Source organism: Vasconcelosia minhoensis LEGE 07310 (assembly GCF_015207255.1).
In the GTDB taxonomy this organism is placed as follows: domain Bacteria; phylum Cyanobacteriota; class Cyanobacteriia; order Phormidesmidales; family Phormidesmidaceae; genus Vasconcelosia; species Vasconcelosia minhoensis.
Genome location: NZ_JADEXG010000019.1, coordinates 1 through 57089, shown reverse-complemented (window position 1 = coordinate 57089; position 57089 = coordinate 1). Strand labels below are relative to the sequence as shown.

At 56.5% G+C, this 57089-nt stretch carries 52 protein-coding genes and 2 pseudogenes (1 of these 54 running past the window's edge); 34 read left to right on the top strand and 20 right to left on the bottom strand.

Annotated features, from left to right (window positions below; translation table 11 throughout):
- The 4 genes in view from rplB to rplC are tightly spaced (at most 15 nt apart) and all read right to left on the bottom strand, a layout consistent with a single transcriptional unit that may run on beyond the window.
- Window positions 1–404, bottom strand: the start of a protein-coding gene (rplB, locus tag IQ241_RS10060; protein WP_193906610.1) for a 50S ribosomal protein L2. 460 nt of this gene lie to the left of the window's left edge; 404 of the gene's 864 nt are visible here — the first part of the coding sequence; the start codon lies at window positions 402–404; its stop codon lies off the left edge, out of view.
- A 15-nt stretch (window positions 405–419) separates the two neighbouring features.
- A complete protein-coding gene (locus IQ241_RS10055; protein WP_193906608.1) occupies window positions 420–725 on the bottom strand; it encodes a 50S ribosomal protein L23 in 306 nt (101 codons plus the stop codon).
- Window positions 718–1353 carry a 50S ribosomal protein L4 gene (gene rplD / locus IQ241_RS10050; protein ID WP_193906605.1) on the bottom strand — a complete coding sequence of 212 codons (636 nt, stop codon included), beginning with the start codon at window positions 1351–1353 and terminating at the stop codon, window positions 718–720. The genes IQ241_RS10055 and rplD overlap by 8 nt, the downstream gene beginning before the upstream one ends.
- 2 nt (window positions 1354–1355) lie before the next feature.
- Window positions 1356–2003: a 50S ribosomal protein L3 gene (rplC, locus tag IQ241_RS10045; protein ID WP_193906603.1), complete on the bottom strand. Its 648-nt coding sequence runs from the start codon at window positions 2001–2003 to the stop codon at window positions 1356–1358.
- A 436-nt stretch (window positions 2004–2439) separates the two neighbouring features.
- On the opposite strand from rplC, the gene IQ241_RS10040 reads away from it, so the two are divergent.
- The 17 genes from IQ241_RS10040 to IQ241_RS09960 all read left to right on the top strand — a co-directional run bounded on the left by IQ241_RS10040 (window position 2440) and on the right by IQ241_RS09960 (window position 17611).
- Complete coding sequence (locus tag IQ241_RS10040) at window positions 2440–2910, top strand: NAD(P)H-quinone oxidoreductase subunit N (RefSeq protein ID WP_193906601.1); 471 nt, start codon at window positions 2440–2442, stop codon at window positions 2908–2910.
- 104 nt (window positions 2911–3014) lie between these two features.
- On the top strand, window positions 3015–4094 hold the full coding sequence (gene ldpA / locus IQ241_RS10035; RefSeq protein ID WP_193906598.1) for a circadian clock protein LdpA: 1080 nt from the start codon (window positions 3015–3017) through the stop codon (window positions 4092–4094).
- A gap of 82 nt (window positions 4095–4176) precedes the next feature.
- Window positions 4177–6000, top strand: a complete 1824-nt coding sequence (locus tag IQ241_RS10030) for a R3H domain-containing nucleic acid-binding protein (RefSeq protein ID WP_193906596.1) — start codon at window positions 4177–4179, stop codon at window positions 5998–6000.
- Between the two features lie 135 nt (window positions 6001–6135).
- Entirely contained in the window at window positions 6136–6540 is a 405-nt protein-coding gene (gene psb27 / locus IQ241_RS10025; protein WP_193906594.1) for a photosystem II protein Psb27, read from the top strand.
- A 184-nt stretch (window positions 6541–6724) separates the two neighbouring features.
- Window positions 6725–6838: a 50S ribosomal protein L36 gene (gene rpmJ, locus IQ241_RS10020; RefSeq protein ID WP_071776899.1), complete on the top strand. Its 114-nt coding sequence runs from the start codon at window positions 6725–6727 to the stop codon at window positions 6836–6838.
- A 202-nt stretch (window positions 6839–7040) separates the two neighbouring features.
- Window positions 7041–7421 (top strand): 30S ribosomal protein S13, encoded by a 381-nt coding sequence (gene rpsM, locus IQ241_RS10015; RefSeq protein WP_193906592.1) that lies wholly within the window; start codon window positions 7041–7043, stop codon window positions 7419–7421.
- A 129-nt stretch (window positions 7422–7550) separates the two neighbouring features.
- The gene (rpsK, locus tag IQ241_RS10010) at window positions 7551–7943 is read left to right on the top strand and encodes a 30S ribosomal protein S11 (protein ID WP_193906590.1); all 393 of its coding nucleotides are present in this window, start codon (window positions 7551–7553) and stop codon (window positions 7941–7943) included.
- Between the two features lie 146 nt (window positions 7944–8089).
- Window positions 8090–9037 (top strand): DNA-directed RNA polymerase subunit alpha, encoded by a 948-nt coding sequence (locus IQ241_RS10005; RefSeq protein WP_193906581.1) that lies wholly within the window; start codon window positions 8090–8092, stop codon window positions 9035–9037.
- A gap of 123 nt (window positions 9038–9160) precedes the next feature.
- Entirely contained in the window at window positions 9161–9511 is a 351-nt protein-coding gene (gene rplQ / locus IQ241_RS10000; protein ID WP_193906579.1) for a 50S ribosomal protein L17, read from the top strand.
- A gap of 37 nt (window positions 9512–9548) precedes the next feature.
- Window positions 9549–10433 (top strand): tRNA pseudouridine(38-40) synthase TruA, encoded by an 885-nt coding sequence (gene truA, locus IQ241_RS09995; protein WP_193906576.1) that lies wholly within the window; start codon window positions 9549–9551, stop codon window positions 10431–10433.
- A 58-nt stretch (window positions 10434–10491) separates the two neighbouring features.
- Window positions 10492–10947: a 50S ribosomal protein L13 gene (rplM, locus tag IQ241_RS09990; RefSeq protein WP_193906574.1), complete on the top strand. Its 456-nt coding sequence runs from the start codon at window positions 10492–10494 to the stop codon at window positions 10945–10947.
- Window positions 10947–11360: a 30S ribosomal protein S9 gene (gene rpsI / locus IQ241_RS09985; protein ID WP_193906572.1), complete on the top strand. Its 414-nt coding sequence runs from the start codon at window positions 10947–10949 to the stop codon at window positions 11358–11360. Before rplM ends, rpsI begins: the two co-directional genes overlap by 1 nt.
- Before the next feature lie 58 nt (window positions 11361–11418).
- Window positions 11419–11658, top strand: coding sequence for a 50S ribosomal protein L31 (gene rpmE, locus IQ241_RS09980; protein WP_193906570.1), 240 nt, complete (start codon window positions 11419–11421; stop codon window positions 11656–11658).
- Window positions 11659–11749: 91 nt separating this feature from the next.
- Window positions 11750–12847, top strand: a complete 1098-nt coding sequence (prfA, locus tag IQ241_RS09975) for a peptide chain release factor 1 (protein WP_193906568.1) — start codon at window positions 11750–11752, stop codon at window positions 12845–12847.
- Between the two features lie 8 nt (window positions 12848–12855).
- Entirely contained in the window at window positions 12856–14121 is a 1266-nt protein-coding gene (locus IQ241_RS09970; protein ID WP_193906566.1) for a metallophosphoesterase family protein, read from the top strand.
- Between the two features lie 129 nt (window positions 14122–14250).
- On the top strand, window positions 14251–16599 hold the full coding sequence (locus tag IQ241_RS09965) for a M48 family metallopeptidase (protein ID WP_193906564.1): 2349 nt from the start codon (window positions 14251–14253) through the stop codon (window positions 16597–16599).
- Window positions 16600–17179: 580 nt separating this feature from the next.
- Complete coding sequence (locus IQ241_RS09960; protein ID WP_193906562.1) at window positions 17180–17611, top strand: RNA recognition motif domain-containing protein; 432 nt, start codon at window positions 17180–17182, stop codon at window positions 17609–17611.
- 110 nt (window positions 17612–17721) lie between these two features.
- Here the strand turns inward: IQ241_RS09960 and crtB are convergent, their stop codons facing one another.
- Entirely contained in the window at window positions 17722–18651 is a 930-nt protein-coding gene (gene crtB, locus IQ241_RS09955; RefSeq protein WP_193906560.1) for a 15-cis-phytoene synthase CrtB, read from the bottom strand.
- A gap of 112 nt (window positions 18652–18763) precedes the next feature.
- Window positions 18764–20173, bottom strand: a complete 1410-nt coding sequence (gene pds, locus IQ241_RS09950) for a 15-cis-phytoene desaturase (RefSeq protein ID WP_193906558.1) — start codon at window positions 20171–20173, stop codon at window positions 18764–18766.
- Window positions 20174–20395: 222 nt separating this feature from the next.
- On the opposite strand from pds, the gene glyA reads away from it, so the two are divergent.
- Window positions 20396–21679, top strand: coding sequence for a serine hydroxymethyltransferase (glyA, locus tag IQ241_RS09945; protein ID WP_193906556.1), 1284 nt, complete (start codon window positions 20396–20398; stop codon window positions 21677–21679).
- Window positions 21680–21981: 302 nt separating this feature from the next.
- Window positions 21982–23037, top strand: coding sequence for a glycosyltransferase family 4 protein (locus IQ241_RS09940; protein ID WP_193906554.1), 1056 nt, complete (start codon window positions 21982–21984; stop codon window positions 23035–23037).
- A gap of 107 nt (window positions 23038–23144) precedes the next feature.
- On the opposite strand, the gene IQ241_RS09935 is transcribed toward IQ241_RS09940, so the two are convergent.
- Complete coding sequence (locus IQ241_RS09935) at window positions 23145–24755, bottom strand: ArnT family glycosyltransferase (RefSeq protein WP_193906553.1); 1611 nt, start codon at window positions 24753–24755, stop codon at window positions 23145–23147.
- Between the two features lie 128 nt (window positions 24756–24883).
- Here IQ241_RS09935 and IQ241_RS09930 point away from each other — a divergent pair, with 128 nt between their 5' ends.
- From IQ241_RS09930 to IQ241_RS09910, 5 genes and pseudogenes are all read left to right on the top strand, one after another.
- Window positions 24884–26149, top strand: coding sequence for a competence/damage-inducible protein A (locus IQ241_RS09930; protein WP_193906551.1), 1266 nt, complete (start codon window positions 24884–24886; stop codon window positions 26147–26149).
- A 201-nt stretch (window positions 26150–26350) separates the two neighbouring features.
- On the top strand, window positions 26351–26527 hold the full coding sequence (locus tag IQ241_RS09925; protein WP_193906670.1) for a hypothetical protein: 177 nt from the start codon (window positions 26351–26353) through the stop codon (window positions 26525–26527).
- Between the two features lie 8 nt (window positions 26528–26535).
- Entirely contained in the window at window positions 26536–26997 is a 462-nt protein-coding gene (gene aroQ, locus IQ241_RS09920) for a type II 3-dehydroquinate dehydratase (protein WP_390622448.1), read from the top strand.
- Between the two features lie 30 nt (window positions 26998–27027).
- Complete coding sequence (gene miaE, locus IQ241_RS09915) at window positions 27028–27630, top strand: tRNA-(ms[2]io[6]A)-hydroxylase (protein WP_193906547.1); 603 nt, start codon at window positions 27028–27030, stop codon at window positions 27628–27630.
- A gap of 27 nt (window positions 27631–27657) precedes the next feature.
- Window positions 27658–27783 (top strand): annotated as a pseudogene (locus IQ241_RS09910) (transposase); the annotation flags it as partial.
- 20 nt (window positions 27784–27803) lie between these two features.
- On the opposite strand, the pseudogene IQ241_RS09905 reads toward IQ241_RS09910, so the two are convergent.
- Window positions 27804–28826: pseudogene (locus tag IQ241_RS09905) on the bottom strand (integron integrase).
- A gap of 241 nt (window positions 28827–29067) precedes the next feature.
- On the opposite strand from IQ241_RS09905, the gene IQ241_RS09900 reads away from it, so the two are divergent.
- Window positions 29068–29550 (top strand): GNAT family N-acetyltransferase, encoded by a 483-nt coding sequence (locus IQ241_RS09900; RefSeq protein WP_193906545.1) that lies wholly within the window; start codon window positions 29068–29070, stop codon window positions 29548–29550.
- A gap of 257 nt (window positions 29551–29807) precedes the next feature.
- Window positions 29808–32504 (top strand): N-6 DNA methylase, encoded by a 2697-nt coding sequence (locus IQ241_RS09895; protein WP_193906543.1) that lies wholly within the window; start codon window positions 29808–29810, stop codon window positions 32502–32504.
- A gap of 33 nt (window positions 32505–32537) precedes the next feature.
- On the opposite strand, the gene IQ241_RS09890 is transcribed toward IQ241_RS09895, so the two are convergent.
- The gene (locus IQ241_RS09890) at window positions 32538–34187 is read right to left on the bottom strand and encodes an IS1634 family transposase (RefSeq protein WP_193906541.1); all 1650 of its coding nucleotides are present in this window, start codon (window positions 34185–34187) and stop codon (window positions 32538–32540) included.
- Between the two features lie 427 nt (window positions 34188–34614).
- Here IQ241_RS09890 and IQ241_RS09885 point away from each other — a divergent pair, with 427 nt between their 5' ends.
- Window positions 34615–35157, top strand: a complete 543-nt coding sequence (locus IQ241_RS09885) for a GNAT family N-acetyltransferase (RefSeq protein WP_322743618.1) — start codon at window positions 34615–34617, stop codon at window positions 35155–35157.
- 139 nt (window positions 35158–35296) lie between these two features.
- Here IQ241_RS09885 and IQ241_RS09880 read toward each other — a convergent pair whose 3' ends face one another.
- Together IQ241_RS09880 and IQ241_RS09875 are read right to left on the bottom strand one after the other, a co-directional pair.
- Entirely contained in the window at window positions 35297–35962 is a 666-nt protein-coding gene (locus tag IQ241_RS09880; protein ID WP_193906538.1) for a hypothetical protein, read from the bottom strand.
- A gap of 135 nt (window positions 35963–36097) precedes the next feature.
- Complete coding sequence (locus IQ241_RS09875; protein WP_193906536.1) at window positions 36098–38395, bottom strand: ATP-dependent helicase; 2298 nt, start codon at window positions 38393–38395, stop codon at window positions 36098–36100.
- Window positions 38396–38536: 141 nt separating this feature from the next.
- Between IQ241_RS09875 and IQ241_RS09870 the strand changes: the two genes are divergently transcribed.
- Window positions 38537–38791, top strand: coding sequence for a hypothetical protein (locus IQ241_RS09870; protein ID WP_193906534.1), 255 nt, complete (start codon window positions 38537–38539; stop codon window positions 38789–38791).
- A 77-nt stretch (window positions 38792–38868) separates the two neighbouring features.
- Here IQ241_RS09870 and IQ241_RS09865 read toward each other — a convergent pair whose 3' ends face one another.
- Both IQ241_RS09865 and recN read right to left on the bottom strand, forming a co-directional pair.
- Window positions 38869–40452 (bottom strand): cation:proton antiporter, encoded by a 1584-nt coding sequence (locus tag IQ241_RS09865; RefSeq protein ID WP_193906532.1) that lies wholly within the window; start codon window positions 40450–40452, stop codon window positions 38869–38871.
- 30 nt (window positions 40453–40482) lie between these two features.
- Entirely contained in the window at window positions 40483–42306 is a 1824-nt protein-coding gene (gene recN, locus IQ241_RS09860) for a DNA repair protein RecN (RefSeq protein ID WP_193906531.1), read from the bottom strand.
- Between the two features lie 220 nt (window positions 42307–42526).
- Between recN and IQ241_RS09855 the strand changes: the two genes are divergently transcribed.
- Window positions 42527–44638: an ABC1 kinase family protein gene (locus IQ241_RS09855; protein WP_193906529.1), complete on the top strand. Its 2112-nt coding sequence runs from the start codon at window positions 42527–42529 to the stop codon at window positions 44636–44638.
- 5 nt (window positions 44639–44643) lie between these two features.
- On the opposite strand, the gene IQ241_RS09850 is transcribed toward IQ241_RS09855, so the two are convergent.
- Window positions 44644–45081, bottom strand: coding sequence for a hypothetical protein (locus IQ241_RS09850; RefSeq protein ID WP_228021548.1), 438 nt, complete (start codon window positions 45079–45081; stop codon window positions 44644–44646).
- A gap of 295 nt (window positions 45082–45376) precedes the next feature.
- Here IQ241_RS09850 and IQ241_RS09845 point away from each other — a divergent pair, with 295 nt between their 5' ends.
- Window positions 45377–46051 carry a sigma-70 family RNA polymerase sigma factor gene (locus IQ241_RS09845; RefSeq protein ID WP_193906527.1) on the top strand — a complete coding sequence of 225 codons (675 nt, stop codon included), beginning with the start codon at window positions 45377–45379 and terminating at the stop codon, window positions 46049–46051.
- Between the two features lie 213 nt (window positions 46052–46264).
- Window positions 46265–46765, top strand: a complete 501-nt coding sequence (locus IQ241_RS09840; RefSeq protein ID WP_193906525.1) for an anti-sigma factor family protein — start codon at window positions 46265–46267, stop codon at window positions 46763–46765.
- Window positions 46766–46785: 20 nt separating this feature from the next.
- Here the strand turns inward: IQ241_RS09840 and IQ241_RS09835 are convergent, their stop codons facing one another.
- Entirely contained in the window at window positions 46786–47316 is a 531-nt protein-coding gene (locus IQ241_RS09835; RefSeq protein ID WP_193906523.1) for a LabA-like NYN domain-containing protein, read from the bottom strand.
- 703 nt (window positions 47317–48019) lie between these two features.
- Here IQ241_RS09835 and IQ241_RS09830 point away from each other — a divergent pair.
- Window positions 48020–50428, top strand: coding sequence for a serine/threonine-protein kinase (locus IQ241_RS09830; protein ID WP_193906522.1), 2409 nt, complete (start codon window positions 48020–48022; stop codon window positions 50426–50428).
- 36 nt (window positions 50429–50464) lie between these two features.
- Here the strand turns inward: IQ241_RS09830 and IQ241_RS09825 are convergent, their stop codons facing one another.
- Complete coding sequence (locus IQ241_RS09825; RefSeq protein ID WP_193906521.1) at window positions 50465–52090, bottom strand: FecR family protein; 1626 nt, start codon at window positions 52088–52090, stop codon at window positions 50465–50467.
- A gap of 245 nt (window positions 52091–52335) precedes the next feature.
- Between IQ241_RS09825 and IQ241_RS09820 the strand changes: the two genes are divergently transcribed.
- The gene (locus IQ241_RS09820) at window positions 52336–53793 is read left to right on the top strand and encodes an outer membrane beta-barrel protein (RefSeq protein WP_193906520.1); all 1458 of its coding nucleotides are present in this window, start codon (window positions 52336–52338) and stop codon (window positions 53791–53793) included.
- Between the two features lie 26 nt (window positions 53794–53819).
- Here IQ241_RS09820 and IQ241_RS09815 read toward each other — a convergent pair whose 3' ends face one another.
- The 4 genes from IQ241_RS09815 to IQ241_RS09800 all read right to left on the bottom strand — a co-directional run bounded on the left by IQ241_RS09815 (window position 53820) and on the right by IQ241_RS09800 (window position 56408).
- Window positions 53820–54890 carry a 3-deoxy-7-phosphoheptulonate synthase gene (locus tag IQ241_RS09815; protein WP_193906519.1) on the bottom strand — a complete coding sequence of 357 codons (1071 nt, stop codon included), beginning with the start codon at window positions 54888–54890 and terminating at the stop codon, window positions 53820–53822.
- A 132-nt stretch (window positions 54891–55022) separates the two neighbouring features.
- Window positions 55023–55325 (bottom strand): DUF7734 family protein, encoded by a 303-nt coding sequence (locus tag IQ241_RS09810; RefSeq protein ID WP_193906518.1) that lies wholly within the window; start codon window positions 55323–55325, stop codon window positions 55023–55025.
- Window positions 55326–55341: 16 nt separating this feature from the next.
- Window positions 55342–55938: a DUF3177 family protein gene (locus tag IQ241_RS09805; RefSeq protein ID WP_193906516.1), complete on the bottom strand. Its 597-nt coding sequence runs from the start codon at window positions 55936–55938 to the stop codon at window positions 55342–55344.
- A gap of 245 nt (window positions 55939–56183) precedes the next feature.
- Window positions 56184–56408, bottom strand: coding sequence for a Calvin cycle protein CP12 (locus IQ241_RS09800; RefSeq protein WP_193906514.1), 225 nt, complete (start codon window positions 56406–56408; stop codon window positions 56184–56186).
- A gap of 331 nt (window positions 56409–56739) precedes the next feature.
- Between IQ241_RS09800 and IQ241_RS09795 the strand changes: the two genes are divergently transcribed.
- Window positions 56740–57089, top strand: a 350-nt coding sequence (locus IQ241_RS09795; RefSeq protein WP_322743617.1) for an FIST N-terminal domain-containing protein, incomplete at its 3' end; no start/stop codon positions are given.

Below are 57089 nucleotides of genomic sequence, written 5' to 3'. Positions count from 1 at the left end.
ATCCGGTGCAGCGGCAGGGCGTTGCCAACTTCAAACGGGGCGTCTGGACCAGAGATGACCGTAGTTCCGACCTCTAGATTGAGCGGATGCAGGATGTAGCGCTTTTCGCCGTCCTGATAGTGCAGCAGGGCAATCCGTGCATTCCGATTGGGGTCATACTCAATCGTCGCTACCTTCGCGGGAATGTCGTGCTTGTTCCGGCGAAAGTCAATGGTGCGGTAGAGCCGCTTGTGACCGCCGCCGCGATGGCGGCAGGTAATCACCCCGCGGTTGTTTCGCCCTTTAGGGCGATGGACCGACTGGGTCAAAGACTTTTCAGGCGTATCCCGCGTAATCGTGGCAAAGTCGGAGACGGTGCGCTCGCGGGTGCCGGGAGTCAGCGGTCGATAGGAACGAATACCCATGGCTAATCAAATCGTCTAAACGTCAGGGAAGAGAGTAATTGTATCGCCGGGAGCCAGTGTCACAATGGCTCGCTTATAGACCGGCCGATATCCCATAAAACGGCCTACACGGCGTTTTTTACGGGGCGGATTGAGCGTGCTCACCCCCTGCACTTTGACATCAAACAGGCTTTCGACGGCGGCCTTGATCTGCGGCTTAGTTGCCTTCGGGGCCACCTCAAAGGTGTACTGATTGTTTTCGAGCAGCAGCGTTGCCTTTTCGGTCACAATCGGGCGTCGAATGATGTCGGGCAGGTCGCGCGTATCGACTGGCTTACTCACCGTATACCTCCTGAATTTTCTCCAGTGCCGCAGCGGTCACTACCAGCCGATCGGCGGCCAGCAGGTCGTAGACGTTCAGGCCAATCGCTGAGATTAGCTTGATGTTAGGCACGTTGCGCACCGAGCGATAGATCGTCTCGTTTTTTTCGTCGATGATGATCAGCACCTTTTCTTCACCGGCGTTAAGGCCCCACCGTTCGAGCGCACTGAGAACTTCTTTTGTCTTCGGCTGGGTCAGCTGAGCGGCAAAATTCTCTACTACAGTCAAATCTTCTGCTCGGCTTTGGAACGCTGTGCGCAGCGCCAGCCGCCGCTCCTTGCGATTCATCTTGGTACTGTAGTCCCGGGGCTTGGGACCAAAGATGACGCCGCCGCCCCGCCAGAGAGGCGAGCGGTTAGAGCCTGCTCGGGCCCGGCCCGTGCCTTTTTGCCGCCAGGGCTTGCGACCGCCGCCGCGCACCTCGGCCCGGGTTTTTGCCGCAGCGGTGCCCTGGCGACCGTTATTCATCTGCCGCACCAGCGCCCGATGAACAATATGGGACGCATTTTCTTCCTTGGCGACCTTCAGCTCGAAGGAGGCACTGCCCGCTTCGTTTCCTTGCCAGTCTCGAACAATACAATCAACCATGACTATCTCCCTACCTGCTGGCCTACGATGGTCGCTGGCGCAATACTCAACAGCGCCCCGGGTTTGCCGGGGACGCAGCCCTTGATCAGTAACAGATTGCGCTCATCGTCTACTCGCACGATGCTCAGCTTGCGGGTGGTGACGCGCTCGTCGCCCATCCGCCCGGCCATCCGCTTGCCGGGGTAAACCCGGCCCGGCGTGGTACCGGCACCGGTTGAACCGGGTAGCCGGTGATTCTTAGAGCCGTGAGCCATTGGCCCTCGCTTAAAGTTGTGGCGCTTCTGATAGCCCGCAAAGCCGCGGCCAATGCTCTTGCCACTAACGTCAACCAGCTCGCCAGCGGCAAACTGGTCTGCGGTAATCGACTGGCCCAGCTCAAATTCACTGGGGTTGCTGACTCGATACTCCCGCAGATGCCGCAGGGCCGGGGCGCTGGACTTAGACAGGTGTCCCAGCTTGGGCCGGTTTAGCGCCTTTTCAGCAACCTCTCCATAGCCGATTTGAACGGCGGCATAGCCATCCGTTTGCTCGGTCTTAACCTGGGTCACCACGCAGGGTCCCGCCTGGACGACGGTGACTGGCACCGCATTTCCAGCCTCGTCAAAAATCTGGGTCATACCCAGCTTGGTACCAAGAATACCGACAGACACAGCAACGTCTCCGAAAATTAACACGCCTGAAACGGCAGGGATTGAACACCCTGCCCGAAAATCCTGCTAGAGGACTCAGCTCACACGGGAACAAAATCGCGCTGCCCAAGCAAATGGCCGCGATCGCGATAGACCCAAACTGATACTTAAACCGTTTTCGACACTTTAGAACTCTAGCTCAGTGAGTCCCAGTCGATAAATCAGCCTAGACTTGAACAGCTCACTGTAGCAGCCTGCCATCCAGTATCTAAATTTTGGCGACAATTAAGCATGTTACACAGATAATCTGGCTTTGTCCACCGTTTCTGCAAAATGATTTTGATGATTCAGATTCAGCTGGGGTTAGCCGACGACATCGCGCCAAAACAATGCCGAATAATACAGTACGATATCGGTTAATCATCCCAATCATCCCGACGCTTAATCTTGAGGCCCTATGGTACTGCTGGTAGCTGGCAACAAAATAGTTCGCGACGTAGAGCAGCACGGGGCGCTGGCCGTCCGAGTGCCGCCTGAAGGGGGATTCGAGGGCCGTTTTCGCCGTCGCATCCGGACCGCAGGGTATGAGTGCGTCCATATGTCAGCCCGGGGGCTGGGCGATCTTTCGGCCTATTTACTAGACATTCACGGCGTCCGACCGCCCCACCTGGGCAAGAAAAGTAAGGACGCGGCGGTGGGCTATCGCTACTTTCTACCGCCGGTCGTCAGCTATCGGCTAGAACATCTGCCCGCTGAAAACAAGGGACTGCTGCTCTGGCTGCTAGAGGGCTACGTCCTGACGAATCAGGAACTGGAGTTCTTGGTATCGCTGCCGCAGATCGAGCCTCGAGTCAAGGTCGTCGTTGAGCTCGGCGGCGATCGCGCCTTCAAGTGGTTTCCCCTCAAGGATGCGCTAGCGGCCGCCTGAGTTCATCCGGGCTGCGGAGGATCGCTCCGCCTGACCGGGTCTGAGCATCGCAAAGTTTTTTAGCCCAACTCGTCATTTAGATTTGAACCCATTAGCATAGAAGGGTGAGGAATTTACCTAACCCTTTACAGTCCCTTCAGTCGGGTCATTGGTTCAAGCTGATCTGCGGTGCCAGCTATCAGCACCTGCCTGCGGTTAGAAATCTGGCGCTGGCCTATAGTCTAGCCGGTGCCGACTGCATTGATGTGGCCGCCGATGCGGCAGTCGTCGCGGAAGCGCGTGCCGGCGTGCAGGCCGCTATTCAGATTGCAGCTGAGAAGGGCAGCGCGCTTGCCCGTCCCTGGCTAATGGTCAGCCTCAATGACGGGGAAGACCCACACTTCCGCAAAGCGGTGTTTGACCCGGCGCGCTGTCCGGCCGACTGTGCCCGGCCCTGTGAGGCGATCTGCCCGGCCGGAGCCATTGTCTTTAATCCTAAATCGGGGTTTGCCAACGGCGGTGTCACGGCGGAACGCTGCTACGGCTGCGGCCGCTGTCTGCCGGTCTGTCCGATTGGGCAGATTGAGACGCGATCTCAGACTGTCCCGCTGGCAACGCTGGCCCCGACCCTGCTGCCCCAGGTAGATGCCGTTGAAATTCACACCCAGGTCGGCCGCGTAGTCGAGTTCACCCAGCTTTGGAACCAGCTGCGGCCCTGGGTACGTCAGCTTCAGCTCGTCTCGGTTAGCTGCCCAGATGGGGCGGGCGTGACTGACTACCTGCGCCAGCTCTACGCTCAGATACAGCCCCGACCTGCCATCCTAATCTGGCAAGCTGACGGTCGCCCGATGAGCGGTGATATCGGTAAAGGCACTACCCACGCCGCCATTCGACTGGGTCAGAAGCTCTTAACCGCAGGTTTACCCGGCTATGTTCAGCTGGCAGGGGGTACGAACCGGCATACGGTTGAAAAATTGCAAGATCTGGGCTTGTTAGGCCCAGCCCAGACCACTCCCGATCGTCCACCCCACATCGCGGGCATTGCCTACGGCAGCTTTGCCCGCAGCTTACTGATGCCGCACCTGGAAACCTTCACCACCCTAGAAACGATGCCCGATCTGCTCTGGCCAACCGTTCGCCTGGCCCGGTCCCTGGTTCAACCGCTGAAGCTGGTCGCCCGACCGGCTGCTCAAGTCGGTCGGTAGAGCTGGCCAGCTCCAGGCTGCCACGCCCTCAGCCCAATTTCTCTGCCGTTCTTTTGTAACTAACGTTTGTAACCAACGTTCTATGGTGAGTCTCAACGACAGTCCGCTCGACGACCGTTCTCCCGCTTCAGCCCCGCCTTCTTCCCCACCCCAGCCGATTGACGACCTGCCGCTGCTGCTGGCAATTCTGCCCGAGCAAATTCGTCAAAAGTTAGACCGGCACCCCCAGAAAAATCAGCTAATCGAGGTGATTTTAGATCTGGGCAGACGGCCCGAAGCGCGATTCTCAGACGGCGCCGAATACCTTGCTGAAACCGTCGTTTCCCAGGCAGACCTACAGTACTGCATCGAGCGAGTGAGCCATTTTGGCGGCGATAATCGGGCCGGGCTGGAGAAGACCCTCCATCGAATTAGCGCCCTGCGCAACCGGGCAGGAGAGGTGATCGGTCTGACCTGCCGGGTGGGCCGGGCCGTTTTTGGCACGATTGGCATGATTCGCGACCTAGTAGAGACCGGCGAGTCCATCCTGCTGCTGGGACGGCCCGGCGTGGGCAAAACGACGGCGCTGCGAGAAATTGCCCGGGTGCTGGCCGATGACCTGCTGAAGCGCGTCGTCATTATTGACACCTCCAACGAGATCGCGGGCGACGGCGATATCCCCCACCCGGCGATTGGTCGGGCGCGGCGGATGCAGGTGCCCCGCCCCGAGCAGCAGCACCAGGTGATGATCGAGGCGGTGGAAAACCACATGCCCGAGGTAATTGTGATCGATGAAATTGGCACTGAGCTGGAGGCCTTGGCTGCCCGCACGATTGCCGAACGGGGCGTGCAGTTGGTAGGAACGGCCCACGGCAACCGGCTGGCCAACCTGATCAAAAACCCCACCCTGTCTGACCTAGTCGGCGGCATTCAGTCGGTGACGCTGGGCGATGACGAAGCCCGGCGGCGCGGCAGCCAGAAGAGCGTACTGGAGCGCAAGGCGCCGCCCACCTTTGATATTGCCATTGAAATGCTGGAGCGCCAGCGCTGGGTAGTGCATGAAAAAGTGGCAGACACGGTTGACGCCCTGCTGCGGGGACGGCTGCCCGAACTCCAGGTGCGGACCATGGGCGAGTCTGGCCAGACCCTGGTGACCCACGAACTGCCCAGCGGCTCAGAGCTGGCGGGCCCGCCCCGCCGTGGGCCTTCCCGGTCGCGATCCAAGGCCCCGCGCGGCTGGCGATCGGCGGGCCGGATGGTGTCCCTCGATAGCGAGCCCAGCCGCTTTCGCGCCGCCAGCCGACCGGTCGTCGTCGAAAGCCCTGAGCAGCAGTTCGAAGCCCTGCTCGACCGTTCCCTCAGCGCCCCGACCGACCTGGTCGCCCAGGCCGAAGGGACGCAGAGCGCCTTTGGTCCCAATGGTGAGGAGCTGACCCAAATCTATCCCTACGGCATCAGCCGCCAGCAGCTCGACCATGTGGTCAGCACCCTGAATCTGCCGGTGCTGCTGACTAAGGATCTGGAAACCGCCGATGCGGTGCTGGCGCTGCGATCGCACGTCAAAAACCACTCCAAGCTCAGGCATGTGGCCAAAGCCCGTCAGATTCCGATCTACACGGTTAAGGCCAACAGCATTCCGCAAATTACTCGCTCCCTGCGTCACCTGCTCGATCTGGATGAATCTAGCCCTGAGGCAATCAATTTAGAGCTGTTCTCCCGCAGCGGCGACAACGACGAGCTCGAAGCTTTGGAAGAAGCCCGGCTGGCGGTTGAGCAGATCGTCATTCCCCAGGGCCAGCCGGTGGAGCTGCTGCCTCGCTCTCCCAAAATTCGTAAGATGCAGCATGAGCTGGCTGAGCACTACCGGCTCAAGTCCCTAAGCTTTGGCGACGAGCCCAATCGGCGACTGCGGATTTACCCGGCCTAGAACTCTGGCGGCAGCCCTTTCCTATCTTCCGACGTATTTATCCCGGTTCCTTCTTCAGATAAAATGAGCGGCAGGTTGGTGCTTTTGGGCTCAAAAGTGCTGGCAGCTAGATTTATTTGGTAGGAAACGAGTTTTATGAGAAGCCTTTTGTCTCGCTTATTTGCCCTGATGCTGGTGGCTGTAATTGGCCTCAGCGGCTGTAGTGCCCTTGGTCCGGCGGATGGCCTGTCGGGCGACTATCGCCAGGACACGCTGACGCTGATCGACAGCTTGCAAAAGGCGATCGCGCTACCCGATGATGCCCCCGACAAGATGGCCCTCCAGGCCGAAGCCAAGCAGCAGATCAACGACTTTGCCTCTCGCTACCGCCGCGATCGCGAAATTGCTGGCCTTAGCTCGTTTTCAACCATGCGAACCGCGCTCAACGCTCTGGCCGGTCATTACAGTTCATATCCCAATCGGCCCGTTCCGCAAAAGCTTCAAGATCGGCTGAATCAGGAGTTTAAGCAGGTAGAATCTGCTCTGAAAAGAGGCGCTTAGCTTAAGCCAATTAGGGACTGAACGAACCCTACAGTGCTAAAAATGCCGCTGCCTAAGCAGCGGGGTTTAGGTTTGCTCTGCTGGCTAGAGGATCAGTTCATCGGTTGACAAGTAAATTTAATTTGCTAACTTCCTTGGGTTTTGCTAACATAGCGATTCTGTAGTAAAGAAAAAGTTTTGGGACATGAAAGTCCGCGCGTCCGTTCGAAAAATGTGTGAGAAGTGCCGCGTGATCCGCCGTCGAGGTCGGGTCATGGTGATCTGCTCTAACCCCAAGCATAAGCAGCGTCAGGGTTAGCAGTAGATGCGGTGGGGGATGCGAAGATTTAATCTGTTCCCCGAGCCTGGTCTTCAGGACTGGGCTCAGATTCTAGTGTATTCGCACAAAATCGTGAAGCGCTAGAATTCAGCTAGCCCCGTTGGGGGCAAAGCGTATTGGTCGGCAGTAGATAGACTGAATTCGCCCAGAGCGAATTGGCAAATTGAGGGAGAAATAATCGGTGGCACGGATTGCTGGCGTTGACCTGCCAAGAGATAAACGAATTGAAATTGGGCTGACCTATATTTACGGAATTGGACTCAGCCGTTCGCAACAGATTTTGCAAAAAACGGGCGTCAGCCCTGATATTCGCGTCAAAGACCTCAGCGACGCTGATGTTGTAAAGCTGCGTGAGACGGTTGAAACTGACTACGAGATTGAAGGTGATCTACGCCGCTTGCAGCGGATGAACATCAACCGGCTGATGGAAATCGGCTGCTATCGCGGGCGTCGGCACCGGGTTGGATTGCCCGTTCGCGGTCAGCGGACCCGCACCAACAGCCGTACCCGGCGGGCCGGGAAGCGGACCGTCGCCGGCAAGAAAAAAGCACCCAGGAAATAATGTATTTAGGCGAACTCAGCTGAGTTCGCCTAAATACGGCTGTCCGGTCAGGTGTGGCGCTGTTCCAGCGAACCGTTCCGGATTTTTGGTGTGTCAGCAGTTCTTTGAACGTTTTATTGGAAATAACCCATGGCAAAACCCGTTAGAAAAACAGGCCCGCGGAAGCAGAAGAAAAATATTCCCAACGGCGTTGCTCATATTCAGTCTACCTTCAACAACACGATCGTCACGATTACCGACGCTAACGGCGGTACCGTATCTTGGGCCTCGGCAGGTTCTAGCGGCTTTAAGGGAGCCAAAAAAGGAACGCCTTTTGCGGCTCAGACGGCGGCGGATGGCGCAGCTAGACGGGCGATGGATCAGGGCATGCGACAGATCGAGGTGCAGGTCAGCGGCCCGGGTTCTGGTCGAGAAACGGCCATTCGGGCTCTGCAGGGAGCCGGGCTAGAAATCACGGTAATCCGCGATGTTACGCCCATCCCGCATAATGGCTGTCGGCCCCCCAAGCGGCGACGGGTGTAGGCGTTTGGGCCGATAGTCCAGCGTTTGACTCTAAGGGTTTAGCTTGAGCAAAGCCTTAGAAAAACGAAGTGGGACTTAGGGCGCGGGCAGCAGGGCGCGACATTACAGGCAGCGCCAAGGATTAAGAGGAAGTAGGGAGGTTTCTAGTGGCACAGTTCCAGGTTGAATGCGTAGAGTCGGTGATTGAAGACGATCAGAGTCAGTTTAGCCGATTTGTAATCGAGCCGTTAGAGCGGAATCAAGGGATTACGGTTGGTAATGCCCTGCGTCGTGTGCTGCTCTCCAATTTGGAGGGTTCGGCGGTGACTGCGGTGCGAATTGAGGGCGCGAGCCATGAGTTTTCGACGATTCCCGGCGTTCGAGAAGACGTGCTCGACATTCTCTTAAATATGAAAGAAATTGTCGTCAAAAGCTATTCGCCGCAGCCCCAGATTGGTCGGCTGGAGGTGCATGGACCCGCTCGGGTGACCGCAGCCGATTTTGACCTGTCTTCTGAAGTCGATTTGATTAACCCCGATCAGTATGTGGCTTCGGTTGCGGCTGGACACAAGCTGGAGATGGAGTTTCGGATCGAGCAGGGGCAGGGCTATCGGGCGATTGACCGGAGTAAGGAAGACGGCAGCGCGATTGACTTCATGCAGATCGATGCCATTTTTATGCCTGTCCGCAAGGTCAACTACAGCGTCGAAGATATTATCAGCAGCGGTTCCCTGCGAAAGGACCGGCTGACGATAGAGGTTTCGACCAATGGCAGTCTCACGCCTCAGCAGGCGATGAGCGAGGCGGCGCTGATGCTAGTCGAGATGTTTAGCCCGCTCAAGGACGTTACCTTGGAGCCCAAGCGCGACGATGAGACCAAGGACGAAGACCCGACCTACCAAATTCCAATTGAGGAGCTGCAGCTGTCGGTGCGGGCCTATAACTGCCTGAAGCGGGCTCAGATTAACTCGGTGTCTGACCTGCTGGACTACAGCCAGGAAGACCTGCTGGAGATCAAGAATTTTGGTCAAAAGTCAGCAGAAGAAGTGGTTGAGGCCCTTCAGGAGCGGTTGGGAATTACCCTGCCGCTGGAGAAGCCTGCTAAGACCGCCTAGCCTTAGCGCTTCTGGGCTATGTCGCCCAGAAGCCTCTCTCCGGAGCGATCGCTCCGGAGTTTTTAATTTCAAATCCATCCTTATCCACTGTTCAAGTTTCATCGTCCATTAAGAGGAAATGTCATGCGTCACCGTCGTCGTGTTCCCCAGCTCGGCAAACCCGCCGACCAGCGTCGCGCCCTGCTGCGATCGCTGACCACAGAGCTCATCCGCAATGGCCGGATCACCACTACCCAGACCCGGGCCAAGGCGGTTCGCTGCGAGGTCGAGCGCATGATCACCCTGGCCAAAGCGGGGACGCTGTCGGCGCGGCGGCGGGCGATCGGCTATATCTACGACAAGCAGCTTGTTCATGCCCTGTTCGACCAGGCTCCCGAGCGCTATGGCGATCGCAACGGCGGCTACACCCGCATCGTGCGGACAGTCAGCCGTCGGGGCGACAATGCCAGCATGGCGATTATTGAGCTGACCTAGGGCCAGTCTTTGATAGCCCGCTCAAATTTATTGACCTATGGCAAACCGCTCCCTATCGCAAAACCTAGCCGCTGCGCCAGTTGATAAAGCGCAGCGGCGGCAGCGCGTGGCCCTGGTGATCCAGTATCGTGGTACGGCCTTCCACGGCTGGCAGTGGCAGCCGAACCAGCGGACGGTGCAGGCTGAGATTGAGGCGGTTCTGAGCGACGTCATTGGTATGAAGACCGGGCTACATGGGGCAGGTCGCACCGACAGCGGCGTCCATGCCGCAGCGCAGGTAGCCCACTTTGACGCTCCGGCCCTGATTCCGGCGGAGCGCTGGGCTGACATTCTCAACCATCGTCTGCCCGCAGGCATTGTGATTCGGGCCGCAGCCCGGGTGGCCGACGACTGGCACGCCCGATTTTCGGCCCTGTGGCGACGCTATCGCTATACCCTCTATACCCAGCCCTACCCCAACCTATTTGTGCAGCCCTACGTCTGGCATTACTACCACCATCCCCTGAATGCTGCCCTGATGCAGTCGGCACTTGAGCCGCTGGTGGGCTATCATGATCTAGCTGCGTTTCAGCGGACCGGGTCGGGGCGATCTCACTCTGGGGTTGAGCTACAGGCGGCGGCCTGCGATCGGCGAGGCGTTTTTGTGCAAGTAGAGCTCCAGGCCAAAGGGTTTCTCTACGGCATGGTGCGGCTGATTATGGGACTGCTGGTGCAGGTTGGGAATGGGCAGCTGTCGCCAGCTGATTTCACGCAGATTTGGCAAGATCGGCGGCGAGATCTGGTCCGGTATTCCGCCCCACCTCAGGGCCTGTGCCTGCTGCGCGTGGGCTATCCCAACTTTCCGTTCCCACCCGCAGTCTGGGTCGATACCCAGCCCCAGTTTTTTTTACCGGACTCAGCTGAGCTAGCGAGCGCTGTTTGAGCCAACCCCAATCAATCTGCCGTTTTTCTAACCTGATTTCAAGACTATGGTGACCGCGATGACTAAAACCTATCTGACTCCCCCCCTGGAGGTCGAACGCAGCTGGTACGTAGTAGATGCCGCTGACCAGCGCCTGGGGCGGCTGGCGACCGAAGTTGCCAAGGTGCTACGGGGCAAAAACAAGCCCAACTACGCCCCCCACATGGATACGGGCGATTTTGTGGTGATTATCAACGCCGATAAGGTGGTGGTAACCGGCAAAAAGCGCTTTCAAAAGGTCTATCGCCGTCACTCGGGCCGGCCCGGCGGCATGAAGACAGAGACCTTCGAGCAGCTTCAGAATCGGATTCCCGAGCGGATTGTTGAAAAGGCCGTGAAGGGAATGCTGCCCAAGAACGCCCTGGGCCGGAAGCTCTTTACCAAGCTCAACGTCTATGCTGGCCCAGACCATCCCCACCAGGCTCAGCAGCCTGAAACCCTGACCATCAACACGATTCCTGGAGGTACTCGCTAATGCAGGCAACCGATCAGTCCAACCGCGCCGTCTACTGGGGGACGGGCCGCCGCAAGTCTTCGGTAGCGCGGGTGCGCCTTGTTCCTGGCAGCGGCAAGCTCGTTGTCAACGGCAGGGCGGGAGAAGAATATCTCCAGTTCAACCCGGCTTACCTCGACGCCAGCAAAGCGCCGCTGGAGACCCTGGGGCTAGAAGGCGACTACGATATCCTGGTGAACGTGCGGGGCGGCGGCCTCACCGGCCAGGCTGACTCGATTAAGCTGGGCGTCGCTCGGGCGCTGTGCGAGCTCGATCCCGACAACCGCGCGCCGCTGAAGATCGAAGGCTACCTGACTCGCGATCCGCGCAAGAAGGAGCGGAAGAAGTACGGCCTGAAGAAAGCCCGTAAGGCCCCTCAGTTCTCGAAGCGGTAAAACGCTTTCATCGGCGTACGCTAAAATTGCTTACAGATCATATCCCTATCTAACACCCATGGCTAAGTCTGATATTCATCCCGAATGGTACCCAGAAGCAAAGGTGTTCTGTAATGGCGAGCAGGTCATGACGATCGGCTCGACCAAGCCAGAACTCCATGTTGACGTGTGGTCGGGTAATCACCCCTTCTACACCGGTACTCAGAAAATCATTGACACTGAGGGCCGGGTAGAGCGCTTCCTGCGGAAGTACGGCATGACCGATACGAGCAATGCCACCGGCAGCGACGAGAAATAGCGAACGCGCTTCTCCCTATCCGAGTAGTCCCCTGATTACTCGGATATTTTGATCTCTAAGCGATTTTTGCTCGCTAGACCGGAGCTTTCCCATGGCTGAAGCCTACCTGCTAGAAAAACTCAAGTCCGTCGAGCAGACCTTCCACGAACTCACCCGGCGGATGGCCGACCCCGATGTGGCCAGCGACCCGGACGAGTTTCAAGAGATTGCTAAGCTGCGCGCTTCACTAGAGGAAACGGTCACCACCTACCACGAGTGGAAAGACACGCAGGAAGAGCTGCGCGGCGCTCGGGAGGTCTATAAGGAGTCGGCGAATGACCCGGAGCTGCACGAAATGGCGGCGCTGGAGGTGGAAACGCTGGAAGAACAAAGCGTCACCCTGGAGCAGCGGCTGAAGGTGCTGCTCCTGCCCCGCGACCCTAACGATGACAAGAACGTCATGCTCGAAATTCGGGCTGGAACGGGCGGCGACGAGGCGGGCATCTGGGCGGGCGACCTGGTGCGGATGTATACCCGCTATGCCGAAGGTCAGGGCTGGCGGCCCAAGCTGGTGAGCGAATCCGCTGCCGACATGGGCGGGGTAAAGGAAACTATCCTCGAAATCCAGGGCGACCAGGTCTACAGCAAGATGAAGTTTGAGGCGGGGGTGCACCGGGTCCAGCGGGTGCCGATGACGGAGGCCAGTGGTCGGGTACATACCTCAACGGCAACAGTGGCGATTATGCCCGAAGTCGATGACGTCGAAGTTGAAATCGACCCTAAAGATATTGAGATGAGTACGGCTCGCTCCGGCGGGGCGGGCGGCCAGAACGTCAACAAGGTGGAGACGGCGGTAGACCTGTTCCACAAGCCGACCGGGATTCGCGTCTTTTGTACGGAGGAGCGATCGCAGCTGCAAAACCGCGAGCGGGCGATGCAGATTTTGCGGGCCAAGCTCTATGAAATTAAGCTGCAAGAGCAGCAGGCCGAAGTGACTTCGATGCGGCGATCGCAGGTCGGCACCGGCTCGCGCTCAGAAAAAATTCGCACCTACAACTACAAGGACAACCGGATTACCGACCATCGCCTGAACCAGAACTTTAGCCTCGCGCCGATTCTTGAGGGAGACCTGGAAACGATTGTCCAGTCCTGCATTTCTCAAGACCAGCAGGAGCGCCTGGAGGAGCTGGCCGCCGCTACCTCGGTATAGCCCCGCCCATGGCCCGTTTCCTACATATCTCTGACATTCACCTGGGGTTTGACCGCTACGACAGCCCCATCCGCACCCGCGACTTTTTTATGGCGCTGCGGGACGTCGTCCAGCGCTATGCAATCGACGAACGGGTAGATTTTGTCGTGATTGCGGGAGACCTGTTTGAGCACCGCACGATTAAGCCCGCGATTCTCAACCAGGCCCAGCTCTGTCTGCAAATGCTCCAGCAGGCCCAGATTCCGGTGTTGGCAATCGAGGGCAACCACGACAGCTGTCCCTACGGCACCAAAACCAGCTGGCTGCGCTATCTGTCTGACTGGAAGCTGCTGAAGCTGCTGGAGCCGGGCAACATTTCTCAAGGCGAGCCGTTTTATGCGCCCTGGGATGAGCCAACTGGGCGGGGTGGCTATATTGACTTAGACTGCGGCGTCCGGGTGCTCGGCTCTAACTGGTATGGGGCCGCTGCGCCCAAAGCGATCGAGCAGATTGCTGAAGCCATCCAGGCACTGCCGCCGGGACCAGCGCACAAGCTGCTGCTGTTTCATCACGGCTTAGAAGGGCAGATTGCCCGCTATGCAGGGGCACTGCGCTACAGCGATCTGGTGCCCCTGCAGCGGGTCGGTGTGGACTATCTGGCCCTGGGTCACATCCACAAGCACTACGCGGTCGAGGGCTGGATTTTTAATCCCGGTTCGCTGGAGGCTAACAATGTGGAGGAAGGCCAGTTCCAGCGTGGCGCCTATCTGGTGGAGCTGACCGAACAAGGTATTCAGGCTGAGCTGAAAACAGACTATATTCAACGACCGATCGTGCGCCTGGAGTACGTGGCTCGCAGCCAGGACCCGATGGAGTTGGTAGAATCGGGCGCGATCGCAACCCTAGAAACCGCCATCCAAAGCCAGCGTCTAATTCCTGCTGAGCAGCCCATCGTCGAGCTTAAAATCACCGGTACCGTCGGCTTTGACCGATTGGAGCTGGACATTCGCCAGCTGCGCCAGACCCTGCAAGACCGCAGCCAGGCCCTAATCTTTTTGCTAAAGTACGACGTAGACGAAGCTGCTTTCGCCTCGCCGCTTTCAGAAGAGGCTAGCCGCCTGGAGATCGAGCAGGAGGTCTTCACCGACCTGCTGGCTGGCAATGCGGTCTACAAAAAGCGAGCCAGCGACCTGGCCTACGGCCTGATCGACCTGAAGCAGCGACAGCTCGAAGGCGAGACTGAAGCAGCGCTCTATGACTGGATTGATACGCTGCTGGCCGATACTTCAGACTGATTTCGCCCAGCTTTCGCCATAACGCTCAGCCTAATTTCACCGAAAGCGTTATATCTTCGGCAAATTTGCGTACCCTGACTGCATCGATTGCGCATTCCAAAGGCCAATGGGACCTTTGGCAGGGGAGCTATGCCGGAGACCGATCCAGAACAGCTGCTACAGGCCGGGCTCAGCGCCCTCAAGCAGCGGGCCTATGAGCAGGCCATGACTGCTTTGACCACACTGTCCCAGGCCGAGGTGCCGCCGTCTTACCAGGTCAAAGCTCGGATGGGGCAGATTCAAGTGCGGGCGGCGCAGGCAGATTGGGCCGCCGCGATCGCGCTATGCGAGCCGCTGCTGCGGTCGAAAAATTCAGCGCTGCAGGGCTGGGCCAAGGCGATGCGATCGCGGCTAGCGCAGCAGACGACTACGGTTCCTGACAGCGGATTCCAGCCGCTGCCGGTCGCGGCGATGACCCCACCGCCTGCTAACTCGCCGACCTCTCCCCTAGACCAGTCAGGCTTTGTGCCGTTATCTCCCGCCGCTAGCCCGCCTGCTGCGATCCGTCCAGCCGACCCGCCGCTGGTTTCTGCCCCCAGCAGTCCGTCTGCTATCGCCGAAACCGCAGCGGCGCCCGCCGACAGCCCGCCTTCGCTATTTCACTATGAGGCTTTAAACCAGAATGCTGCCCGGCTGGATAACGATCCGCTAGCCGTCTCTGCTGACATTCATCACTGGCGATCGGCAGGCCGGTTAGAAAAAGGGCGGCGGCTGGGCGAGGGCTGCAAATTTTGGCTTTGGGTCGCCCAGCTGGCGACGCCGCTGCTGACCTTCGGGCTGCTACGCTGGCTGCTGCACCATTTTCTGGCCCTGGTCAACGGCTATCTAGGAATGATGGGGCGAATTTTACCGATTGGCATCGGCCCCATTTCAGCCTTGAGCCGCGACTTGACCTGGCCGCTGGTAGCGCTATTGGTGGCCATGCTGGTGATTTTGCCCTGGCTGTGGGAGCGGTTGCTGGGTCTTACGGTTGGCCTCAAACCCCTCGCTCCTAGACAGCTCTCTGCCTCCTCTGCGGAAGCCCTGGCCCTGCTGCGGAAGCAGTGCCTACAGCGGCGCTGGCCGTTTCCTAGCCTGAAGTGCCTGCCCACCGACCTGCCGCTGATTTTTTCCTACGGCAGTCTGCCCCGAACCGCTCGGCTAGTTGTCAGCCAAGGGCTGCTGGACCAGCTTCAGCCAGACGAAATTGCCGCGCTTTGCGCCTATGAAATCAGCCACTGGCGACGCTGGGACTGGACAGTGCTCTCCTGGCACGGCCTGATTGCCCAGGGGTTTCACCAGCTCTATTGGAGTCTAGCCCTCCAGAGCAATCGCCAGCCGCGAATGGTGAAGCTGGCCACAGGTGTATTGGCCAACGTCAGCTACGGCCTGTTCTGGCTAGTACAGAAATCGGGGCTTTGGGTCGCGCGGCGGCGTACCTACGAAAGCGATCGCGCCGCCGTCGTGCTCACCGGCAACCCCAACGGCCTGACCCGGGCCTTGGCCAAACTCTCCTTTGGCTTAGCCCAGGGCGTCGCTCGGCAGGGCTATACGCCGCCCTGGGTAGAAAGCCTTGACCTGCTTCTGCCCGTTAGCGGCAGCCCCAGCCGCCAGGCCCTCTATGGTCAGGTACCACTGGCCGACCTATTTGCTTGGGACTGCCAGAATCCCTATCGCAGCTGGCTGAGTTTGAATAATAGCCACCCGCCGCTGGGCGACCGGCTGCAGCTGCTGATGGCGATTGCCCGTCACTGGCGGCTAGAGCCCGAGCTTGACCTGCCCGCTCGGCCCAAACATCGGGCCTTGTCAGCCCAGCAGTGGAGAACGCTGCTCGCTCAGGGGGCACCTTACTTTGGATTGCTGATTGGGCTGGGTGCGGCGCTCTTACTCTGGAGCCTGGGAGCCTTTGCCGATGCCATTGGCTGGGCCTTTTTAGATTGGCTCTATCACGACTTGAGCCTGATCAAAAGTGCGCTTCTGCTGGGGCTGGGTATAGGCATCCTGCTGCGGATTAACCGCTTTTTCCCAGACCTGCCGCCGGCCCAGCCGCCGACGGATGACGCTCTACCGACCTGGATCAACGCGCCGCAGCAACTTCCGTTGGATAGCTCAGCTGCTAACATTTCGGGCCGCCTATTGGGCAGACCCGGCGCGGCCAACTGGCTGGGGCAGGACCTACTGCTCCAGACGGCCCACGGTCTGCTCAAGCTGCACTTTTTCTCAGCCTGGGGCAGCATCGGTAACAGCCTGGGGAACGCGCCCAAGCCGATTGAATATCTGGGCCAGACAGTACAGGTCCGGGGTTGGTTTCGTCGCGGCTGTCTGATTTGGCTTGACGTCAGTCAAATTCAGACCGCGCCAGGCCGATTTATTCCGGCCCAAGCACCGATTTGGTCAGCGCTAATTCTAGCGGCTGCCTGCGGCAGCGGACTGTGGATTTTAGTCCGCGGATCGGCCTAGCCTCTAGTTGCGCTGTGCATTGTGGCGGGAGCAGCCGGCTGGTTTTATCGGGCTGATTCTTGAAGCTATATCGTTGATTGCTTTGGCTGCTTTGGTTTGATTCGCTTTGGAATTTGATTCTCAATTCCAATAGCTCAGAGGGGGTTTGGGCAACTTTTCCGTGGGTCATGCATCCTCAAATAGGATAAATAAAGATCTGCCTTTTTGCCCTAGTCTGGAGTCAGCGGGCGTGATACCTTAATTAAAGGTATGAATGTTTACTTTGGAAAAGCATTTAAGCAGCATAAGAGTTTCTAATTGGGCGGGTTGCTTTACAGCGGTCTTACTGATTGAGGGCTGAGTCGCGACCTCAAACGTGCGCTGTAAGGCTCACTCGAGTTGGGTTGTCAGTTGTTTAAGCCTGTCTTTTGCGATTGGAACAATGACTCAGGTACTCAAAAAAAGCCCTCAGCTAGGGTGAAATCAGATAGAGAATTGTCCGCAGCTTTGAACAGAAGCTTCGCACCCAACGTTGTCTGTCAGCCCTTAGTCAATGAGCCGTCCAAGCTCCATTTTTGAAACAAAAGTTAGAGGTATCTAAATGTCAATTCGTCTGTACGTGGGTAATTTGCCAAAGGATTTAGAGCGGGAAGAGTTTGAAGCCGTTTTTGCTGAAGAGTCAGAAAATTTGGTTTCAATTAAACTAATTGCCGACCGCAAAACCGGCAAATGTCGGGGGTTTGGCTTTGTCACTGCCAAAACCGAAGAAGTCGCCGATGCCCTAGTTGAAAAATATAACGGGCATACGGTTCAAGATTCGGCCCTGAAGGTTGAAAAAGCTATGCCCCGCAGTGATAGCAGCGAAAGTAGCGATCGCGGCGGTAGTCGGCGCAGCAGTAAGAAAGGCAGCGATCGGCGCAGCAGCTCGTCAAGCCCCGCAGATAGCGCTGCGGCAGCGCAGCCCGATCCGCGCTGGGCGCAGGATCTGGCCAAGCTCAAGGAAATGCTGGCGACCCAAACGACTGCTTCCTAGCTGTGTCGGCTCGCCTGGGATAGGGTTTGAAGCAAAAAGGGGACTCTCTACAGACAGTCCCCTTTTTGCTTTTCGGAAAACGAAGATTAATCAGACTCAAAGCAATCCCCCTACGAAACGCGGGCTCGCAGCAGCGCCTTGGGTAGACAGAGCGCCTTGCGCACCTTAGGAACAAAGGCTCGCCGATTGAAAACGTCGTAGTCGTTTTCGACGATCACATCCAAAATTTTTCGATAGAGGATCAGTGCCGACCATACAGGCCAGCGAGCATCGGGACTGAGGACGCTGATACCGCTTTCTGCCGATTCGTAAAACCGGTGGGCGCGTTGGATTTGAAACTGCATCAGCGCCCGCCAGCGGTCGTCAATGACGTTGTCAAACAGGTCTTGCTCACTGTAGTTAAAGCGCTCCAGGTCTTCTAGCGGTAGGTAGATCCGTCCTCGCTGGGCATCTTCGCCGATGTCGCGCAGAATATTAGTGAGCTGGTTAGCAATGCCTAGCGCGATCGCTTCCTCCGCTGGGTTGGGCAGCGGCTGAGCCTGCATCCAAGGGGCTGTATTCACCGCTGGGTCAATTCCCATCACAACAGTAGACATCAGGCCTACCGTTCCCGCCACCCGATAGCAGTAGAGCTGGAGCTCTTCAAACGTCTCGTAGCGCGACCGATGCAGGTCCATCCGCTGGCCTTCGATCATGTCGCAAAAGGGCTGCATATCTAGCGGAAAGCGCTGAAGCGTATCGACTAAGGCCACATCCAGGTCGTCCAGCGGCTGTCCCTGAAATAGCGATTCGAGGTGAGCGGCCCAGTCGTCCAGGGTTTCTTCCGTCGTAAACTCGCTCTGTGGCCCGTCAATCAGCTCGTCCGTCCGCCGACACCAGACGTAGATCGCCCAGATTGCGCGTCGCTTGGCCTCTGGCATTAACCGCGTCCCGAGGTAAAACGTCTTGGAATATTTCGCGGTAATTTGCCGGCAGCGCTCGTACGACTCTTCGAGAGACGCCAGTACGCGGGCAGAGGGGGATTGAGTCAGTTGCAGCATTAATGCCTCAAACTGGAAACTTGGACGAAGCTGACGGGTTAATTTGTCAGTTTACTATTGACTCGGCCAATTATTAGCTGAGCAATGTGGCTGAGCGATCTGACTGGGCGACTCACGAGGCGATCGCGGCTAGCGGCTTGTTGGCCACGGGCGGCGCCTGTTGAATCGCCTCTGCTGCCAGCTTACCGGAAAGGACGGCCCCTTCCATACTGCCGAGATAGCGCTGCAGGGTATAGCTCCCCGCCAGGTAGAAGTTTTCGATCGGTGTCGCCTGGGTGGGACGGTTGGCCTGCCGCCCCGGGCTGGCCGTATAAACCGAGCGGGGTGTCTTGACCACTTTCGATTTCAGCAGCTGAGCCGGATGGTCAGCGTCGAAATGCTGCGGGAAGAGCCGCTTTAGCTCCTGCATCGTCGCCTCGACAATCTCCGCCTCCGACCGCTCAATCCAATCCTTAGCCGGAGCCAGCACCAGCTCTAGCATGGAGCGCTCGTCATTGGCGTAGGCCCGGCAGGTATTACTCATGTCGGCATACACGCTCAGCAGCTCAGAACGCGAGAACAGCAGATGGTCAATATCGGTCAGCTTGCGGTCAAACCACAGATGCACATTGATCACCGGCACACCCTCTAGCCCTTCCAGCTTGGCGAAAAAGTCAATCTCCCGCCAGGACTGGGGCAGTAGCACCTTGAGCACATCCACCGACATTGCCGAAACGTAGATATCGGCTGCGAGTTCCCAGTCGGCGACCCCGTTCAGGCCGCGAATCAGGAAATGCTTCACGGTGCCGTCTGGGTTCAGTCTGATTTTCTTCAGCGGCGCATTCAGGTGAACTTCGCCACCGCGTTCGGTAAAGTAATCGACGATTGGCTGACACAGCCGCTCGGTGGGGGAACCATCCAGAAACGCAATCTTAGACCCGTAGCGCTCTTGCATAAAGCGATTGATCGCCGTCAGCGGAATTGTCGCCGAGACTTCATCCGGGTTGATAAAGGTCAGCGCCTTGCAGGCCGCGATGAAGATATCGCTGCTCACCCGCTCATCGACCCCCTGCCGCTGCAGCCATTCCAGCAGTGAGTAGCGATCCATCGCTTCAACATATTTCTGACCGCGCACGACGGCGGGCAGCAGTCCCACGGCAAACCGTAGCTTTTGCTCCCAGGTCAGCATGTCGTTGTTCCGAATGATCGAAGTGATCACGTTGAACGGGGCCGGAATGTTGGGCACGTCAAAGCGGGAATAGGTGCCTGGCTTTTCGGGCTGGTTGAAAATCAGCGTGTGCTGCTTCCACTGCAGGCGGTCTTCAATTCCCAGCTCTCGCATCAGCTGAAGCATATTGGGATAGGCCCCAAAAAAGGCATGGAGTCCCGTTTCGTACCAGTCGCCCTGTTCGTCTTGCCAGGCCGCCACCAGCCCACCCAGCACGTCTCGACTCTCGACCACAATGGGGATGTGGCCAGCATCGGCCAAATATTTAGCGCAGGCCAGCCCCGCTAAACCGGCTCCTGCGATCGCAACTCGCATCTAAACTCAATTCCTCACTTGCTTTGTCAATGGTCTCAGTTTTTCATTATAGGTTTCAAAGCCTTACATTTTGGCGAAACTATCGACTTCCTGTCAGCGCGGTGGCCTGATCGAGCCGAGCTTTAACTTCGATAGTCACGATTAAACGGCTGAGCGAAACCGCATATGATAGAGATCTGCAAGCGAATCGCCCAGACACCTGCCCTAGATACCCAAAAGCGTATGAGAACCAACTTTGACTTTTTGCAACAGTCTGACCCCGAGCTGACCGCGATCATTGGGCGCGAGCTCCAGCGTCAGCAGGACCACCTAGAGCTGATTGCCAGCGAAAACTTTACCTCCGCGGCGGTTCTGGCGGCCCAGGGCTCCGTGCTGACGAATAAGTATGCGGAAGGGCTGCCCGGCAAGCGCTACTACGGCGGCTGCGAGTTTGTCGATCAGGCTGAACAGCTGGCCATTGATCGAGTCAAACGGCTATTTGGCGCCGCCCACGCCAACGTGCAGCCCCATTCGGGCGCCCAGGCCAACTTCGCCGTGTTTCTGGCGCTGCTGGAACCCGGCGACACGATTTTGGGCATGGATCTCTCCCACGGCGGGCACCTCACCCACGGTTCGCCGGTGAATGTTTCGGGCAAATGGTTCAACGTAGCCCAGTACGGCGTTGACCCGGAGACCGAGCAGCTGGACTATGAAGCGATTCGGCAGCTAGCCCTGAAGCATCAGCCGAAGCTGATTATCTGCGGCTATTCGGCCTATCCCCGCACCATTCACTTCGACCGCTTCCGCGCGATCGCGGATGAAGTCGGCGCCTACCTGATGGCCGACATTGCCCACATCGCCGGTCTGGTCGCGGCAGACTGCCATCCCAGCCCGCTGCCTCACTGTCACGTAGTTACCACCACCACCCACAAAACCCTGCGCGGCCCGCGCGGCGGCCTGATCATGACCGCCGACCCGGAGCTGGGCAAAAGATTTGACAAGGCCGTCTTCCCGGGCAGCCAGGGCGGACCACTGGAGCAGGTGATTGCAGCCAAAGCCGTCGCCTTTGGGGAAGCCCTCCGGCCCGAGTTCAAAACCTATTCGGCTCAGGTGATTCAGAATGCCCAGGCGCTGGCTCAGCAGCTCCAGCAGCGGGGCTTCAAAATTGTCTCAGATGGCACCGACAACCATCTTGTTTTAGTAGATTTGCGCTGCATCGGCATGACCGGTAAGCGGGCGGATGCGCTGGTTAGCCAGGTACACATTACCGCCAATAAGAATACGGTACCCTTCGACCCCGAGTCGCCCTTTGTCACCAGCGGCCTGCGGCTGGGCTCTCCGGCGATGACCACCCGGGGCATGGGCCAGAGCGAGTTCGTAGAAATTGCCAACATTATTGCCGACTGTCTGCTCAGCCCTGAGGATGAGGTGACGATGGTGAACTGCCGCGATCGCGTCGCCGACCTCTGCCGCCGCTTCCCCCTGTATCCGCATCTGAACGCCGCCGCCGCGCCTGCCCTGGTCTAGGCTCGCGTTTGGCCGACACAACCTCGGCCTTTGGAACCGGGTATTGGAGACAGAAGACCGCTTAAATTCAGTATTCCATCTAGAGAATAACCGAGGTATACTAGCGCCGAACCGGGCTAGGTCTATCGTTCTCTGGATGGAGTTTTTATGTCTGTACAGCTATCCGCATCCTCCAGATTATCTGCACCGACCGGCTCTGGCCTCGACCCTGATTTACGGCCCAAAATTGGCCTAAACGACTTTAATCCTTTGGCTTCGTTGCTCGACGGCAGGCCCTGTCAACCTCTATAGAGTCAGTTCAGATGCTTCAGCCGTACCATCTGCTTGCCTTTATCCTCTCGGCCATTGTCGTCCTGATCACGACGCCCATTGTTAAAAGAATTGGTCTCCACAGCGGTCGCGTCGATTTACCGGGAGGCCGCAAAGTTCATCAGCAGCCCATGGTGCGCCTGGGTGGAGTTTCTATTTTTTTGGGGACGCTGGTGGCGCTGCTCACCGTTTGGGCCTCGGGTGGCTTTATTGACGCTGCAGGCGATGCCCTCGACCCGGTGGCGGAATACGAGATTTGGGGCGTGACGATTGGCGGGCTGGTCTTTTTTCTGATTGGCCTGCTCGATGATCTGTTTGGCCTGTCAGCGATTAGTCGGCTGGTGATGCAGTCGGTGGCTGCCGGCCTGGCCTGGAAGGTCGGCGTAGATATTGAATTCTTGACCATTCCCTTTTTTGGCCTAGTGCAGCTGCCGGGGCTGCTCAGCCTGCCGGTGACGGTCGTTTGGCTGGTCGGTATGGCTAACGCGATCAACTGGATTGATGGGCTCGACGGTCTGGCGGCTGGCGTTTCGGGAATTGCAGCAGTGGTCATGCTGGTGGTCAGTCTGTTTATGAATCAGCCCGCCGCCGCCCTGGTGGCAGCAGCCCTGGCGGGCGGAGCGCTGGGCTTCTTGCGCTACAACTTCAACCCGGCTCAGATCTTTATGGGCGACGGCGGGGCCTACTATATGGGCTTTACTCTGGCCGGGGTCGGCGTGATTGGCCTGGTTAAGGGAGTGACGACGGCGGCGGTGCTGCTGCCCTACCTGATTTTGGCCGTACCGATTTTAGACATGTCGGCAGTCATCCTGCTGCGGATGCGTCAGGGCCTGTCGCCCTTTGTCGCCGATAAGCGCCATCTGCATCACCGGCTGCTTCAGGCAGGTTTTTCCCACCGGTTTACGGTGCTGTTTATCTATGCCCTGACGCTGTGGGTCGGCAGCCTGGCCCTAGCCTTCTCGGGTATGCCCAGCGGCATCGTCTACGCCCTGGGTTCGACCGCGCTGCTCAGCTACACCGGCTGGCGAGCCCTGCGCCACGCCCGCTAGCAAGACACCATCAGCCGTAGGTTGGGGTTGCGCATTCGCTAACCCAACGAAACTTGTGTCGCGGTTGGGTTTCGTGGACTTAACCCAACCTGCTCGATCTGGGCCCATCAGTAAGGGTATTCATAGGCTTTGACCAGGTTGGCGGCGCGATAGAGATAAAAGACCTCACTTACAGCACCGCCGCGCCGGGTCTTCACCTGAGCAATTTCTTTAAATGTTTCAAAGTAGGGCTGATAGGTTTCAATCGTCTCAGCCTGGGAAAAGTCGGCAATGCTGATAAAAATCGCATCCTGTCCCAGCCAGTCCGCTGGTTGAAACCACAGGGCATGGCCGCGCGGGTCCTGACTAAAGGCCATCACCGGTGCCTCTGTCAGCGGTTCAACCGCGATCGCCACATAGCCACTCAGCCAAAATTCCGGCGTTACCAGGAAGTCCGCCGCCGCGATCGCGCTTCTCACCTCACTATCTTCTATCAGCCGCTGCCGCAGCTGCATGACGTCGATCAGCGTCGTCGAAGGATCGGCCTGGGGCGCAATCAGGCCGCCGAACAGGGCATACTGGCTGGGCTTTTGCAGCGTGCCCAAAGTGATATGTAATAGCGCAAACAGCAGCAGGCTGCCAATGGCAAGACCGCTGCCGCCGAGCCAGCGCCGGACGGCGGGCCGCGATCGCGCCTGCCATTCCCCCACCGTCTGACCCAGCAGCGGCGTCAGGCTCCACAGCCCCGGCGTCGGCCAGGCCGGATAGATCGGCGTCAGCCCGCCCAGCAGGGTAAACCCCACCGCCGTGGGCAGGCCGCACCAGAGCAAAAACCGTTTCTGAGCCAGAAGCGGGTCGGGCTTGTGCGGTTTGACTGCCACCATCCGCCGCAGCTGCGCCAGGGTCTCTCGAACGCTCACCCACCACAGCGGCAGTCCCAGGGTTGGAAACAGGTAGCCCAGCTCCGCCGCTAATACGCCCAGCAGATTGGACAGCGAATAGGTCGAGGTGAGAGAACTATCAAATCGGCTGGACAGATGAAATCGAAACGAAATCCAGCCGTGGGTCGCATTCCAGTACAGCAGGGGCAGCAGCACCAGGCCAAACAGCAGCAGGCTTAGAGCCGTCCAGGGCGATCGCAGCGCCCGCCGATGCTCTGGGCTAGTTGCGCAGAAACCCACCAGGCTCAGCCCGAAAACAAAGCCGTGATACTTGCTCAGGCAGGCCAGCCCCAGCAGTAATCCAATCAGAACAATCCTAGCCGTCGGACGATAGGGGCCACTGGGGAAAAACTCGCAGGCCGATACCCAGAGCACCGCCGTCCAGAAGAAAATTAGCCCGTTGTCCGGCGCGGCGAAGGTGCCCAGCGCCAGGAAGAAAATTGGGATTAGACTCGCGATCGCTAAACTCCACCGCCCGGCAGATTCTCCCAGCAGTCGCTGCCCGGTTCGGTACAGCAGATACAGGCTGCCGGTAAACAGCCCCAGAGCGCCCAGCCGCAGCGTTAGCGGCGACACCATTCCCGTCAGCCAGAGGCCAAAGCCGCTGGTCAGCGCCACCATCAGCGGATGGTCAAAGTAGCTCCAGTCAAGATGGCGAGTGTAGAGGTAGTAGTAGGCTTCATCAAACCCCGGCGGCATTGCCCAGGCGATGACGCTGCGATAGAGGAGTCCGCCCAGGAGCCACGGCCCAATCCATCTAATTGTTTGATGAGACGGCTTAAAGCTTATCTGCGCCATTGGAATTCTCACAAACTGTCAAGCGACCCTGCTAATTTGCTACTGGGCTACCGGAGCATCGGCCCTGGTCGCCTGAAATGGACTAATATCGAGCCATATCCGTTATTAACGTATCAGCTAGAAATCGCATGGACGCGAGCGCCGAGATTATCTGCGTAGGGACAGAGCTGCTGCTGGGCGATATCCTCAACAGCAACGCTCAGTATCTGGCCCAGCAGCTCGCTCAGCTGGGCATTCCGCACTACTATCAAACCGTCGTTGGTGACAATTCACTGCGATTACAGCGGGCGGTGGCGATTGCCTGCGAGCGATCGCGGCTGCTGCTGCTGACCGGCGGCCTGGGTCCCACCCCGGACGACCTGACGGTGGCGGCCCTGGCCGAATTCTTCGGTGTGCCCCTGGTGGAGCGACCCGAGCTGATTGCCGACATCGAGCAAAAGTTTGCCCAGCGGGGCCGGACGATGACGGCGAACAATCGCAAGCAGGCGCTGCTGCCTGCCGGAGCCGAGGTGCTGCCAAACCAGGGAGGCACGGCTCCGGGCCTGATTTGGGAACCGCGCCCAGGGCTGCTGGTGATGACCTTCCCCGGCGTACCGAGGGAAATGCAGGCGATGTGGGAAACCACTGCCGCTCCCTACCTGGAAGCTAAAGGCTGGTCCAGCAGTATCATCCACAGCCGGACGCTAAAATTTTGGGGGATTGGCGAGTCGAGTCTGGCTGAGAAGGTGGCCCCTTTCTTTGAGCTGGAGAATCCGACGGTAGCGCCCTATGCCGGGGGCGGCGAGGTGAAGCTGCGGATTTCAGCCCGCGCGGCCTCTCCCGAGCAGGCGGCTAGCCTGATTGCCCCGATCGAAGCCGAGCTGCGGCACATTACTAGCGTCGATTGCTACGGCCAGGACGACGATACGCTAGCTTCAGTCGTCGTCGGACTGCTCAAGGCTCGGCAGCAGACTCTCAGCGTCGCCGAATCCTGCACCGGCGGCGGCCTGGGGCAGATGATTACCGCCGTACCCGGCAGCTCCAGCTACTTTTGGGGCGGCATCATCTCCTATGACAATCGGATTAAGGAAAACTGGCTCGGGGTCAATCCCCAAACGCTGGCGACCGTCGGCGCGGTCAGCGCGGAGGTGGCTGAACAGATGGCCCTGGGCGTGCGCGAGCGCATGGGCACCGACTGGGGCCTCAGCATTACCGGGATTGCTGGCCCCGATGGCGGTACGGCGGCCAAGCCGGTGGGGCTAGTGTATATCGGTCTGGCCGATGGCTCGGCTGTGCAGAGCCTGGAGCGGCAGTTCGGCGGCTATGGCGATCGCGACTGGATTCGTTACATCAGCGCCTGCAGCGCGCTGGATTTTCTTCGCCGAACGCTTTTAGATGTGTTTACGCCGACCTAGCTCTAACCTGCGGCCAATGAAAGGTTCGGGGATCGCAGTGAAATTCTATCTAGCGGTAGAATGATTAATTTTAATTTATATGACTAATGCGTTCTTGACCATTCCCGGCAATTCGTTATTATAAATACATAAGTTGTCTATATCTTCGTTCTGGGCAAGCTAGATTATCCTCATCTATACCGTGTTTGGGACGGGTTTTAGATGGGAAAGCGGACTCAGCAGAAAAGAGAAGGAGTAACCCGGCTGATGGATTACATCGAAAAGGCTCTAGAAAGACTTGGAGAATGGGTAGATAGGATTATGGATGCCCTATTTGGTCCCCAGTCTGAGCCTGAGCGCGAGCCGATCCCGTTGCCGGTAGACGAGCGCCGACGCTAATTCGGAGCCTGTCATTGCTCAGCTTGCTGGTCTTGCACGGTCCTAACCTCAACCTATTGGGGCGGCGCGAGCCGGGGGTTTATGGCCTGCTAACGCTAGACGACATCAACACGGCTCTCCGTTCCCAAGCAGAACGGTTGAATGCCCAGCTTGAAATTTTTCAATCCAATCACGAAGGTACCCTGGTGGACCGGATTCAGGCATCGCTGGATCTCCACCAGGGTATTTTGATCAATCCGGGGGCCTATACCCACACCAGCGTGGCCATCCGCGACGCGATCTCGGCGGTGGCTCTACCCACGGTTGAGGTGCATCTCAGCAATATTCACCAGCGCGAAACCTTCCGCCACCACTCCTACATTGCCCCGGTCGCGGTGGGGCAAATCTGCGGATTTGGGGCTGACAGCTATCGGCTCGGCCTGGATGCGCTGGTCACCCAGCTGCGCCGTCAGCCTGACAAACCGGTCTAAAATGGGACAGCGACGTTTAGCCCATTTTTGATGACTACCGCGACTCGCCCTCAAACCATCCGCTTCCTCCAGTCGCCTACCCGCCCCGACTGGATTGACCAGGCCGTCGCTAACCTCGACACTGTGCTGCTCGACCATTCCCACTGCGAACGCAAGGCAGCCGGGGTAGCGCTCAATCTCATGTTTCGCTATCCCTCTAGCGCGGCGCTGGTGCGATCGCTAACCGCCATTGCTCAAGAAGAACTCAGCCATTTTGAGCAGGTCAACCAGTGGCTAGACCGGCGCGGCATCCCGCTGGGGCCGCTGGCCCCGTCACCCTACGGCGCTGGGCTCAAGGCTCAGGTACGGCGGGATGAGCCTTGCCGGATGCTAGACATGCTGCTGGTCTCAGCCCTGATCGAGGCCCGCAGCCATGAGCGCTTGGGCCTCCTTGCCGACCACTGCCCAGCCCCCGAACTCGCCAGCTTCTACCGCAGCCTGATGTCGTCAGAAGCCCGCCACTACGGCGCTTACTGGGTGTTAGCGACCACCTATTTTGAAACCGATGAGGTCAATCAGCGGCTGCAAGAGCTGGCGACTGTGGAAAGCGAGCTGCTCGCTACCTTACATCCTGAACCTCGGGTACATAGCTAATCGATACCCGCTTGAAAATGCTGAGCAATAAAACTCATACAGCGCAAACGATACAGTGCAGAACTCAACGTTGAGATCGTCTTCGAAGCCATTGAAGGACTCAAAACGGTCAACGAAATTGCTGGAGAGCAGGGCTTAAATCCGACTCAGATAACCTATACGAATCTATTCGGCTAGATATCCAGAGGGCTCCGCACTCCACGCCCACCACGATTGAGGACATTCAAAGGCATTTCAGACCTGACAATGTTGTCTCGTGCTCTGAAATACCTTTGGTATAAATCATTGTGGTCTTAACATCTTTGTGCCCCAGCAACTCTTGAATCGTGCGGATATCGTAGCCACTTTCCAATAGGTGGGTCGCAAAGCTATGGCGAAAGGTGTGGCAGCCGACTCGTTTTTCTACTCCAGCATTTCGCACAGCTTGCTTTACAGCCTTTTGCAATCCGCTTTCATGCAGGTGAAAGCGGACAATCGCTCCACTGCGAGGATCTTTACATCGCAAGGAGGCGGGAAAGACAAACTGCCAAATCCACTGACGATTGGCATTCGGATACTTTCGAGCTAACGCAAAGGGTAGAGTGACTGCTCCATATCCCTGACTTAAATCTTGCTGATGGATGCGCTTGACCTGCTGGAGGTGTTCCTTAAGCGCTGTCTGCACGCTGCTAGGTAACATCGTGACTCGGCTTTCCTGACCCTTAGCGTCTCGCACAACGACCTGAGACTGAGGAAAATCCAAATCCTTGATGCGGAGCTGCATCGCCTCCCGCAAGCGCAAGCCACTACCATAGAGCAACTGCACAATTAGTCGATGCACCCCTGACATTTGCTGAATCACTGCCCGCACTTCTTCAGGGGTTAAAACGGTTGGAAGCTTACGCGAAGGCTTTGCTCGAATAGCATCAATCCGATCGTCCAGGGGCATCTGCAAAACCAGTCGATACAAGAAGAGCAGGGCACTCAATGCCTGATTCTGAGTGGAGGCCGCAAACCTGCCCTTGAACGGCTAGATGGGTAAGAAAGGCTTCAATGTGGGGGACACCCATCTCTTGGGGATGGCGCTTGCTATGAAACAGGATGTAGCGACGAATCCACTGCACATAGGTTTGCTCCGTGCGATACGAATAATGCTTTAGGCGAACAGCGTCTCGAACCTGGTCGAGTAACTTTTTGGAACGAGGCTCTGCCGGCATTGGGAGGCACCTGAAAAAAGATGACAAATAAATCTTAAGCAGATGCGACCTAGAACCGGAGGGCTGATTATACTGAAACATTCCGCCTATTTACCTGTATCGGGATCTTAGGCGGACGTAATTCCACCTATTTACCCCAGAAAGGATCTTAGGCTGAAACATTTCCACCTATTTACCCGTGTTGGGATCTTAGGTGGAAACTTTCCCTCTAATCAATAGTTGGGCGGCAAAGTGAACAGTGATGACTACTGAATTTAAGCGGCTAACGGAAGTCGATAGCTCTGACATTATCGAACTAATGAATAATCCGTTGGTGCGGCGGCATATGCCTTTGGCAACCAGTTGTTTCGGGGAAAGCGAGTGCGAGGAATTTATTGCTGCAAAAGAACGGCTATGGAAAGAAGATGGTTACGGTCCCTGGGCGTTTGTCGTTGATGGTCAGTTTGTCGGCTGGGGTGGATTACAACGCGAGAACGGGGAAGCTGACTTGGGATTAGTACTGCACCCGGATCATTGGGGATTAGGGAAAATCCTCTACAGCGAAATAATTCGTCGAGCTTTTGGAGAAATGGGTTTCGAGGCGGTCACGGTGCTGCTCCCGCCCACGAGGAAGAATATTAAAGGCTTGCTGCGGTTAGGCTTCCGTAAAAATGGGCAATTAGAGGTCGCAGATAAAACGTTCTTGCGTTATCGGCTCGAAAAAAGGAAGAGTTCAATTGGATAATCTCCAGCAACAGTACGAGTCGGCGAAATTGCCGCCCAACAAATCGTTGGAGAGGGACTTTTGTTCCGCTACGCGCTTCGCGCTACGCTCCACAAAAGCCCCTCAACTCAGGCGTTAGAACCCTCCCTCATCCGCCTAGCTATCCTGCAAACTACCGAATTTATTTTTTTAGAGTGCCACGCTCTGAAATAGGATTTGACTCGAGGTTCGGGTGAATATAGGATTCAGAGCATTGCACTCCGAAAAAAAAGGTTACCATGTACTCGAAGCAAGAAGCAGAAGGAAATGAACTTATAATCAAGGCGTTGGCACGGGGTATCATCGAGATAGACGGGAACTCGATCACCTATAATGTCAAACAGCGTAAGAAATACGTATGGTCTGATCCCGAAGAGTGGGTAAGAGCTTTCACTATCAGCTTTCTCGTGCTTGAGAAGGGCTATCCTGCCACTCGAATAAAAACTGAAGTGAAGGTCCCGAGGCGAACACCAAACGACTGGGCGGATATTGTCGTTTACAAAGAGGACGCATGCAGAACCCCCTATATTGTTGTTGAATGCAAATCGACGGGCCAAAACGCAACGAACGTAGCGCAGGGAGTAGAGCAGCTTTTTGGCAACTCTAACTCCTTGAGAGCAGAATTCGGTCTTTACGAGGATTATGAGAATTCTACCGTTTTTGATGTTCAGAATTATCCAGCGGGTGAGCGAGCGGAGAATATCAAAGGGAGTAGGCGACATCTTCCGGAACAATATGGTGAGGTTTCTGAGTTTACCTACATAGCTGGCCCTGGAAATAACGATATTGCTCCGGTCAGCGCCAGGCAGTTAGAAGCAAAAATAAAACGAGCCCACTCCATTATTTGGGCAGGCGGGAAGAGAGACCCGCTGACCGCTTTTGATCAATGGAGCAAGTTGCTTTTTGCAAAGGTGGAGGATGAGCGAACCACACCGAATGATGCCCCTAGGCAATTTCAAGTTGGGAGCAGCGAGACCACAGCTTCCGTTGCAACTAAGATTCATTCTCTATTTGAGCAGGCGTGTAGAAATGACCGCACTATCTTTCCTGAAGGTACAAAGCTCGAATTGTCTGATGGCAAAATATTTGAAGTGGTGAAAGTGCTGCAAGCGGTAAGCATCACAGATGCTTCTGCCGATAGTATTGGAGCAGCATTTGAAAGCTTTTTTGGATCTGTTTTCCGAGGTGAGCTAGGGCAGTATTTTACTATGCGCCAACTCGCCAGGTTTACGGTTGCTATGCTTGACATCGACAATAATGATTACGTTATTGACCCCACATCTGGCAGTGGTGGTTTCCTGCTAGAGGTCTTGCTGCAAGTTTGGCACTCGCTTGACATTAAGTATGCAGGCCGAGCAGAGCTATCCCGTTATAAAAATGACTTTGCTCTCCACAAAGTTTTTGGTATTGAAATACATGAGATATTGGCCAGAATTTGTAAAATAAACCTATTATTACATCATGACGGTCATACAAATATCGAAGGTGATAGGAGTTGTCTCGATCAACGTTTTAATCTAACTAGACTGTCGCCATTCGGAAACAAATTTACAAAGGTCGTAGGAAATCCACCGTTTGGAGACGAAGTAGCTGACGGTGATGACGACTTACTTGGAAGCAACACACTAGAAAACTTTCAAGTGGCGGATGGCAGGTCTAAAGTCCCATCAGAGCATGCGATAATTGAGCGTTGTGTAGATTTCCTTGAGCCCAATGGTAGGTTCGGCTTGATTCTTCCTGACGGTCTATTCAACAACCATGGAGAACTTTCTAATTGTCCGAAAACTAGAAGGTTTCTCGTTAAAAACGGACAAATAGAAGCGATTGTTTCACTCCCTGATCATGCTTTTAGGAAATCTGGTGCGCAGAATAAAACATCTATCTTATTCTTCAGAAAATTCTCATTAGAAGAAAAAGCTCGTTTTGATAGAGTTTTTGACAGGGAGGTGGCGTCAGGGGTTGATGAAGATATAGCTATCCGCGCAGCGTTAAATGGTATCCGGTATCATGTTTTTCTGGCGGAGGCCATCAATGTTGGCTACACAACAACCGGCGTTCTTAGCGCAAAAAATGATCTATACAAAGCACATCAGGATGGACGACTAGAGGATGATCAGCAAGGCACCATATACGGTGAGTATTTAAGGTTCTCAGAGAATAGTGAGGGCTACGACGGCTCGGAGCTTCCTGACTGCATGTCAATTGACGTCCTTGATATGTGGGAAGCACACTGCAGCCACAGAATGGACCCAAAATATTTTCTCTTTAAGAAGGAGGAGCAGAGCCATGTTCCTGAGGGATGGATCAAGGTTCCTATCTCCGAGGTCATGGTTCGTCGAGAAAATATCGTTCATCCCGAGGATTATCCCGATGAGCCAGTAGTTGTAATGACTTTGTCTCAAACTGGAGACATTCGACCGCGTGAAGCCGGCAAGGGAAACAATCCTCCTGAGTGGCTGGGCATGTACTTTGGTGATAGCTCTTCAATTTGGTATGCAGCTACTGCCGGCGATGTCGTTTTTTCTGGGATTGACCTCTGGAAAGGTTGTATATCGGTGGTGCCAACTGACTTCAATGGTGCATTAGTTACTAAAGAGTTCCCCATATACCAAGTGGTAGATGAACGAATAGACCCTGATTTCCTATCTTGCTTGTTGAGAAGTCGGTACTACCAAAGGGCATTTCGAGCTATCACGACTGGACATAGCAATAGACGCAGGACCCAGGTAGGCGATTTTGAGAGTCTGGAGATTTGTTTTCCAGAAAACATCGATACGCAAAAAAGGTTGGTTAGTGAGATTGTTGGGGCGAGAAGTGACCTAAAAGAATCAAACCATGCTCTAAAGGAAGCCTGGAGAGAGTTTGATCATGTAATTGATGGCCGTGACTACGAGTTACCACAAGTAACAGCGGATGACTCAGTGGACGAAGAATAGGTTCTAACCTACATTCCGCAGGTTGACAAATAATTAACCGGATGCATGATAATAGCGTTCAACGGGTGGTCCCAAGAGGTGAATAATCAACCGCCGCTCATCATTCAGATTGCTAATCAGCCGTTGCCCGTCCAGGGTGACCCAGTGGATGCCTTGAAACTTCTGCATAATCCAGCGGAAGGTCGGCTTGGCGGTGGGCTGTTTGCGTTGGTCGTGCACGGTTTGGTGCTGGGCTGCCAGAGCCTGTCGCAGTTTCCGTTCGGCGAGGGTATAGACCATCAGGGTAAGGGCCATGATGAGAGCCAAGGCTTCGACGCGCTGCGGCTTTTTGACAAAGACGCTACTGGCAAAGAAGAGCGGGTCTTTGAGGAAGCGAAACCCTCGTTCTACGGACTGTTGCCCTTTGTATTCGCTCAAGCACTTTGGAGCTGGCCAAAGGGTTTTGTCGAGTTGATTGGTGGCGAGAATGAAGCGACTGCGCTGACGGCTTAAGGTGTCTTCAGCCGTGGCGGTACGCGCTAGCGTGGCCTGCAGCCGATAGCCCTGCACCGGGGTAAGTTCGGCGGATTTGGCCGGACGACCGGGGGGGCGCTTGGCTCGCACGCTCTGGACGGAAACCTGAGTGAGTTGATGTATCTCTAGGCCATCTTGAAACTGCATCAAGGCCTCTAGGGCATCGGGTTTACAGGCAAACACCTGCTGAGTAAGCGATTTCAGCTGGCGATTGAGCCGGCTCTCGAGCTTGTCTAATTCGGGTTGCCAGAGGGCGGCATTGGCTTTGCGGGTCTGGCTTTCCACTAGTATCCAGCGCTGGGGCACCTCGCCATAGGTCTGCTCTACCTCCCACATTCGGTAATCCTTGCGGCCTGTGGGCACCTCAACCAGCGTTGTAACCTCGCAGTGCACCAGGTCTTGAGCCGCGCTCAGCGTCAGCGGCACCCGCGATAACCAGCCCAGCGAGCCTACCTGCTGCAAATTAGGCTCGCTATAGAAGGCCGCATCCATGACAAAGATGCCATCGCTGGTCCACTGGTCTCCAAACGCTTTCATCACCCTGGCAAACTGCTGAGTGTCATGTTCATTGCCGCTGGCCACCTGCAACCACAACGGCACGCCGCCATCGGCAGCACACACCAGGGTCATCAAAAACTGTTTCAAATCCGGACGATGGTCTCGGGAATACCCGCGACAGAGCCGCAGGGGAGTCGGTTCTGCCAGGGTCTCACTGGAGGGCTTCAACTCAGGCCTGGCTTCCGCTCCGGCTTCGCAGGGGGGCGGATACTCACCCTGCACCGAAATAGAGGTGGCATCGAGATGGCGCTGCTGAATGTCAATTTCAAAGCGTTTGACTGCCTGCAGGGCCACCTTCAGAAAAAATGAGGTGGTGCCCGCCGCGTAGAGTTCATCTAAGACACGACCCAAACGGTCATCATTCAAGTGATGAGCCTCGACCTCCGCTCCCAATAAGTGAGAGACCGCTTTACTTTCGAAAAATTCGCTGAACAGATACAACGGTGCACTGAGAAAGCCTAGTGCGTTCAAAATCATTGCTTTCACCACTTGGCCAGCACTGACGTGCTCCAAGCAATGGGGCTCAATCTGCTCATCGGTCAGCTCTACTAGGCCAAGTTCATCAATGAGTCCGGCTACTAAGCCCAGATGGTCTAGATTCTCAATCTGCAAGGGAAGTCGCTACCGCCAGAAGGAACGTTTTCTAGCCTAGACTAACCCCACATTTTTTATTCCCTGTCAACCTGCGGAATGTCGGTTCTAACAAGGCCATGCACCGGATGCCAAAATCTCCGCTTCGCTGCGATTTTGTCACCGGTGATGGCGGCGTTAGCTGGCAAGAGTGTTTAACGATGGATAGCCCTAAAAAGTAAGGATGCGCAGCGCGGAGTGCGGCACATCCTTACTCCAAAGTTATTACCTCTAGGGCACACCCAATTTTATAGCCTAAAACCCCGATTCTCTCATTACTCCCTGAACGGTTACCGATTTTTAGCCTGATGCCGGAGGTGCCGAGCGTAGTTTTGACTATCAGTACTGACCAGTACAATGAGGGTAACTGATTCGGTTCTTCATTCGGATGTCTGCGTATGGTCAGCGTGTGACTAAATCAACTTCCTTCAAAGGGTTTCTAATTCGAGACTGGCAGGAGCGCGATCGCGCCGCCGCCGCTAACGTCATCCGCTCGGTGCTGGCAGAGTATGGCCTGGGTTGGGAAGTTGACTGCGGCCAATGTACCGATCGAGATGCGGTCGAGGTCGAAAAATACTACTGGGCGACCGGCGGCGAATTTTGGGTAGTTGAGTCCCAGGGGCAGATTGTGGGAACGGGTGGCTACTACCCGATTGCTCGGGGCGAAAAAGCAGCTGAAATTCGCAAGATGTATCTCCTACCAGAAGCTCGGGGTCAGCAGCTGGGTCGGTTTTTACTTAGCCAGCTCGAAGCCGCCGCTGTCGAAAAAGGCTTTGAAGAGGTCTGGATAGAAACCGCCAGCGTGCTCAAGCAGGCGGTGGCGCTGTATGAGCAAAATGGCTATGTGGCGGCAAATGGTGTGGAGACTGACCGCTGCGATCGGGTCTATCACAAGGCAGTTTCGACCAGTTTCCAGACCACTGATAAAAGTAGACTATGGCCAGTTGAGTGAGCTTCGGTTCTGTCTTCTGCTATGAATAATCCGGCACTCGCCCATCGCCCCTTGCAGCCAAATCCTAGTCAGTTGTCTCACTCTGGCGGCTTTGATGCCGACATCTTTATAGATTCTCTGGCAAATCAATCTGCTCTCACTACCGGAAATTGCAGCCTATTCCAGCCCAGAGATAGGTGATGACAGCATCCGGCTGATTCGAGGAAAGCAGTCCGAATAGCTGATCCTCCGCATTAAACTCTGTTCCCAAAGAACTTTCAAAAACTTCAACCTGATAGGCCTTTTCTAACTCTGCGAGCGTCTTACCAACGCGAATCCCTTCAGCCGTCGTCAGCTCCGCACTTCCCATCTCGTCACGAACACTCCAGCCAACAAACTGATCTTGCATAGCATTTAAGGTAAAGCCATTTGGGTAGGTCGCAAACGTCATTGGCCCAGCACCACATTCAGCATTCGTACCCATCTCGGCGGATTCTTCCAGAGCGGCAGCGACGGCTGTTTGGGCTAGAGCAATATCAGATTCAAACGCTACATCTTGAGTTTCCCCAGTCTGAGCGTTGGTTGCTCGAACGCCGTCCCCAGCTAGAGTCAGCGTTACTTCTGCCGAATTTGTGGCGACAGCGCCTTCTGCACCATTAGCCGCATCTGCTGATGCCGTTTCGGAAACCTCTGTCTTCGGATCCAAGCTAGCGGGTTCACTATTTGCATCGACGGCATTTGGAGATCCTCCACAGGCCGTGACCGTCAGGATCAGGAATAGACCCATGGGGATGAGTGTTTGATGGTACGGGTTTTGGCTAGACATGCGAGTGAAAAATGCTTTCCTTGCTAATACATCTGCTTCTGACTACGGCCTCAGCATTCCCAAACACTATGGCCAGTAGCAATGAAAACAAAAAAACTTCCCCGTTGTTCAGTTAACCAGCTGACGTCGCCAGATTCAGGACTTAAGCGATCGCTGGAGGGCTGGCAGCAGCGGGCAGGGTTCGGCGGCCTGTAAATTGTCAGGATTGCTCCAGCTGAAGGGAGCTTGCTTAGCGGCAGACATCCACAGCAGGCGTTTGGCCCGGGTCATAGCGACATAGAGTAGGCGAAATTCTTCTGCCTTTTTGAGATTGCCCGCCTGCTGCCAGGCGTCCCAGATATCGGGGATGGGCTGGGCCTGGGACTGATGCTCGGCGTGAATATGGGCGCGGAGCTGGGCGCGGGCCACTTCGGCAAGGTCAAAATCTCCCAAAAACTCCATCTGCGGCGGAATCCAGACTTTGCCGGGAATCATCCGCTCATGTAGGAAGGGGAGAAAGACCGCGTCCCAGTCGAGGCCCTTAGCCTTATGCATGGTGATGATGGTCAGCTGGCCAGGTCGCATGTACTGAGATTCGGTATCTTCCGCCTCGATCGGGCTGAACTGCTCGCTGCCGACAATTTCTTGCAGCGCCTGGAGCATCGCTGCCAGGCTGCTGTCTTCCGCCGTTTGCTGAGCAATCCGAGCGGCGAGCTTATCGGCGGTAGCGAGTTCGCTCTGGTTATAGCTCAGGGTCAGCCCTAGAAAGGGAATCAGCTGATAGGGTGGCAGCTCTAGCCGCGATCGCAGCAGCCCCGTACAGTAGCGCCGAGCCTGGATTGCCGGTTCTGCCTGGAGCGGCGGTTCCAGCGGGCCGGGGTAGAGAAACTGCTCTGGGGTTGGGGTCAGCGGGTTGAGGTCTTGCTTGGGCAGGAGATCGCGGCTGACCAGCACGCGCAAAGCTGCCTTCAACGCATCGGGCGAATGGGGTCGCTCGATGAACTGCAGCAGGGCCAGCATTTCGGTAGGAATTTGATTGTTGCGATCGCGCTGCCCCACGTCATAGATCGGCGGCCCGTGGCTAAAGTCGAATCCCAGCCGCTCCGGGTCTTCCAGCAGAGCGCGGAGAAATCGACCCTGCCGATTCTCTCGCACCAGCACGGCCATACTCAGGTTCGGCTCCGCTTGAAATAGCTCCATTACCCGCGCTGCAATCCGCTTCACGGTATCCGTCACCTGCTCGGGTCGGGCCAGCTCTACCCCTTGGCCCAGCGGTGCCGGATTGGCCTGGGGCTGCGGGTCGTCTGGCCCCACCGGCACAATCGCCTGCGGTCGGAAGGGCTGCTCGCCGCCGCTGAGGCCAGAGCGATTCATCCAGTCTAGGGCAAAGTTCGCCGCCGCCATAATCCGCTCCGTACTTCGACCGGCCTGCTCAATGGTCGCCAGACGGCCCTGCTGCTGGCAGCGATCGCAGAACTGGTTGAAAAAGACCGGGTCCGCTGGGGTAAAGGTGGAGTTAATCGCCTGGTTCGGATCGCCCACCCGCAACAGGTTCGCCGGGGCCAAACCTTCAGGATCGGCGGCGAGCACCTCCAGCAGCTGCGTTTGCAGGGGCGAAGAATCCTGGGCTTCGTCTTCAAAAATAGCAAAAACGCGAGTCTGCCACAGCCGCCGAATGTCATCATCGGCCAGCACCCGCAGCGCCGCTAAAATCATATCGTCGTAGTCAATCAGGCTGCGCTCCCCTAGCAGCGCCTGGTAGCGCTCGTAGAGGCCCGCCGCGATCGCGAGCACCTGGTAGTCCTCCACATCGTCGCTCAGCCGCTGGGTAAAATTTTGCGCCAGCGTCGCCAGGTCGGATGGCAGCAAGCCCGAGCTTTTGGCTTCGTGAATCACCGTATAGGCCAGGCTCGGCAGCACCTCCGTCCGTAAAACCGACTGCCGCCGCAGCCGTTCGGCCGCTTCGCCGTCGAACTGGCGGCCTTCGATCAGCCGGTGATACAGAACGGGGCTGAGCCCAAGCCACTGCTCTACGGCGGCGCGAATCAGGCGATGGCCCTGGTTGGGCGAAATTAGCGTTGTCGTTTCTAAGCTGATTCCCGAAATTTCGGGATTACGGGTGGCGATGTTGAGCGCCAGCCCGTGCAGCGTCTGGACGGTAAAGCTGGTTAGCGGCAGGTTGAGCTGGCGTAGATGCTGCCGCACTTTGGCCTTGAGATTGGCGGCGGCAGAGCGGGTAAAGGTGACTAGCACCAGCTGACGGCGGGCGTGGAGCTGATGGCGGGCGATCGCGATCGCGGCCGCCGCCGCCATCCCGGTGGATTTTCCCGAACCCGGCACCGCCGACACCGCCAGCGGCCCACCGCTCCAGTCAGCCAGCTCGCGCTGCCCAGGCCGCAGTCCTTCACTGATAGTCTGGAGCAACTGCGCCCGGGGATTTAGGATTGAAGTCATAGGTTAGCTAAGAGAGAATGCTCAGGGGGTACCGCCAGCTGTACTAAAATAAGGCTGGTTGGTGAGCCGATCCTAAATGTAGTTAAAATTTGATTAGCTGCGCTAGCACTGCTCCCACCCGCTGTAATATTTGGTTTCTCTATGGCTGCTTCAAAACCCTTAGAAGGTTTAGATCTGATCGACTGTGCTAAAGCAAACGCGCCCCAGGGAAGTCGGGTCGCGGCTGAACAGTGCGGCTATGGCAGCGACCTGGAAAAATTTATGACCGCGCTGAAGCAGGCAGCGGACCATATGGGCGTCGAGGTCAAAGAAATCGAAGACCTGATCACCGATCAGTCCATCGCCAAGCGCACCCAGGGGATTGAAGTCGCTCCTGAAACAAAAGACAAGCTGTAGTGCCCCGCAGCCGCCCCGCAGACCCCTAGTAAACGCCTGTCAACGCCCCCGTAAACGCCTATCAAAAACCAGCCCAACTAAGCAGCCGCCCCTTTTTCTGGCAGGACATTGGGCAAAAGTGGTGAGAGTTCGTCCTTGAGCTGACCGGCGCGAATAAACTCGGCGTAGGTATCCGACTCAATCGCCATCAGCTCATCCCGCACCTGTTCCGCCGCAAAGGTCAGTATTTCTGGGTTCTGCCGCGTCAGCTGCTGTACGTCGTCCTGCAGCTCCTCCAGCTGCCCTTCGACTAGGGCAATCTGATACTTGGCATATTCCTCATCCACTTCTTGCCGCTGGATCAGCTGCCGCAGCCGGTCCAGAACGCGATTCAGCGCTACCCGATGGGCAATTAGCTGAACGTACTCCTGCCGCAGCGGCTGGTCGCCCAGCAGATTCAACCAGGCCAGCAGTGGTTTAGTGGTTAGCCCCTGCACCAGCAGGGTAAACAGCATGACGCCAAAGACCACGGCGATAATTTCTTCCCGCTCGGCTAGGGCCACCGGCACGCTCAGCGCCAGCGCCACTGAAACCGATCCGCGCAGCCCGCCCCACCAGAGCAGCGTCTGCCCCTGCCAGGAAAGATCCGACTCGACCGCCTGATTGCTCAGGAAGCCCAGGCCAAAAATGCTGACCGCCCGGGCGATGATGATGGTCGCGATCGCGATTCCAATCGAGTCCAGATGCTCAATCAGGCCGTCAAACTTGACCTGGTCGCCGATTAGCAGAAACACAATCGAGTTGACGAAAAAGGCTAGAAAATCCCAAAATTCCGACACCACCAGCCGGGTGCGCGGGTTCATGCCAATCCGGGAGCCAAAGTTACCCAGAATTAGCCCGGTCGTGACCACCGCAATTACGCCGGAGCCGCCCAGCTCTTCAGCCACCAGGTAAGTGCCATAGGCCGAGACCAGGGTAAGCGACTGCTCCACTAGGGGCAGGTCAAACCGCTGGGTTAAAAACGAAATGCCAAAGCCAATTAGGCCGCCGATGCTGACGCCGACGCCGACAAACACCAGAAACCGCGCCACCGTCACCGAAAGGTCAAACTGCTCGTAGCCCAGGGCAATCCCCAGCAGCAGATTGAAAGCAACCACCGCGACCCCGTCGTTGAATAGGCTTTCGCCTTCCATCAGCGTCGTCAGCCGCTTATCGACTCCGAGCTCTCGAAACAGCGCCACCACCGACACCGGATCCGTCGCCGATAGGCTGGCCCCGACCAGCAGCGCTACCGCCAGCGAGTCGGTGGCAAACTGGAGCAGCCCCAGCACTAGCCCGCCGACGCAGATCATCACGCCGACGATCGCGAATAGGCAAATTGGCACTAGGTCGCGCCGCAAATTGCTCCACTTAATATTCCAGGCCGCTTCAAACAGCAGCGGCGGCAGGAAGATAAACAAAATCAGCTCGGGCGACAGATTGACCAGCCGCACATCTAAGACCGCGAGTCCGAGCCCGACCAGCAGCAGCAGCAGCGTATAGGGAATATTGCGAAACCAGCTGAGGACTCGCGATAGCGTCGCGACACCCAAAGACACCGACAGCACCAGCAGGAACTGACGGAGATTTTGCTCAATGGCGGGGTCTTCCAGGGCAGGCTGGACGGCGGTTAACCAGGTCATAGTTTAAGTATGAAACACAGAAGATATAGGTTAACCCGATTTGCGAGACTTGCCGTTTGATTTTGAGGCCGACCGGCGGCTCGGTTTGGGGCCAGACTGGCTATCAGGTTGGGGGGCTGACTGGCGAATCGTCTCAGCCTGGGCCAGCAGAGAGTTGGCAAACGCGATCGCTTCCTGGTGCGATCGCCCCCCGGCCAGCTGGGCCAGCTCTTCTCGGCGCGAATGGGAATCCAGCGGCGTCACCTGCACGATCGTCCTTTCTTCATCGGGCCGTTCGGCTTTTGATTTATGGGATGTCCCGGTCGGCATCACCACCTGCTTACCCACCTGGAAATGAGCATCGGCCATTGCCGCTACCAGCGGCTGGTGGGTAACGCACAGCACCTGATGCTGACGGCTGAGCTCGTGCAGCTTTTCCGCGATCGCCTGGGCCACCCGACCCGAGACGCCGACGTCAATTTCATCGAAAATCAGTGTCCCCACCGGGTCAACCTGGGAAAAGCAGGCTTTGAGCGCCAGCAGAAATCGGCTCATCTCACCCCCCGAGGCAATTTCCGCCAGCGGCTGCAGCGGCTCACCGGGGTTAGGGCTGAATAAAAACGATACCTGGTCGGCTCCGGCTGCGGTCGGCGGCTGGGGTTGGAGATCCGCCCTGAACTTAACTCGCTCCATCGCCAGCGGCTTCAGCTCGTTGACCAGCTTATTTTCTAAGACGGTCGCGGCGGCCTGGCGATACTGAGTAAGCTGGGCACAAGCCAACTCTAGCTCGGCCTGACGAGCCTTAAAAGCGGCTTCCAGGGCCTCTAATGACTGGCCATCGCCGTTCAGCGCCGCCAGCGACTGCTGAATTTCCTGGTAATAGTCAACCAGATCGGGCAGGTCGCGGCCATACTTGCGGCAGAGCTGCTGGAGCTGAACGATCCGCTGCTCAACCGTTTGCAGCCGCTCCGGATCGGTTTCAATATTTTCGCCATAGGCATTGATCTGACGGCCCGCTTCCTCAATCTGGGCCAGGGCCTCGCCGACCAGCTCTAGCACCGGGCCGACTTCTGGGTCGTAGCGCAGCATGTCGCTGAGAATGCCCTCTGCCTTACCCAGCAGGTCGGAGCAGGCTTCGGCAGAACCGTCGTTTTCGTAGAGAATCTGGTAGACCTGGTAGCTCTGCTGCTGGAGTTCGACGCTGTGGCTAAGCCGCTGCTGCTCGACCTGTAGCTGGTCCAGTTCCTCTGGATCTTCGATTTGAGCCGCGCTCAGCTCCCGGCCCTGGTACTCAAACAGGTCGAGCTGCTGCTGGCGCTGCTGCTCGGCCCGCCGTCGGCGATCCAGGTTTTGCTTAGCCGTCGTCGCAGCAGCATAGGCTGCCGCCACCGCCTGTCGCTGGGCGCTCAGCTCTGGGCCGCCAAAGCCGTCGAGCCAGTCGCGCTGCAGGTCGGCGGAACCCAGCTGCAGGGTCTGGCCCTGGGCCGTAATCTCGATTAACAGACGCCTCAGCTCTTCCAGCTGGGGTTTGTTGACCACCACGCCGTTCAGTCGCGAACGGCTGCGGACGGCCCCCTTCCCTGCCGTTAGCTCGCGGCTGCAAACCAGCTGCCCGTCTGCCGCTGGCAGATCGTGCTGGCCTAGCCACTGGTCGATCGCCGCCTGCGACTGAAAGGTTGCCTCGATCAGCGCCTTGGGGGTACCGGTGCGTACCAAACGGCCAGACGCCTTACCGCCCAGCACCGCGTCGATCGCGTCTAAAATAATCGACTTGCCCGCCCCGGTTTCGCCCGTCAGGACGTTTAGCCCCGGCTGCAGCCGCAGGTCGAGCTGCTCAATCAGCGCAAAGTTCTCAATCTTTAGGGAGACTAGCATGGCGCGTTAGGCGGCTCGGGCCTGTGTCTTCTTGGCGATTGCAGAGGGATGTCCATGGTTTATCTTCGATGAAGGCGCGATCGCGACAGCTAAAACTGTCCGATTTTTACTCTCAGTTGTTACAATAGTTTACAAAGGTGCTATCAGACTCGGGTAGGCCCCGGTAGGTTCTAAGATTTGCTCTGCTGACAGACTGACGCTCTATATATCATCTCTAAATATGACTAAAACGGTGACGCCTAACCCGCTGAAAAGGACTGACCTTGAGGCTGAAATCCGCCCGCATGACTCGGCGCAAAGTCGGCAGCTGCCGACTCAGTCGTCTGAGCCCACTCCGCTGGAGCAGACGGCTGAACCGGCGGCTGAGAGCTTAACCAGTATAGAAAAATCTGCGGTTAAGGTTCCCAGCTCGGTGCCTCTGCCCCAGTCGCTGGCAGATATTCTGGTCTACGATCCGGACGCGATCGCGGCTTACTATCGCCGCCGTCCCTTTCAGATCGTCTTTCGCCTAGCTGAAATTCTCTGGCTGTTTGCGGGCTATGGCCTGCAGCTGCTGTGGGATCGTCAGTTCAAGCAGCAGGCGATCAATGCCCGCAAGCGAGCCGCCCGCCTGCGCGAAATTTTGACCCAGCTGGGACCTGCCTATATCAAAGTAGGCCAGGCCCTATCGACCCGCCCCGACCTGGTGTCGCCGCTGGTGATGGAAGAGCTAGTCAAGCTGCAAGACCAGCTGCCGCCCTTCTCTAACGAGATTGCCTTCCGCTTTATTGAAGAAGAGCTCGGTCAGCCACCGGCTAAAATCTACGCCAGCCTTTCCCCTAACCCGATTGCCGCCGCCTCGCTGGGGCAGGTTTATAAGGGCCAGTTGAAAAGCGGCGAAGCAGTTGCGGTTAAGGTGCAGCGGCCCGGACTGGCGCAGCAGATTACCCGAGATATTGTGATTTTGCGCTGGATTGCCGAATGGGCTACCAACAACGTCAGCCAGGTGCGCAGCGACCTGGTCAGCATCATGGACGAGTTTGGCGCCCGCATTTTCGAAGAGATTGACTATAACCACGAGGGTGAAAACGCCGAGCGCTTTGCCGATCTGTACGGCTACCTGCCCGAGGTGATTGTGCCGCATATCTACCCTGAATTCACCAATCGCCGCGTGCTGACGATGGAATGGATTGAGGGGACTAAGTTAACTAATCTAGACGCATTAGAGGCCCAGGGCATCGACGCTACCCACGTGATTGAAGTCGGCGTCAAATGCTCCCTGCGCCAGCTGTTAGAACATGGATTTTTCCACGCTGACCCCCACCCCGGCAATCTGCTGGTCACCGCAGAAGGCAAGCTGGCCTATCTAGACTTTGGCATGATGTGCGAAGTTCAGCCCTACCAGCGCTACGGCCTGATTGAAGCCATCGTCCATATGGTCAACCGCGACTTTGACGGCCTGGCCAGGGACTATATCAAGCTCGAGTTTTTGACCCCAGAGACGGATCTCACCCCGATTATTCCAGCCCTCGCTGGCGTTTTTAATAACGCCCTGGGGGCCAGCGTCGCCGAGCTCAACCTCAAGAGCATTACCGACGAATTTTCTGAGCTGATGTATGAGTATCCTTTCCGGGTGCCGGCCTACTACGCGCTGATTATTCGTTCCCTAGTGACCCTCGACGGCATCGCCATCAGCGTTGACCCAGAATTCAAGGTGCTGAGTAAGGCCTACCCCTACGTGGCGCGCCGCCTGCTGACCGATCCGGCCCCCGAACTGCGGGCTTCGCTGCAGGAGCTGCTGTTCGAAGAGGGCGGCTTCCGCTGGAATCGGCTGGAAAACCTGCTAAAGAACGCGCGCAACAGCGACGAATATGACCTGGATAAGGTGCTCAACCAAACGGTTGATTTCCTATTTTCAGAGCGAGGTGAGTTTATCCGGGTGCGAGTGGCCGATGAACTTGTTAAGGAGCTCGACAAGCTGGGCTACGGCCTCATCCAAAGGCTCTATCGTCAGGTTCAGCTCAACGGCCGGACAGAACCGACGATTGCCTTCCAGGCCCAGTCGAATCAGCCGAGTAACTGGGAACATGTCGTTCGCATCCTGGGTATTCTGCGCGACACAGAGGGGTTCGATGCCTCTACGCTGGCGGCTCTATTGCCTCAGATTGTGGCTAAACCCGAGACCCGAGATCTGGGCCGCCGGATCGTCAGTGGGCTGGCACAGCGAGCCGCCGCCCGAATGATTCGCGAATTTCTACTGGCCCGGCCACCGGCAACGCCTCCGCTAAAAGCCGTTCCGGCGGCTCCATCCGCCGTTGCAACGCGACCGGCGGCGTTGCCCTCAGCCATGTAGAGTAGCTACTCGCGCTGCTCCAGCTCTTCATACTTGCGCTTGAGATTTTTCTCAAGCTCCTGAATTTCATCTCGCCGGGCCGCCGTTTCGAGCGCCCGGCGACGGACTTCTTGACCTTGTAAGGTCAGCGACTGACGCCACTGCTCCACCCGATTGAACTCTTCTCGCAGCGCGCCGGGCGTCATGCCCTGACTGAGGTATTGAGAGACGATCTCCATGACCCAGTCAGACGCATCTTGAAGATCCGTTACCGCCTCCTGGCTGTCCAGGTCGAGGATGACCAGCAGTCCCTCGTTGAAAGGAGTGGCCGCTTCCAGCATCACCAGTTTTTCCTCGGTAACGGTTTCCCACAGATATTCGGCCCGCTGATGAGCTAAGAGCTGAATCAGCACTTCGCCTGTAGCAGATTTTTGATGAATTTTGGCCAGATATCGCATGGTCATCGCCGAGTTTCGGAAAATGTGACGCAGATCAAGCTGAGTATACCCTGAGCTATCTTGCTCAAATGGCTACTCACAGATGTTTCGGGTAACAGCCCCATTGAAACCACTCCATCTATACTGTGACAAAAAAATGACAGGCACAATGAAAAGCTTTGGAGTCTATTCTCTTACATAATAAATTTCATGTTAAAACTGCAAAGAAATCTGGAATTTTTTAGCTCCAGGTTGAAGCAGTCCTGCTTTTTCAATGACCTAACAAATTTTGCAGTACGCTTTGAGGGTATAAGAACTGCTTATGATAAAGTTGAGCCTATCTGTACCCTGGTCTTCTGTCTCATCGGCTTCCCCCGCAGCGGGCTCAGGCGCGATCGCAGATCGTCCCGAGCAGCTCTCCAACTTTGACCTAGTGCTCTGCTGTCAAACCCAGCTTCGGCCGGATCAGTCAGCCTTTTCTGAGCTGATGCGTCGCTATCAGCCCCATGTCGAGCGCCTGCTCTATCGCCTAGCGCCCGACTGGACCGATCGGGCCGATCTGTCCCAGGAAGTTTGGATTCGAGTCTATCGAAATGTCTGCCGATTGAAGGAGCCCATCAAGTTTAAGGGTTGGCTAGGTCGGATTACAACCAATCTATTTTACGACGAGCTGCGTAAGCGCAAGCGCGTTGAGCTACCCCTTTCCCTAGATGCGCCCCGACTGCTGAGTGACGGCCAGGTCGATTGGGAAATTGCGGCCGAAGATGCCAGCCCGGTTGAGCATATGATGGCACAGGAGTTTTACGACCGGCTGCGCCAAGCGATCTCGGAACTGCCCGAAGCATTCCGAACAACCATCATCCTGAGAGAGCTTCAGGGCCTGTCCTATGAAGAAATTGCTGAAATCACGCAGGTTTCCCTGGGTACGGTCAAGTCTCGAATTGCTCGGGCTCGGCATCGGTTGCAGGCCGAGCTCAGCAAATATCTGGATGGGTAAGCTTCATCATTGCGTTAAACTTTGTTGATTTAATCGCGGCCTTAGCTTTATCTGGACACATTTTCAATTCTATGCGTCTATGATTTAAGCAGCTTTAGCAAAGGTCGCTGGCTTAAGCAGCAGTTAGCAGCTGCTGAATTTTTTTGGCGGGTTTGACCTATGCGGCTCCCACATCTGGGGTTTACTCGACTTATTCTTGGTCGTCCTTACACCATGACATCTAATTCAGACCGCTCTGTTCCTGTCAATCCGTCCCCCTCTTCTCCCTTTCCTCAGCAGGATCAATCAGCTCCGGCAAAAGCCATCAGCCAAGACCAATTTGAGCTGCTGAGTGCCTATCTAGACGGTGAAGTCTCCGTCGAAGAAAGCCAGCGGGTCAGCGAATGGCTCTCTAGCGACGTTGCGGCCCAGCAACTCTATCAGCAACAGCTAATGCTGCGGCGCGGGCTGCGAGCTTTGACGGTGGCCCAGCCGGCCGCTCCGCCAGCCGCCCAGCCGGTCGCTAAAAAGTACACTAATGCTCCAGCGACGGTGACCCTGAATCAGCTGGACCCGCGCCTAAGTCCAATTGCTGTCGCTCTGCTCTGCGCGGTCTCGACTGTAGTAATCGGCATTCTGACCAGTATTATCAGTCCGCCATTGGAGCTGGGTGATTGGCTGCAGTTAGGGACTCCGTCAGTCAACCAAGAGACCCAGTCGCCTGACCTAGAGTAGTTCAGCTGCAAGCGTGAACATCAGGCTGCAAAGCTGTCGGTCTTCTCGATATCTTTTCGAATTGTATTGAGGTCGATGTAGCGGTCAGTCGCATTTCTCAGCTCGCGGGCAATCATTCCTTCGGTAGAAACGACCGTGATGTGAGTGTTTTTTGACCGTAGGAGCTCGACGGCGCGCTCAAAGTCTCCATCACCGCTAAACAAGACAACCCGATTATATTGCTCGACCGTATTGAACATGTCAATTACGATCTCAATATCTAAGTTAGCCTTTTGCGAATAGCGACCTGAGCTATCGTCATAATACTCCTTCAGAATCTTATATCTAACGGTATAGCCCAGACTAATTAGCGCATCTCGAAAGCCTCGCTGATCCTGCGGATCTTTGAGGCCGGTATACCAGAACGCATTGACTAGACTCAGCGCGCCTGACTCATTTAAAAAATATTCTAAAACCCGCTTGGGGTCAAAGAACCAGCCATTTTTTTGCTGGGCATAAAACATGTTATTGCCATCTACAAAGATCGACAATCGATTTGATGAAGAGGTCATATACTAGGTTAAACTTTAAAGTAAATAAACGCTGCCAAACTAAAACTGCTTCAGAAATTGCCGATTTAAAGGGCATTTGCCAGCTCTGAAATCAGGCTTTTGTCGCAGCTAAAGTTTGGTGCGAGCAAAGCTTGGGTTGGGAAGCGCAGGCCATAGCCCTGTTCAAAAACGCTCCCATCGCTTATTCAGAATGCCCTAATTTTTGTGAGCGTCCATCAGCAGCAGTCGGATAGAATTGAGTTGAGCTTTAAACTAAAGGTGGCCTTGCTTAGATCTTGACCCACGCACGGTTTTGTCAAAAGCATAGAGAATTTATGTCGGTGAACTAAAATGGCATAGACGAACTCAAGCCAGTTTTATATAATTGAAAATATCTGCAATCGCCGATCTTAAAGTACCCAAAGTTCAAAAACGCTAAGCCAATTCGCTCACAACCCCCACCATCGGCTTAAATCGTTCGACTTAAATCGTTGCTTTGCAAACGCCTATCAGCTGTTCGTCGATATTGGGTACATGCTAGATGAAAATATCGAATGCAAATATTCAATACTAATCTACCCCTAACGCTCGCAAGTCTCGATAGAATTGTATAGCCTCATTTTTCTACTCTGACTATTATAGGCTCTTTTTTCTCAACAGGCATTGAGCCTGGCTGTCAGATCGCCGGACTTCGGCTTTGTGTAATTTGCTTGACCTGGTTTGAATGGATGTGCCGCCGAATGGGGAAACGACACCGCTGACCCCGGAAGATAAGCTTGCTCACTACTGGCGACGAAACCTGCTGACTCGCCATTGGCGATTGGCGCTGTTGGGCTTCTGTATCTCAGCAGCGGCGGCCGCAACCGGCTTAAATTTGGGGCTAGTGGCGCTTTGGGAGCGGCAGGTACAGACCCTTTTTTTTGAACTGAGAGGGCCGGTGTCGCCGCCTGATGACGTGGTCATCCTGGCGATCGATGAAGAGTCTTTAGCCCAGGGCCAGCACTATCTCAACGATCCCCAGCGCTATCCCCAGCTACAGTCCATTCAGGCCTGGCCCTGGCAGCGGCAGGCCTATGCCACCGCGATTGAAAAACTGTTGCGGGCGGGAGCTAGGGCGGTGGCTCTAGATGTGGTCTTTTCAGCACCCAGTACCTACGGCGAAGCCGATGACGCAGCGCTGACCCAGACACTGCAAACCTATGGCGATCGCGTCGTCCTGGCGGCGGAATATGGCAATATCGATATCCGGCAGGGGGAGCTAATCCAGCCGCTACTGCCGCTGCTCCGGTTCCGAGAGACGCCAGTGCAGATCGGCGCCATCAATTTTCTGGTTGAGCCCGATGGCAGGATTCATCGACTTAGTGAGGCTTTCCTATCGGCGCTCCATCAGTCTGAACAGCGGCTAACCGGGGCAGCGCCTGGCCCAGAGATAGATTCAGGGCCTAGCTCCGATCGCTCAATTCTCAGTTTCGCCCAGGCGACGCTGAGCGCGGCCAAAATCGAGCCGCCACCGGATGTGGGAGAGAGCATCTATTTCTATGGCCCCGGTGGGACGTTTACCCAAATTCCGTTCTGGTACGTACTTGACCCTGACCCCTGGCAAAATCAGCTGGACTCTGGTGCCTTCTTCAAAGACAAGACGGTGCTGATTGGCACGACGGCAACTATTCATCAGGATTTTCATTCGGCTCCCTTTTCCCAAACGCTGCTCTACCCCCAATCTATGGCAGGGGTAGAGATCCTGGCTAATACGGTGGCGACTGCCGCCGCTGGGCGGGCCATTCGGCCGTTGATTCGGTTGCCATGGCTGAATGGGATTGCCGTGCTGCTGTTGGGAATTGGCGTAATCGGGCTGATGCAGCTGTCCCATAAGCCCTGGCAGCGCTTTAGCTGGGCCATGGCCAGCCTAGTCTGCTGGGGGCTGGTGGGCTACGGTGCTCTGGTCGGAGGGCAGGTGATCTTGATGACGGCTACGCCGATGATGGGCATCGTCAGCATGGCGCTGGTCGATCTGGGCTCAGGCTTTGTAGCTGGGCAGTCTAGGCGTAAGCGGTTCCGCAGCACGCTGGCGCGCTATGTGACCTCGCCGATTGTGCAGGAAATTATCAGCCAACAAGATGATTTTCAGGATTTGCTGGTGCTGCGACAGGCTGATATTATTGGCACGCTGCTGTGCGATCGCTACCGTATTCTTCAGGTCTTAGGGGCGGGTGGCTTTAGTGAAACCTACCTGGCCTCAGATACTCAACGTCCGGGTGCGCCAACCTGCGTCGTCAAGCAGCTGAAGATTGTCAGCAACAATCCCCAGTCTCACCAGATGGCTCAGCGGCTCTTTAGAGCTGAGGCCGATACCCTGGAGCGACTGGGTGAGCATGAACAAATTCCTCGGCTACTGGCCTATTTCGAAGTCAACTATTCTTTTTATCTGGTTCAGGAACGGGTCGAAGGCGTCTTGCTGCGGGAGCTGCTAGGTCAACAGTCGGCAATGTCGCAGCGTGCCGTTACTGAAATGCTGATCGACCTGCTGCCGGTGATTGGCTTTGTCCATCAGCAGGGTGTCATCCATCGCGATATCAAACCTTCAAACATTATTCGCCGGACTGCGGATGGTCGCTTTGTGCTGATTGATTTTGGTGCTGTTAAGCAGATTTCTAATCAGCTGGCTGATACCAGCGCGCGGGTGACCTCAACGATTGGAATTGGCACCCAGGGCTATATGCCCAGCGAGCAGTCAGCCGGTCTGCCAAACTTTAGCAGCGACCTCTATGCCCTGGGTATCACCGCCATTGAGGCCTTGACCGGGCTCCCACCCCACGCCATTCAGCGAAGTTCGACCGGTGAAATCATCTGGACTTATAAAGTTGTGGGGCTGTCGATTGAGCTAGCGGCGGTGATTAACCGTATGGTGCGCTATGATTTCAACCAGCGCTATCGCTCTACCCAAGAAGCTTTGACCAATTTAGAGCAGCTCAACCTGGCTACTCTGCCTCACAATCAAGCCGTTTTCCTGGGGCTGACCGACCCAGCGGCACCCGATGGAGCATCAGAAACCAGTGAAAACCTGGCCCCGACTGAAATTTTGCCCGAAAGCTGGCCGGAACAGTATCGGTCCAGCCATCAGTCGCAGAGCTAACTGCAAGACTTTGCCCCGCTAGCTGCATCAGGAAGGCTACTGGGGTTCCGGGGGGACTGTCTCTGGCTGACCCTCCTCCTCTATTGACTCTACGGTTTCTGGATCGGGCGTCTCGATTATTTCGGGAACGGTCTGGGTGGGCTCGGGTGGTGCGGGCGGTGCCTCCTCGGGAACGACCTCAGTCGGCTCGGCTGGCGTCTCGGCTGGCGGCTCGGCTGGCGGTGGCTCGGCTGGCGGTGGCTCGGCTGGCGGTGACTCGGCTGGCGGTGGCTCGGCTGGCGGCATGGCCTCGCTGGGCATCGGCGCTTCGGTCAGCGTTTCGCTGGGAATACCGGTCTCGACCGGTGAGACCGAACTGGGGTCGGTTGTACTGTCAGGAACGGTAGTGGCATTTTCTAAGACGGTTCTGGGTAGCACATTCTCGGCTGTCTCAGGGTCGGCGGGGAAGACTTCAGGCTCGAGACCAGGGTCTGTGGGAGCATCGCTGGTGATTGACGCATCTGGCTGGGCCGGCTGATCGACCGCCGTCGGCACTTCGGTTGGGGACTCGAGGGCAGTCGGGTCAGGATCAGTATCTAGAAACTGATCGGCGGGAGAATCCTCAAAGTCGGGAAATTCAGCATCAATCTCGGCGTCGGCGCTCGACAGTGCGGCTTCTGGCTCCAGTAGTTCAACTGCATCGTTGTCAGGGTCCGGAGCCGTTTCAGCCGGAGCGGTTCGGGCTGACGACTCGATTGGATTGGCCTCCCGTGGAGCGACAATCGGCTCGCGACTATTCATCTCGGGTACCGGGCTAGCCGAGGCAGCCGTATCCCCACCTGGCGGGGTTGCGGTCGGCGGGGCTGCCGCAGGACTGACGTCATTCTGGAGAGAAGAGACGGCGGGCGGGGGCGCAATGAAGTCAGGATTTTCGATAATGCCCTCGCCCTCTAGCGGGGGCTGCTGCTCCAGCGCGTCTAAAATTTCCTGACGGACGCCGTCTAGGGCGTCTGAGCCGGTCGAGGCCGCCGGATCGGTGAGGTTGAGCCCTTCGGTTAGGCCGCTGGTTTCGTAAAACAGCTCTAGGTCGAAATTATAGAGGCGGCTGATCCGATCGCCTTCGACGACGACCATCTGGTGGGCATAGAGCGACTGCTGTTCTGTGCCGGACTGGTTGTAGACCACCATGGGTCCCTGGGGATTGTTCGGCAGCGCGCCAACAATGGTCGTATCCGTTTCTGGAATGTAGCGGGTGAAGAGCCCCGATCCCTGGATGCCGGTAACGGCGTTAGGCGTTTGGATTGTGGTGCGGCCTCGCCCCGGTGGAATGAGTAGCAAAATCGTGCCGTTTGAGAGCTGAAAATTTCGCGTATTGGGCGTAAAGCGAAAGGTCGCTCGTTCGCCAATCCGTGCGAGTGAGCCATCGTTGAACCTGAGCTCGGCCCGGGCGGCAGGCGCAGTTCTGAGGGCATCGCCAATCCCCATCACATCGGCCAGTCGCGCTGTCCGGGCAGTTCTCCCACGGGGAATCAGCTGCACTCGATTGCGCAGAAAGTCAATCCGAGCCCAGGTCAGAGCTTGCTGGGCAGCGGCTTGACTCGGCAGGCCCAAAACTGCGGCTGCCGCCAAAAGCGCTGAGAATAGCCATGTCGAGGGACTTCGTCTAAAGGGATGCCGATTCATAGATGTTTGGAGATTTTTCTGGCCAGGGTAGGCTGGGATTGTGCTGGTATCGATCCGACTGATAAGTTTTATAGGGCTGACTGAAAAGTATAAAAGCGTCTGAGCAGTGTATCGCTATATGCTTGACTCTATAGGTTTACTTAGCTTTGGGCAGGGACGATGGGTAAGATTCGGTCTGATAACCGGCCTTTTGTCTTATATATTACCGTCTGTGCTGCTGTGCCCAATTTGCTGATGGGTCAGTTTTGACAGATTCTTTACATCGGACTGGGCTGAGGTGGGGGCTGCTGCCGCTGATCTGGCTCGGTAAAATGACCCGCTCTAAGACCAGACGCCGTTCCCGGCGCTGGCGGATTGCCTTCAGCATTTTGCTAGCTGTAATGGCGCTCTACGAAAATCTTCCGGCTGAAGCTGAGTTCGAAGTTGAAACCCGGCGTTTTCATCCGGAAAGTACCAGCGAGTCAATCGCCGATCCAGAAATACCAGAAATAGTAGAAGCGGATTTAGCGGAGCCCGACCCCGACCGAGCGGCAACGCTGGTTCAGCCAATGCTGGATATTGACCTGGCTCAGCCGCTGCCAGTTCTAGAGCAGGCTGAATCCGCGATCGCGCCCCCCGCTCTGCCAGCGCCCCTGGCTGCTGAAATGCCAGCTCCAAATCCGGATGCTGTGCCCAGTGCAGAGGCCAATAGCAACCCATCAAGTCCAGACGTTGCGCTGTCCGTTGAGCATATTTCTCCGCCTGCCGAGGATATTACTGAGTCGGCTGTAGGCCACGAAGATCAGCTGACTCAGCTGCTGGCCGACCGCCCTCCGCCCAACCCCGAGCTGGGTACCCTGCGGCTTGAGCCGCTGGCTGGGCTGACCGAGCCGCTGGCCGAAGCGACGGCCGATCCAGACCTGGGCATTTTGCGGTTGCAGACGCTGCGATCGCGCCGGGATGAAGAACTGGGCATTTTGCGCCTGCTGGAGCAGGCCCAAGCCGCAGCTGAGCCGCCCGCCCCCACCGTCTTTATTGGCGGCCGAGTCGGCTTGTTTGACAGCGACAACGTTTTTCGTTCGCCGGTCTCCGTGGATGAGCAGGTGGCTCAGCTGGGGCTAGCGCTCTACGCTTTTCCTAAGCTGTCGGAGCGGACGAGTTTGTACGCGATCGCGGAGAGCAATGCGGTCCGATACAGCGAATTTTCCAGCGTGGACTACAACGAACTTCAGTTTCAGCTGGGACTGCGTCAGCGTCTCAGCCAGCGTGCCTATGCCCAGTTGGGCTGGCGCAACCGGTACCTCTACCAGGACGGTTTGCGTAAAGAGCTGCTGCGAGCCAACTACATTGACCTACTGCTCAGCCGCCGCGACGTGCTGAACCGACGGCTGTGGCTCGACAGCTACTACCAGGCCTTTGTCAGCTTTGTCGAACCGACCAGCTCTAGCCGCTTTCACCAAACCCTGACGCTTTCGTTGAACTATGGCTTCAGCCCCGATTTGCGCGCCACGCTGCTCTACCAGCTTAACTTTGACGACTACACTGAGATCGAGCGCTTCGACACCTATCATCAGGTGATGGGACTGATGAACTACAGCATCACCCCCAACAGTCGGCTGACGCTGTTTGGCGGCGTCAAGTTTGGCAACTCTACTAGCAGCAGCGTAGACTTTGACGATTTAATCTACGGCATCGGCCTCAACCTCAACGTACCGCTGTTTTGACCGTCGTCTAAAGCCGCAGTCAAAGCCTAATGCCGACCTACGGCTTCTGCTGACTGACCCACCGCCGCCGCGAGGGACTGGAGCATCTCTGCCGTCGTATCGATATCAACGCAGGCATCGGTAATGCTCTGGCCGTAGATCAGACGCTGCAAGTCCCTGGGAATTGGCTGGTTGCCGGCGACCAGATGACTCTCAATCATTACCCCAATCAGGTGTTTGGAGCCATTCATCACCTGCTGCACCACGTCATTGAGCACCGTTACCTGACGACCGTGGTCCTTATTGGCGTTGGCGTGGCTACAGTCCACCATCAGCCGTGGGTTCAGGCCCTGCTTGACCAGAGTCTGAGCCGCGGCCTCCACATGCTGGACACTGTAGTTTGGCCCCTGCTTGCCGCCCCGCAGCACTAGGTGGCCGTCGGGGTTACCGGTCGTGGCGACAATGCTGGCCAGGCCGCTCTTATTAATCCCCAAAAAATGATGGGGACGACTGGCTGCCAACATCGCGTTAGAAGCCGCCTGAAGGCTGCCGTCAGTACTGTTCTTGAAGCCAATCGGCATTGACAGCCCAGAGGCCATTTCACGGTGGGTTTGGCTCTCGGTCGTGCGGGCGCCAATGGCCGTCCAGGAAATCACATCGGCGATGTACTGGGGCGTAATCGGGTCGAGCAGCTCAGTCGCCGCGGGCAACCCTAGGTCGGCCAGGTCGAGTAGCAGCTTACGGGCGAGTCCTAGACCAGCGTTGATGTCATAGCTGCCATCGAGGTGAGGATCGTTAATCAGACCTTTCCAACCAATGCTGGTGCGGGGCTTCTCGAAGTACACTCGCATGACAATTTCCAGCTGGTCGGAGAACGCCTGCCGCAGCTTCACCAGACGCTTGCCATACTCGTAGGCGGCGTTGACGTCATGCACCGAGCAGGGACCGACAATCACTAGCAGGCGACGATCTTCGTTGTAGAGAATATTGCGAATGCGATCGCGCGTCTGGGCCACTAGCGCGGCAGCGGCCTCGCTGATCGGCAGCTGGTGATGTAGCAGGTCGGGGGCGACCAGCGGGCGGGTCTCAACCACGTGGAGATCTTGCGTTTTTTGCATGGTGTTATGGATAGGCATAGCAGTGAGCCGACAGCTCAGTATCGACCGATACGGTTAAAACCATCCCCATTGTGACAGGTCTCGACCCGAATGGGAGTAAGGCCAATGCTGAACCGCAATGAACTTCGCGCTTCAGACGCCAGCCTGGTCTAGCCGAGACAAAAACTCAGCTAGGCTGAGCCCCTGCTCGAGGTAAACCGGTGAGTTGGGCCGATAGGGACCAGCTAACCGATCGATCTGCAAAATGTCGGCGGTGTCTGGTAGCACAGGAACATCTGGATCAAAGGCCGTCGGCTGCATCAGCGAGCTGGAGAAGCCTCTGAAAATAATAATCTGGTCGAGACCGCCAGCAATATTTGCCTGCACCAGCAAAACCTCCTGCGGATGCTTAAGGCTGTACTGCTCTAGCCGCTGACCAATCGGTTCGGTGATCATCACTCTCCCCAAAGCGCTATTGATTGGTCGCAGAGCGCCCCTGCCGCCCCAGCTTCACCAGAACGAAATAGCCCAGACAGGCCATATAGATCACCAGCCCGACAATCCCAAAAAAGCCGAGAAAGCCGCTCGTCGTTCTGCCGTGAAAATAGTCGCGGTATAGCCTTGGGGCCTCTAGCCAGGTCTGGCAGGCCGCAGAACTAAAGGCTGAGTTTGAAAAAGCGCAGCGCAGGAAGAACAGCTGAATAACGATGTTGACGCTGCTAAAGACGGTGATCGCCCAGCGCCAGGCCGAAAAAAGCAGCTTCAGCAGGCTGTTCGGCTGCTCTCTAATTTCTTCGTTGAGGTCGGCCCAAAACCAGAGGCTGAGCGGAATCAGCGCATGGGCTATCAGCGCAGCGACAAAGCTAATTGAAAAGCCGCCAATCATCAGATAGACCGTGATTGCTAGCAGGCTCGCTACTTTCCAGTAGATAATCAGCAGCTGCTGAATCGCATCAGCGCGTCTGATTACAGCCCAGAGCAGCAACACCAGCGGTGCTAAGACTGTAAACAGTACTGCTAATCGATAGTCCGTCCACACTAAAGCGCGCAGAATTGAGGGGTCTAACATATCAACCTGACGGCGAGGTTAGGCAAGGAACTCGTGAGTATCACTCGAATGCGGCACCACTCCAAACGGTCCCATTGAGGTTGGCACATGAGCTTGGTCGTACAGTAGCCAAGGCCGAACTTCGGCTGAAGCTCGGCCCTTGAGTCTATCGAACTATTGAGTCTATCAAATTATCGGAACTCTATACGACTTCTATCCGGCTGCCCGAGCGGAGAATACTATCGCCCAGTGTTGAGCCCGATGGCCTAGTTATCGTAAACCCGGCACTCATCGGCATCGGGGTTATTTTCGCAGTACTCTTCGAATGAGGACTTTTTGGGCTTTGTTTGACGCTGGTGCGACGCTTCCGCCTGAAGCTCTTCAACGGCATCCCAAGCCGCTGCGCAAGCTTCGGAATCACTGCCGTCGGTACTGCAAGCAGCCCGAGCCGCTTCCTTTTCAGATTCAATTTGCTGTTGAATATCGCTCATAACAAACCGTACTAATGTTCTATGATCGAGAGGTTGACCTGACTGGACGCTTAATATCCAGAATATGCTGTATTGACTATTGTAACCTTAAGCATTTGTACTTATCGTATCACAAGCGTCAATTTTAGAATTTATCTAGAAAGTGCGCTAGAAGTGCGCTGGACAGACTTGATTTTATCACGGCTAACTTTTTGCCCGGTACGGATAACCGCTTCGTTACCATCAGTTTTAGACTGGCAGCTTTAGACTGGCATCAGGCTTAGACTGGTGTAGCGATTCAAAAGCTATCTTTTCAATTATGGCAGCGGCTGCTCAAACTCCTCCCCAAACGATGAAATGGGCTAGTGCAATCTCAACTCAGCCTTCGCTAGAAGCGGCGGTGCAGGAGGTCGCATCCCAGGCGATCTCACAGCTGGGTGAGGAGCCAGACTTGGCAATGGTATTTGTATCGACCGCCTTTGCCAGCGAATATGCCCGTCTGCTGCCGCTGCTGCGCCAGCAGATTCAAACGTCTCCCATTGTCGGCTGTAGCGGCAGCGGGGTGATTGGTATGCAGCCGGTTCAAACCCCGCTAGAGGCGGAGGACCAGCCTGCTTTAAGCCTGAGTCTGGCGGTGCTACCGGGAGTTGAGGTGACGCCATTTCACCTGACTGGGGAAGCCCTCCCCGATCTGGACAGCCC

What these genes read in the sequence shown, in the direction of transcription:
- rplD (WP_193906605.1), bottom strand. Translation starts at nt 1,353, where the DNA reads ATGGTTGATTGTATTGTTCGAGACTGGCAAGGAAACGAAGCGGGCAGT.
- IQ241_RS10040 (WP_193906601.1), top strand. Translation starts at nt 2,440, where the DNA reads ATGGTACTGCTGGTAGCTGGCAACAAAATAGTTCGCGACGTAGAGCAG.
- IQ241_RS10030 (WP_193906596.1), top strand. Translation starts at nt 4,177, where the DNA reads ATGGTGAGTCTCAACGACAGTCCGCTCGACGACCGTTCTCCCGCTTCA.
- psb27 (WP_193906594.1), top strand. Translation starts at nt 6,136, where the DNA reads ATGAGAAGCCTTTTGTCTCGCTTATTTGCCCTGATGCTGGTGGCTGTA.
- rpmJ (WP_071776899.1), top strand. Translation starts at nt 6,725, where the DNA reads ATGAAAGTCCGCGCGTCCGTTCGAAAAATGTGTGAGAAGTGCCGCGTG.
- rpsK (WP_193906590.1), top strand. Translation starts at nt 7,551, where the DNA reads ATGGCAAAACCCGTTAGAAAAACAGGCCCGCGGAAGCAGAAGAAAAAT.
- rplQ (WP_193906579.1), top strand. Translation starts at nt 9,161, where the DNA reads ATGCGTCACCGTCGTCGTGTTCCCCAGCTCGGCAAACCCGCCGACCAG.
- truA (WP_193906576.1), top strand. Translation starts at nt 9,549, where the DNA reads ATGGCAAACCGCTCCCTATCGCAAAACCTAGCCGCTGCGCCAGTTGAT.
- rplM (WP_193906574.1), top strand. Translation starts at nt 10,492, where the DNA reads ATGACTAAAACCTATCTGACTCCCCCCCTGGAGGTCGAACGCAGCTGG.
- rpsI (WP_193906572.1), top strand. Translation starts at nt 10,947, where the DNA reads ATGCAGGCAACCGATCAGTCCAACCGCGCCGTCTACTGGGGGACGGGC.
- rpmE (WP_193906570.1), top strand. Translation starts at nt 11,419, where the DNA reads ATGGCTAAGTCTGATATTCATCCCGAATGGTACCCAGAAGCAAAGGTG.
- prfA (WP_193906568.1), top strand. Translation starts at nt 11,750, where the DNA reads ATGGCTGAAGCCTACCTGCTAGAAAAACTCAAGTCCGTCGAGCAGACC.
- IQ241_RS09970 (WP_193906566.1), top strand. Translation starts at nt 12,856, where the DNA reads ATGGCCCGTTTCCTACATATCTCTGACATTCACCTGGGGTTTGACCGC.
- IQ241_RS09965 (WP_193906564.1), top strand. Translation starts at nt 14,251, where the DNA reads ATGCCGGAGACCGATCCAGAACAGCTGCTACAGGCCGGGCTCAGCGCC.
- IQ241_RS09960 (WP_193906562.1), top strand. Translation starts at nt 17,180, where the DNA reads ATGTCAATTCGTCTGTACGTGGGTAATTTGCCAAAGGATTTAGAGCGG.
- crtB (WP_193906560.1), bottom strand. Translation starts at nt 18,651, where the DNA reads ATGCTGCAACTGACTCAATCCCCCTCTGCCCGCGTACTGGCGTCTCTC.
- pds (WP_193906558.1), bottom strand. Translation starts at nt 20,173, where the DNA reads ATGCGAGTTGCGATCGCAGGAGCCGGTTTAGCGGGGCTGGCCTGCGCT.
- glyA (WP_193906556.1), top strand. Translation starts at nt 20,396, where the DNA reads ATGAGAACCAACTTTGACTTTTTGCAACAGTCTGACCCCGAGCTGACC.
- IQ241_RS09940 (WP_193906554.1), top strand. Translation starts at nt 21,982, where the DNA reads ATGCTTCAGCCGTACCATCTGCTTGCCTTTATCCTCTCGGCCATTGTC.
- IQ241_RS09935 (WP_193906553.1), bottom strand. Translation starts at nt 24,755, where the DNA reads ATGGCGCAGATAAGCTTTAAGCCGTCTCATCAAACAATTAGATGGATT.
- IQ241_RS09930 (WP_193906551.1), top strand. Translation starts at nt 24,884, where the DNA reads ATGGACGCGAGCGCCGAGATTATCTGCGTAGGGACAGAGCTGCTGCTG.
- IQ241_RS09925 (WP_193906670.1), top strand. Translation starts at nt 26,351, where the DNA reads ATGGGAAAGCGGACTCAGCAGAAAAGAGAAGGAGTAACCCGGCTGATG.
- miaE (WP_193906547.1), top strand. Translation starts at nt 27,028, where the DNA reads ATGACTACCGCGACTCGCCCTCAAACCATCCGCTTCCTCCAGTCGCCT.
- IQ241_RS09900 (WP_193906545.1), top strand. Translation starts at nt 29,068, where the DNA reads ATGACTACTGAATTTAAGCGGCTAACGGAAGTCGATAGCTCTGACATT.
- IQ241_RS09895 (WP_193906543.1), top strand. Translation starts at nt 29,808, where the DNA reads ATGTACTCGAAGCAAGAAGCAGAAGGAAATGAACTTATAATCAAGGCG.
- IQ241_RS09880 (WP_193906538.1), bottom strand. Translation starts at nt 35,962, where the DNA reads ATGTCTAGCCAAAACCCGTACCATCAAACACTCATCCCCATGGGTCTA.
- IQ241_RS09875 (WP_193906536.1), bottom strand. Translation starts at nt 38,395, where the DNA reads ATGACTTCAATCCTAAATCCCCGGGCGCAGTTGCTCCAGACTATCAGT.
- IQ241_RS09870 (WP_193906534.1), top strand. Translation starts at nt 38,537, where the DNA reads ATGGCTGCTTCAAAACCCTTAGAAGGTTTAGATCTGATCGACTGTGCT.
- IQ241_RS09865 (WP_193906532.1), bottom strand. Translation starts at nt 40,452, where the DNA reads ATGACCTGGTTAACCGCCGTCCAGCCTGCCCTGGAAGACCCCGCCATT.
- recN (WP_193906531.1), bottom strand. Translation starts at nt 42,306, where the DNA reads ATGCTAGTCTCCCTAAAGATTGAGAACTTTGCGCTGATTGAGCAGCTC.
- IQ241_RS09855 (WP_193906529.1), top strand. Translation starts at nt 42,527, where the DNA reads ATGACTAAAACGGTGACGCCTAACCCGCTGAAAAGGACTGACCTTGAG.
- IQ241_RS09850 (WP_228021548.1), bottom strand. Translation starts at nt 45,081, where the DNA reads ATGACCATGCGATATCTGGCCAAAATTCATCAAAAATCTGCTACAGGC.
- IQ241_RS09845 (WP_193906527.1), top strand. Translation starts at nt 45,377, where the DNA reads ATGATAAAGTTGAGCCTATCTGTACCCTGGTCTTCTGTCTCATCGGCT.
- IQ241_RS09840 (WP_193906525.1), top strand. Translation starts at nt 46,265, where the DNA reads ATGACATCTAATTCAGACCGCTCTGTTCCTGTCAATCCGTCCCCCTCT.
- IQ241_RS09835 (WP_193906523.1), bottom strand. Translation starts at nt 47,316, where the DNA reads ATGACCTCTTCATCAAATCGATTGTCGATCTTTGTAGATGGCAATAAC.
- IQ241_RS09830 (WP_193906522.1), top strand. Translation starts at nt 48,020, where the DNA reads ATGGATGTGCCGCCGAATGGGGAAACGACACCGCTGACCCCGGAAGAT.
- IQ241_RS09825 (WP_193906521.1), bottom strand. Translation starts at nt 52,090, where the DNA reads ATGAATCGGCATCCCTTTAGACGAAGTCCCTCGACATGGCTATTCTCA.
- IQ241_RS09815 (WP_193906519.1), bottom strand. Translation starts at nt 54,890, where the DNA reads ATGCAAAAAACGCAAGATCTCCACGTGGTTGAGACCCGCCCGCTGGTC.
- IQ241_RS09810 (WP_193906518.1), bottom strand. Translation starts at nt 55,325, where the DNA reads ATGATCACCGAACCGATTGGTCAGCGGCTAGAGCAGTACAGCCTTAAG.
- IQ241_RS09805 (WP_193906516.1), bottom strand. Translation starts at nt 55,938, where the DNA reads ATGTTAGACCCCTCAATTCTGCGCGCTTTAGTGTGGACGGACTATCGA.
- IQ241_RS09800 (WP_193906514.1), bottom strand. Translation starts at nt 56,408, where the DNA reads ATGAGCGATATTCAACAGCAAATTGAATCTGAAAAGGAAGCGGCTCGG.